This is a genomic window from Thermoleptolyngbya sp. M55_K2018_002, from assembly GCF_015295965.1.
GTDB lineage: Bacteria > Cyanobacteriota > Cyanobacteriia > Elainellales > Elainellaceae > Thermoleptolyngbya > Thermoleptolyngbya sichuanensis.
Genome location: NZ_DVEA01000361.1, coordinates 1 through 52,020, shown reverse-complemented (window position 1 = coordinate 52,020; position 52,020 = coordinate 1). Strand labels below are relative to the sequence as shown.

Genomic DNA, 52,020 nt, shown 5'->3' with positions numbered 1-52,020 from the left:
ACAGGTTTTGTGGTTGTTACGCACAATAATCAGGGGCAAATCCTGATCTGGCTGGGTGGCATCGTGCTGATCGTGTCGCGCTTTCCCGGCACGTATACTCTGACGGAATCCATCTGGCTCAAGCCCCTCAGCCTGCTGCTGATCTGGTTTTTGGTGGGTCTGCTCAATCGGCTGGGCGACGCGCTGATCAACGGACTCTCCAACGCCTGGCAAGAAAATGACCTGTTCACCCCGGAAGAAGCCCAGCGGCGATCGCTCCGCATTTCCACCATCGTCACTGCCATGAAGGGGCTGAAGACCTTTTTGGTGTACCTCATGGGGTTGGGCTGGGCATTTAGCGTGCTGGGGCTGCCTGTGGGGTCGGTGCTGACCTTTGGTGCGGTGCTGGCCTTCGCGGCATCGCTGGCCTCGCAAAACCTGATTCGCGATTTGGTCAACGGATTTTTGATTATTTCCGAAGATCAGTACGCCATTGGCGATGTCGTTACCATTGGCAACTCCACTGGACTAGTGGAAAACATGAACCTGCGCGTGACGCAACTCCGCAACGGCGACGGGCGGCTGATCACGATTCCCAACAGCATGGTCGATCGGGTCGAGAACCAGACGCGCCTGTGGTCGCGGGTGGATTTGATCATCACGGTCGCCTACGACAGCAATATCGAGCATGTGCTGTCGGTCATTCGCGATGTGGCGCAGGGCCTGTACGACGACCCGCAGTGGCGCGATAAGTTTTATAACCCGCCGCAGGTGTTGGGCGTGGAAACGCTGTCCCATGAGGGGATTTCAATTCGCGTGTGGCTAGATACACAGCCAATGCAGCAGTTCGCGGTGGGGCGCGAGTTTCGCCTGCGCGTGCGAATCGCCTTCGAGAAAAACGGCATCGACATCGGAATGCCGCAGCAGCTATTCCGCAGCCCCCATGCCCATGAGGAGTTGCCCAACCACCTTTTTGATGAGCCTGGTGACGAGCCTAGAGCGCGGGAAGACGGTCCTCGCAGCAGTGCTGAGCCTTCCTCTTGATCCACAGCAAATTGGGCAGAAGGGCGATCGCCCAACCCATTTGCCCAAAGCCAGTCGCAACGCCGCCCTTCACAAATCTCTACACCCAAGAGGCGATCGCCCTCGTTAGTTCCAGCCTTTGGTGGGAACATTAAGCTCAAAGCAACTCAGCGCTGGAGTCAGTCGTGCTGCAACCCAGTCGGCAGCAGGTCAGTATCTCCTGATTTAGCCCCGTTGCAAACAACACACGACATTACAATTCAAAAATCAAATTCGGACGCTGTATAACCTTTACTAAACGTGCCGGATCTGATTCCTGTTCCCCCTTACTCCCCGCAATCCACTATGGTGAACGCCATTCAGAACCCAACCAAACAGCGGAACCCGAAGAAGCACAACCACTACGGCTTCCGCGACTTTTTCCAGTTTGACCCCGACAAGGGCACGATTGTGGACTGGAACGGCAGTCAAAACCTGCTCACCACCGAAGATTTCATCATTGGTCTGGTGGAAGGGCTGGAGGAAGAAGTGGGCGATGCTTCCGCCGCCACAATGTACACGATTGGGTGTGAATGGGGACAAAAAGACGCTTTCTTCTTTGAAAAGTGGTTTGAAAAAGAATTCGACCGCAACATTCGCCAGACCAATCTGCTGTTCTTGCTGGAAACCTGGTGGTGGCCCTTCACCTCGCAGGGCTGGGGACGCTGGGAAGTGGACATGGGCGATCGCAAGCAGGGCTTCATGTTCATCAATATCTTCGACTCGGCCGTGGCGCGGACGCTGGGCGACGTGGGCAAACCCGTTTGCTATCTCTACGCTGGCCTGTTTGCAGGCTTCTTTACCGAACTGGTGAAAAAGCAACTAAGCTGCATCGAAATCCAGTGCTACTCGATGGGCGAAACCTACTGCAAGTTTCTGCTGGGCGGACAGGATCGCATTGATGCCGCCACCTTCTGGATGAACGAGGGCGCGACGGCGCGAGACATTGAAAAACGGCTGCGCTCAGGAGATCGGCTGAAATGAACCCCACTGCCCTGATGGAACGCAACGGATTTAGCAAGCCCGCCAGCGCCGAACCCAAACCCACGTCCTGGCTGCACCAAACCACCCACAGCTTTTTTAGCAGCATCAACTGGGACGACAACCCGCCTGAAGTGGAGCAGGTGCGCCTGGATGCGACCAGCAGCGACGGCCCGCTGAGCCTGATGCTGACGGTGCGCCAGTTCTTTACCTCAGTGAACTGGGATGGTGCATCTAGCAGAAGAGCGATCGCCCCCGAAGTCGATCTGCCCCTCTCCAGCGAGCCACTCCAGCCCACCACCAATGCCTTCACCCTCGACGACTTCTCCGACCTCTTCTAACCCATCCTCTCTAAGTTAAGCCCTCTTTCCCCCAACCTTATAAAGAACGAAAAACGAAGAACGAAAAACAAAAACCGAAAAACAAAACTCCTTCGTTCTTCCCTCTTCCCTCTTCGTTCTTCCCTCTTCCCTCTTCGTTCTTCCCTCTTCCCTCACCATGCACCCACAAATCGACGCACTCTTCGACGAAGCCGAAAACCGCTACCTCAAGCCCGAAGAACTGGCCGTGCTGAGCCAGTATGTCGAGTCGCTGCCCGCCCGCCTGGATGCCTATTGCAGCCTGCGCGATCGCGAAATCACCATCATGCAGCAAGCCGCCGATCGGCTGGTGGCAGAACTGCCCAGCGAATCGACCGAAACCCTGGAGCGCAGCATCAAAAACGCGCTGCTGGTGCTGCGTCACTGCGCTACTGCCATGCTGATGAACGATGAGGCCTTCCTCAAAGACCGCCTGCAACCCATGGCCCAAATGATTCAGGCCTACGACAGCCAGCGCATCGACTCGGCGCTGTTTCGCCTGCTGAGCCAATCCCTCAGCCAACACCTCGCGCCCCAGCAGGTCAAGTTCCTGCTGCCGATGCTGGCGATCGCCCAGAGCGATCTGCACCTTTCGGGCGAAGCACCGCTCACCGCAGCCGCCCTGTTTTAGGCAGCACAGGTCAAGGGGGCAGCGATTAGCTTTGCTCAGTATTTAGTGTTCAGTATTTAGCCAAAGGACTGCCCCACTTCAAAAATCCCGCGTCCTGCCCTGCGGACTCCCTCCGGATCGTCCAACCCCCGGTCCCCGCTCCTCAATCCCCAATCCCCAATCTCTGACCCCTACAAACCTATGATCTCCGTCGCTGATTTACTGGTTAATAACCGCATTCCCAGCAGCTACTTTGCGACCGATGCCTACGTCCGCAGCGATCTGGAAATGGGGCTGCTGGAAAACCGTCAGGGCGATCGCCTGATTGCCCTCCCCGAAACGCTGATCCAGGCAATCTACAGCGGGCTAGACAAAGAAACCGGTCAAGCCTCGAGGCTGGTGCTATATAACTGCGGGCGCTGGTGGGGCAAGACCTTCTACAGCCGCTTTTCGGAAGAGCTGACCGACTATTACGGCACGCCGCTGTCGAATATGCCGATGGTGGAGTTTTTACAAAGCCTCCAGCAGTGCTGGATTACCCACGGCTGGGGCAAGATCGACCTGGATCAAACCTATCAGCATCGCGGCTTTTTGGTAGTGAAGACCTGGAACTCGCCCTTTGCGCGACTGGCTCCCCGCAAAGACCAGCCCGTGTGTCATCTGGAAGCGGGTGTTCTGGCCTCTTTCTTTAGCCAGATTACCGGACGCGAACTGCATTGCGTGCAAACAACCTGCGAGTCGATGGGCGCAGACTGCAATCGCTTCGTATTAGGGCTACCCAAACGGCTGGAGCCAGCCGAAACGATGGTTACCAATCTCGACCACGAGGCAATTATGCAGCAGCTTTGCAATGCCTAGCATCATGTCCTGTCATGTCTTTCAGCGCTGTATCCGTGGCTGATTTGAGAGCCAATGCTGCTGCAACCTATCCCGGTCTTCAGGGAACCTGAATCATCTTCGGGTTCCTGTTGTGTTTCAACCCTTCTTTTCCGCGTGACCCGTGGCCAGCTTTTCCAAAAAAGAGCGGCAGCGCTCTAGATATCGCCAGTTGGGGCTGATTGGGCAGGGGCAATTCGGTCGGGTGTTTTGCGCGGTGCATCGGCAAACGGGGCAATTGGTCGCCCTCAAAAACCTGGAGCGAGAACGCTTCCCGACCCACAAGTTTCTGCGCGAACTGCGCTTTTTGCTGACGCTCCAGCACGAAAACATCGTCACCTGTCAGGCGCTAGAGCATACTGCCACGGGTCGCTATCTGGTGATGGACTATTGTGAGGGGGGAACGCTTCGCAGCCTGTTGAACGAAGACCATCGGCTGCACCCTGCCCAAAGCCTGAAGCTGGTAGCGGATATGCTGGCGGGGCTGGAACACGCCCACAGCCAGGGCATTGTGCATTGCGATATCAAGCCAGAAAATATCCTCCTCAGCGTGGAGCGGTGGGGCTGGACGGCCCGCATTTCAGACTTTGGCATTGCGCGGCTGCGGCAGGAATTGGCGGAGTCGCCGTCGGGGGGTGGCAACACAGGGTCTCCCGCCTATATGGCCCCGGAGCGGTTTTACGGACAATATTCCCCTGCGGCGGATCTCTATTCTGTCGGCATTTTGCTGTTTGAACTGCTGGCGGGCTATCGTCCGTTTTCGGGCACGCCGACGGAGCTAATGTCGGCTCATCTGAATCGGCCGCTGGTGCTGCCGGACTCGATTCCGGCTGTCTTTCATCCGCTGCTGTCGAAAGCGCTACAAAAGCTGGCGGCGAGGCGATTTTCTAATGCGGGCGAGATGTGGCGATCGCTCGTGCAATCTGCCACCGACTATGGGTTGGGTAATCTCAACTGGGATGGGCGGTTCCCGCAGGGATCGCTTCACGAATCGCGCTCGATGACGATTTCCCCGGCGCTGCCCACCGTTTCTCCTGTCCAGCCCCTGAACCTCCTGCCGTGGCGATCGCGCTCCGTTGTGACTCTGGAGCAGCCGATCACCGCGCTGGCGATCGCTCCCAGCCGGGGAACGCCGCTGTTCCAGCCTTTTCCAGAAAGGGTAGAAACCTACCGAGCCAGTGGCGATCGCGTCACGTTCCAGACCCACCTCACCGAGATCTGGCCTAGCCCCCTGGCAGACGTTGAGCCACTGGCTGCTGTGCAATTGCCGCAGCCTATTCGGGCATTGCAGGTACGGCCGCAGGGCTGTTTTGCGATCGCTGCTCAGGCTATCTATCTGCTAGATGTGCCGCCTAGCGATGCACATCAGCCCTGGCGCTGTCAGACCATTGCCCAAACGGAGCAGGATTGTCTGGTGGCGATCGAGGCGGCGGGGCGATGGCTGGCGATCGCCGCTCCGTCGGGGGATGGTGCAGTGGGTTCCCTAACGCTGCGATCGCTGCCTGATGGGGCCGCGTTGGGGCAGCACCCAACCTTCGTGTGGACTGCGCCAAACCCCATCCCGCTGCCAGTCCCCACCGATCATCGTCGGCAATTGCTGTATCTGGCGGCGCTGGATGGGCGGCATCTGGTGCTGGTGTCGCAGATTTTGAGAGGCGAGAAGCACCTTGAAACCTGGCTGGAAGTGTTTAACCGACGGGGCGATCGCTTGGGCTGCCTGACGCTACCTGTGCGTTTGGGCTACATCACCACCGCCTCCGACCCCTATCGCCTGGTCGCTTGCGATGCAGACGACCCCAACGCGCTGCTGATGATTGACCTGAAGCCATTTCGGGTGGTGCGGCTGGGTGTGGAAATTGTGCCGAAGTTGCTTGCGGCGGCGAACTGGGGCTATGTGCTGGCCAGCGCTGCGGGCGATCTGCTGCTGCTGGACGACCTGGGACAACCCGTTGGGCGGTTTCAGGGCCCTGCCTCACCCGTGGCGATCGCCCTGTTTACTACCACAGGCATCCTCCTGGCAACCCAGACCGAAGCCCAATCCCAGCTTCATTTGCTCAACCTGAAGGAAATGGACACGGATTTGATGTTTTGAATGTTCTTAATGGTCTGATGCTTTTGAATCTGGTGTTTTGCAGTGGACTGCCAGCCGGAGCCTGCTAATCTAAAATCTTGGGCATTGTATGAGCGTGCCGGAAGGGTCAGCGTGCCGGAAGGGCGCTGTGGATGGAATTTGCCGCAGTCCTGAAGCCGCTGAATTGGCAGCCCAACATCGCAAATCCAAAATCTAAAATCCAAAATCCAAAGTCAATACAAAAGGCACTCAAAAAGTCAATCAGCAATGGCACTCCAGGTCTACGGAATCCCCAACTGCGGAACTTGCAAAAAGGCGATCGCCTGGCTCGATCGCAACGCGGTCGAGTACGAGTTCATCAACACCAAAGAAACCCCACCCACCCAGGCGCAAATTGAGGACTGGATTGCGACGTTGGGGTCAAAGCCGATGCGAAACACGTCAGGGCAGTCCTACCGGGCGCTGGGCGAGAAAAAAGACACCTGGGGTGACGCAGACTGGGCCAAAGCCTTTGCCGCAAATGCCATGCTGCTAAAGCGACCGCTATTTGTGAAAGACGGCAAGGCAGTGATGGTGGGATTCAAGGCGGCGGAAGCCGTGGTGAAGGAGACGCTGGGCGTGTAGGAGCGTGATGGAAGAGCGTTACGAGACGCGATGTGCAACTTTCAATCTGCCCTCATCCCCTGTCCCCTTCTCCCGACTTGGGAGAAGGGGAGCAAGAGAGGGTTGAAGTCCCTCTCCCGCTCTGTGCTGCTTCATCTCCACACCCCGTTACCCCTCTTTTCCCATCGCTTTGATATCCACGCTGCGCCATAGATACCAGGCGGCGATCGTGCGGTAGGGTCGCCACGGTTCGGCGATTTGCAGCATGGTGTTCTTGTTGGGCAGGTCGGGCAGGCTGTAGAGCAAGCGCATTCCGTTGCGAATGCCCAAGTCGTCTACAGGCAGCACGTCCCAGCGGTGCAGCCGAAAGATCAGCAGCATTTCCGCAGTCCATTTGCCGATGCCCTTGACTTGGGTCAGCGTGCGGATAATCGCATCATCCTCCAGTTGCTCCAGATCCTCTAGGCTGGGCAGCCCGTCCAGCACTTTTTGCGCCAGGTCTTTGACGTACAGCGTCTTGGCGCGAGATAGCCCCGCTCCGCGCAGCACCTCGTCCGGCGTAGCCAGAATTTCGGCAGCCGTGGGGTGCGGCGTGTGGGGATAGAGTGCCAAAAAGCGGCGGTGAATGGTGCCTGCGGCTTTGCCGGAAAGCTGCTGGTAAATGATGGATTCCGCTAGAGATTCCAGCAGATCGCCTGTCTGCCGATCGTGCCAGAGGGTGCAGGGGCCGCTGCGCTCGATTGTCGCTGCCAGGATGGGATCAGCCGCTTGCAAATGGGCGATCGCCCTTGAATAGTCCATCTATATTCCTCTTTGGATTATCCCTCCTCGAATTCTCAATAAGGAAAGGGCACCTCGAAAAATTCAGATCCTCTTGAGAATGGCTACGAAAACACAAGGTTTCCAGGCTCCTAAAATTCTCAATCAGGCAATTAATCGAGGTGCCCGGAAATTAATTGAGGTGCCCTACAGCTAATTCGTACTGGATTTCTTCGCTACGTAACGATACTGCAAATCAACCCAGTTTTTTTCTGGCCATGTGATTAAAACTTGACCACCTTCAATAGGTATCTTTACTCTCATATCTCTACTCTTGTCATAAAGAGTAATGAAATCTGAGTCTCGCGCAATCTCTTTGAAGGTATTAATCTCTTTACCAAACTCATTTTCTTCTTTCCAAACCACATCAGAAACACGAAAGAATGCCCTTATTTTGCCATCTTCCTCATACTCGTACCTCTCTGAAGGGAATGGCGTTTTGGATACATTTTCTTTATTCTGTGGCTGATTCAGTTGTGGATTCGGAGATGGTAAGCTCAAAGAGCTTTTTGTTTCGGGCACTACTTCAAAAGGCAGTTTCTCCCAGATAGTGCTGCTGTCTTTAACGATAGTCGCTAAAGATGTGGTTACAACAGCTAAGGCTCCTAACAATCCGCCTACTTTAATTAAGACATTTGATTTCTGAACCAACTCTTCATCTGACATAGGTTGCACTCCTGGAAAGTAAGGGTTGGGCTAATAGCTTCTGAGAAAGCTACAAACACAAGTCTTTTGATTTCGGACAGATAATGTGCCAGCTTCCTGACACCTGACTGCCTGACAAATCGCGGGAAATCCTTGATTTCTCGTGGCAAGTATCAGTCTGCTCTAGCTCAAGGAGATTAGTTTCGGCTCTAAATCAATGTATTTTCTGGGCTTTCGAGACTTATGTCAGGCAACCAGCTTATACACTTGCGATAAGTTCTTTGGGTTTTGGACGAGGGTGTATCCCACTTTTGTAACCCTCACCCTAAATTCCTCTCCCAAAGCGGGAGAGGGACTTCCAATCCGGCTCCCCTTCTCCTAAAAAGGGAGAAGGGGCTGGGGGATGAGGGCAAACTTGCACAACCCAGCTATATCAGGAAGAATCTATGATTCCCAATCAGAAGAAACTACGATTCCACAGCTTCTCGTCGCAGTGGCTCCGATATCTGTTGGCACTTTTGTGAAAGACTGACACTTGTTGAAGTTACTCCGTCAGTCATTCCCTGCATCACCATGAACCTCCCCACCTGGATCACCGTTTCCCGGCTGCTGGGCGTGCCGCTGCTGCTGGTGCTGCTGCAAAATCCCACCGGGCGATCGCGCTGGATTGCCCTGGCGATTTTTCTGGTTGCGGCGGGAACCGACTGGCTAGACGGCTATCTGGCCCGCAAGCTGAACCAGGTAACGGATTTAGGCAAATTTCTCGATCCGCTGGTAGACAAGCTGCTGGTGCTGGCTCCGCTGCTGATGCTAATCCAGCTTGGGCAGGTTCCTGCCTGGGCGGTGTTTCTGATTTTGGCGCGAGAACTGGCGATCGCCGGATGGCGCGTCAGCCAAACCACCATCTCTGGCGCAAATGTCTGGGGCAAGCTAAAAACCGTCAGCCAGATTGCGGCGATCGCCCTCTTGATCTGTCCGCCGACGATGGATACCCCCGCAGCGGCGATCGCCTTTTGGCTGTCCGTCGGGCTGACGCTGGTGTCTGGCGCAATTTATGTGCGGTGAGGGCTTGAGAGAGCGGATGAGCCTTAATCCCGAACTTGTCTCTGCCGAACTGAAACTCGGTAGGGCGATCGCCTAAACTATGCCTTAAAGTTTATTAAGCTTCCCCCATCCTCTCGCCCCGCCCATGACCTCGCGCTCTGCCGATGTGTTTTTCACCCGCCCGCTCCAGCTTGCGTTGATTAGCGACGATGCGGTGTTTCGCGGTGGGTTGCGGCTGTGGTTGGAGCAGTTTCCTGAGTTTCGCGTGGGGATTGAGTCTGGCAGTGGAGAAGACGCGCCGCTGCTGATTCGCACGCGCTTGGACACGGGCACAAGCCAGGGCGAAACGGTGGATCTGGTGCTGCTGGACTTGGAACTGGGGCGCACGAATCCGGCGCGAGTGCAGGGATTGGCGCTGTGTCAGCAGTTGCGGGCGATGTTTCCGCAAATCCCGGTGCTGGTGCTGGGTTCCACAGCGGAGCCGATTTTGGTGGATGCGGTGCGGCGGGCGGGGGCGCAGGGCTTTTGCCTGAAGGGGGCGGAACCCGGGGCGATCGCCAAATGCCTGCGGCAAGTGGCCGCGGGGGAACCCTACTGGATGGCCTCCTCTGGGCTAGCGGGTGGTGGCGCAACGGCGGCTCGCGGGCCGGTGCTGTCGCGTCGCGTGTCCCAAGCCAGCTATCTAAAGCGGACGCTGCGCCAGTCGGGGCTAGAGCAAATCGATCAGGCGATCGCCCTGATCACCGCCCAGCTCCGGAGCCGCCGATTGTCGTTTTTGCAGCGGCAGGTGTTGCTGGGGCGCAGGCGAGAGCTGCGGGCAGCGCGGTGGATCGTGCTGCGGATGCTGGCCACGCCGGAACTGCTGGAAACCGTCTCGGAGCCTTCGCTGCCCACGGTTCCTACCCCCCTGGATGCTGTGCCGCCAGACCCCGTGCCCAGCCTCAGCGTCCCTGCTACACCAGCGGCGATTCGCGAAGCGACCCCTACGGGAATCGCCCGTCCAGCATCTTCGTCGCGCCCTGGCCGCTCCCAGCCTGTATCTGGTGCGTCTGTGGGTCAATCGGTTTCTGAGGGAAATCGCCCCACAGCTCTGGCGGCCACACCCCGGCCCGCGCTGACCACAGCCACGGCCCAAGCCTCTCGTGAAATGCGGGCAGTTTTATTTAACCGGGTGCTGGCAACGCTGGAAGGCAATCTGGACAACCTCACCGATTTGCCTCTGGAAACAGACATTTTGCGGAGCGATCGCAAGCGCGAATTGTTTGGACTGGTGCTACGCAAGCTAGACGACCTGCTGGATGACCTGCGGGTGGCAGAAGTACCAGAGCAGCGATTGTCAGACATGCAGCCCCAACTGCTGGCGGATTTGTGGCAGGCGACGACGGTGGAGTTTTTTGGCCGCTATCGCACGCTGGCGCTGTCGGGTCAGGAGGTGGAAATTGCGCCCTACCTGCTGGCCGACCAGGCAATTGTGCAGGCGGATATTCTCAGCAAGATTCCGCTATTCAGCGACCTGTTGGCGCACTTGCTGGTGCAGGCTCCGCTGGTGATCGACGGTGTGCCCTACGCAGCCGGAAATCCCGAAGCGGTGCGGCGGGCTGGGCTGCTGCTCAGCCACACGATGATTCAGATTGCCAACGCTGTCGTGCAGCCGTTGCTCAATCGCTTTGCTGATGTAGAAGACATCAAGCAGTCGTTTTATGACCGTCGGCTGCTGTCGAGTCGGGGCATTGAGCGGTTTCGCAATGACCTGTCTTGGCGCTACCGGATGCAGCGCTATTTCGCAGAACCAAAGGATATTTTTGAGAGTCAATACCGTCTGTTTGTGCTGCGGCTGCGGGGCATTGAGCAGGAATCGATTTACGCCCCCCGCCGCGATGAGCTAGAACAACTGTCGGGCCTGCCCTATGCGGTCACGCTGGCTCTGGAAACGCGGGATGCGATCGCCCCTCGGCTGCGTTCGGTTATCTCTGTGCTGGGCAGCGGCGTGATTTACGTGCTGACGGAGGTGATCGGGCGCGGCATCGGGCTGATCGGGCGCGGCATCATCAAAGGCGTAAACAACGTCGTGCAGGATGGGCGCTATGATCGCCAAGAGCGACGGTATGGACGGAGCCGGGGACGCTAGCTTGGCGAGTTTAAGCAAGATGAGGACATAACGCATTTGAAAGATATTCCAAGATGGGTAAAAGGAAGCGTGCCGCTGGCGCTGCTGGGCGGGCTAGCGATCGCCGCAACCCTAGTTCCCACGCCCACCCCTCCAGAGAAAGAGCCGCAGCCAGAGGAAATCGTGCTGACGCTGCCGCCGCCCCTAGCGAATTTGCCGTTGCCGACCCAGGATCGGCTGATTTCCGAAGACGGGCAGATTGCGATAACGCTGCCGTCGGGCTGGGTCAAAGACGACGAACTGAACGATCGCGCCCAGTTGGAAGCGTCGAACCGGGCAGAGCAGATGTATCTGATCGTGCTGACTCAGCCCAAGGCAGAGTTTCGCGGAATGCCCCGCGAGACCTATGCAGAAATCACGCGCGGCTACCTGACGCGGCGACTGGAAAAATCCGAAGTCAGTAGCCCCACGCCCGTTTCCCAGGTGGGCGGCAACCCGGCCGTGCAGTATCAGGTGCGCGGCTCGCTCAACAACATTGACGTGCTGTATCTGCATACGGTGGTGGAAACGCCGACCCGCTTTGCCCAGATCCTCGCCTGGACACCGCCTGCTGATTTCGAGAAAAATCAGCCGATGCTGCAACAGGTGATCCAGAGCTTTCAAGAACAGCAGGCGGGGAGCTAGACCGGGCTAGACCGTCGGAGTCTGGGCGATCGCCCCTACGTCTCCCCCTCCGCGACCGTCACTGCACGTCACTCGATGTCACAATAGGACAGGATATTTCGGAACGTTAAAAGACGTTAAACGTGCGATGGGTTTTAGAAGCGGTTTGAAAAACATAATGATGCGTCCGGCGATCGCTCAACTTCGGAGGCTTGTGTGGGCAAAGCGATCGCTCTTGCTCGTTCTGGTGTTGGCTAGTATGCTGCTGGGCGGCAATCCGGCGATCGCCAGCCTCACAGATGATCACTACGACGGCAACATCTTCCCGCTCTACGCAGGCAACGGCTCCCTAGTGCCGCCCAGCCTCAAGCTGTCTGACTCGCTCCGCACCCATACGCCTGCCATCCTGGTGCTATACGTAGACGACAGCGCCGACTGCAAGCAGTTTGCCCCCGTCATTTCCCAACTTGATGCCTTCTACGGGCGCGCTGCCGACATCCTGCCCATCAGCATCGACTCTATTCCTGTCAAAGATCAATACGACCCCAGCGAACCTGGCTATTACCTAACGGGCTATGCCCCCCAAACAGTCGTGTTCGACAAGGCAGGCAAGGTGGTGCTGAATGAATCGGGAGTCATTCCCTACGAGCGTATTGACGACGTGCTGCGGGAAGTCTTCAACCTGCTGCCGCGCTCAGAATCCGTCGAGCTAAAGCGCCGCATCGTCAACGAAATCAACACTGAGCTAGTTCCTCAGTAGCTAAGACGGGCATAGAAGGCGAATAGCAGCCTGCCGTCGCTGCCCTGACGAGAAGCACAATTGGCTCCTGAACCTCCTGATCAAATTGCTGAAAGCGCTACAGCGGCTCGGATTGACAATCCAAAATCGCCAATCCAAAATCCAAAATCAAATCGGAAAGTCCTAAGAAATGTAAAATTTAGGAGTAACATTTATCCACGCTGCCGTGACCGCGCAACCCTCGCTGGAATTTGGGCAAATTCGCAAAACCTCTCTGGTCCGTAACATCCTGCAAGATGCACTGACCGTCTTTTGGGGCGATTGGCTTGACTTGCGAGTCCGAATCGCCCAGGTCGCCGCATCGGGCTTGGTTTCGCCGCTGATCTACATTCTCGCCTTTGGGCTGGGGCTGGGCAGTGCCCTCGACTCGGCGATGAAGCCGCCCGTCGGCAATACCTACCTAGACTTCATCCTGCCGGGAATGGTCGCCCTGTCCTCCATGACCATCAGTTTCGGCGGCACAACGTTTTCCATCTGTGGCGAGCGGCTCTACAGCAAAACCTTTGAAGAAATCCTGCTGCTGCCTGTGCATCCCCTGGCGCTGTTCCTGGGCAAGATGATGGCGGGCGTGCTGCGGGGGCTGATGACCTCGGCTTCAGTAATTCTGATTGCGCTGCTGTTTACCCGCAACCTGGGCTTCATCAGTCCGCTGTTTTTGCTGGTGCTGGTGTTGAACTGCGCCGTGTTTTCGGGGCTGGGCGTGATTGTGGGGCTGAATGTGAAATCGCTGGAGGGTGTGGGGCTGCTGAATAATTTTCTGATTGTGCCTATGTCGTTTCTGGGCGCGACTTTTTTTGACCCGCAAACCCTGCCTGCGATTCTCAAGTTCATCGTTTACCTGCTGCCGCTGACCTACACGAGTACTGGACTCCGCGCTGCCGCCTATCTGCCGCTGAGCCAGTTTCCCTGGTACAGTATTCCAGTGCTGCTGACGGTGGCGATTGCCCTCTCTGCCGTCGGCGCATACCAGTTCTCCCACCAGCGAGACTAGCGCCCAGAAGCCCCAGCCTGGACACTGAACCCCCTTTAACCCGATACATCGCTAATCTTCTAATCTAATCTTCTGAATCTAATGTCGTCCGACGATCTCCGCGCTGCCCGCCTCGAAAAAGCCACCCAACTACGCGAACTGGGCTTCAATCCCTACGGCTATCGCTGGGATGTCACGCACCACGCTGCGGAGTTGCAGGAGAAATATGCGGATCTGGCGGCAGGGGAAGAGGCGGAGGTCGTCGTGTCGGTGGCGGGGCGCGTGATGAATCGTCGCGTCTTTGGCAAACTGGCTTTTTTCACGCTGCAAGACGAAACGGGCACCATTCAGCTTTATCTCGACAAAAAGACCATCGAAGCGGGCATGGCAGACCTCGACCCGCAGGCGTTTGACCATCTGAAAACGTTGACCGATGCGGGGGATATCCTGGGCGCAACGGGCACCATCAAGCGCACCGAGAAGGGCGAGTTGTCCATTAACGTGCAGCGCTATTCCATCCTCACCAAGTCGCTGCAACCCCTGCCCGACAAGTGGCACGGGCTGACGGATGTGGAAAAGCGCTACCGTCAGCGCTATGTGGATTTGATCGTAAATCCAGAGGTGCGGGAGACGTTTCGACGGCGATCGCTCATCACCACTGCCATCCGTCGCTTTCTCACCGACCGGGGCTTTATCGAAATTGAAACGCCCGTGCTGCAATCGGAGGCAGGGGGAGCCGAAGCGCGGCCGTTCATTACCTACCACAACACGCTGGAGATGGATTTGTATCTCCGCATCGCCACCGAGTTGCATCTGAAGCGGCTGGTGGTGGGCGGCTTCGAGAAGGTGTTTGAAATCGGGCGCATCTTCCGCAACGAGGGCGTTTCCACCCGGCACAATCCGGAGTTCACCTCCATCGAGGTTTACCAAGCCTACGGCGATTACGAGCAGATGATGACGCTGACGGAGGAGATGATCGTCGCCGCTGCCAAGTCAGTCCTCGATGATTTGAAAATCACCTACCAGGGGCAAGCCATTGACCTGAACCCGCCTTGGCGCAGAGTCACGATGCACGAGCTAGTGCAGGAACACACGGGGCTGGATTTTACCCAGTTCACAACGCTGGAGGAGGCAAAAGAAGGGGCGATCGCCGCTGGTCTCAAAGATTTAGACAAATGCGACTCGATCGGTCGCCTGCTGGTAGAAGCCTTTGAGCAAAAGGTCGAGGCGACGCTGATTCAGCCCACCTTTGTTACAGACTACCCGGTCGAAAACTCGCCCCTGGCCAAGGCGCACCGCAGCAAACCCGGCCTGGTGGAGCGATTCGAGCTATTCATCGTAGGGCGCGAAACGGCAAATGGCTACTCTGAGCTAACCGATCCGGTGGATCAGCGTCAGCGCCTCGAAGCCCAGGCTGCTCGAAAGGCCGCAGGCGATCTAGAAGCCCACGGTGTAGACGAAGACTTTCTGATGGCGCTGGAGTATGGGCTGCCACCCACGATGGGCATGGGCACAGGCATCGACCGCCTTGTCATGCTGCTGACCGATTCTGCCAGTATCCGCGACGTGATTGCCTTCCCCCTGCTAAAGCCGGAGGCAAAAGAGGAGTAATGGGGGAGGAATGGGCAAGTTAGGACTCGCCCGAACAGTCGCTCACTTTGTCCGTTTCGCCGTTTTCTTGGCTTTCGATTCTGCGACTTCGGACACAGCGGCGGCCACCCCTTCCTCCACCGAAGTTTGCAGGTGCGCTTCTAGAAACCAAAGGCGCTTGTCGATATCCCGCGAGATCTCGGTGTACAGGTCAGCCGTATCGGCATCACCCAATTCATCGGTCGCGTCGATGGACTCGCGCACCAGCTTTCCGTAGGCAGCATAGCGCTCTGCCAAAGCGATGACGTGATCTTTGCCGTCCAAAATGTCGAAGGGATACTCTGACAGAATAGACTGAGATGCCGCGGTGCGAGCAGTTCCAACGGCTAGCCCGCCCAGCGCCGTGACGCGCTCTGCCACCATGTCCACGTACTCTTCTAGCTCCGAAGCCATCTCGTCAAATAGCTCGTGCAGTTGGTAGAACTGTAATCCCTTGACGTTCCAGTGAGCCTGCTTGACCTGGGTTTTCAAATCCAGCGTCGAGGCAAGGGAGTGATTCAAAATAGCAATGACTTTTGTGCGAATTTCGGAGGAAAGGTCAATCCGGGTTGCGTAAAGCGGTTGGCTTTTGCCGTTTGTGCTGCGACCGTTGCTGCCCATGAGCCTGCATCCTGGCTAGAGGTTCAAGCACTCAGCATAGCGTATTCCCTCTGGTTACAAACAGAATGTTGCTACAAACAGGATGTTGTTACAAACGGGTGTTGCGAACAGGTGTTACGAACAGAACTCGTAAACAGCCTGTAAAACAAAATGGTTCTGTCCAACAGAATGGTTATTACGTAAAGCACAGGGTCGATAAACGACGCACCTCTGGGCGCTAGGCAAGCTGATCCCACGCCTGCGAGACGATATCGCTGAGCCAGCGCCGCAAATCAGCATCCAGCAGGCGATCGTCCGCCATGACCTCGGCGGTGAGATCTTCCAGCGTTTGTCCCTGCGATCGCGCGACGTAGATGACTCCGGCGATCGCCGCTGCCACCAGCTCATCGTCTACGGGCTGCTGGCGGAGGGCAACGACTTCTTGAGAACTACTCGGAATGGGATAATTCATAGTCAGGCAGAAATGCCCCAGGTAATCACAAGACACCCTCTTGGGCTTGAGGTTCTCAGACTTGAGGTTCTCAGGCTTGAGGTTCTCAGAGCTTAGAAGCTGGATGACGGGAAGCCTTAAATGGCTGGCAGGTCAAAAGGTAAAATGAGAAGTCTTAAACTTTCTTCAAGCGCTCTGATTGTATTGGTGAAGTGTAGCGCAATTTTCAATTCTGTCAACTCTGCCTCCTTAATGAACTTGCCCAGTGAACTTGCCAGTAAGCTTGCCCAGTGAATTCGCCAGCCGTTATCAACGTCATCGGATGAAAGATTCTTTAACAGAGCTACTTTACTTAGAGGTGCCTACGCCTGACCTGGATGCCGTGCGTCGCTGGCTTCATCACCAGTTTCAGCCCGCCGTCGGCAATACCACTGCCACCCCCGATGGGTTCCTGATTACGGCGGAAACTGTCGCCAGAAGCGGTTCCAGCGGCAACTTGGGAGATGACTTCCTCGACGCGCCAGTGCTGTCTGGGTTTGTCTGGTCGGTGCAGCGCACAACGTATCTCAAGGTGTTTCGCTGGGGCGATCGCCCCTTTCCTGGCGAGAGAACCGTTTTGCAGCAGTTGACCCAGGCGCTCCGGGTTCAGTTTCCCCAGCGCTACCCCGCGCCGCCGCAGGTTGACCTGTCTCATCAATCTATCTTTGAGGCCCTAGCGCCCCATTATCCCCAGACGGTGAAATACTTTCAGCGCATTCCGAACGGGGAGTACGACTTGAACCGGGTCTACTGGTGGGAGCAGCGCTGGCGCGAGAGCGTGCGAAATCCCCAGCATCCCAAGCAGGTCGTGTTTGCGGTCGAAGCAGTCGAAGCGGTCGAAGCGGTCGAAGATACAGGGACGCAACCTGCCTACGACCTGATTTACATCGGCGGAGCGCTGGGCATTATTCACGCGGCGGTGATGGCGCGACGCGGCTATCGGGTGCTGCTGATCGAGCGGCTGCCCTTTGGCCGGATGAACCGCGAGTGGAATATTTCGCGGGCCGAGTTTCAAAGCCTGATCGACCTGGAGCTGTTCACACCTGCCGAGTGTGAGAGCGTAATTGCGCGGGAGTATGTAGACGGCTTCAGCAAGTTCTTTGATGCCAACAATCCGCCCCAGGCAAAAGCGCCCGTGCTGCATACGCCAACGGTTTTGAATGTGGGCATTGATGCAGAAAAGCTGCTAAAGATCTGTGGCGACAAACTGCGGGCGGCGGGCGGCGAAATCTGGGATGAAACCGAGTTTGATCGGGTGGACGTTGCGCCTGGTGGCGTGACGGTTTATGCAAAGCAGTTGCCAACGGGCACATCCCGCGTGGCAACTGGGCGGCTGCTGGTGGACGCAATGGGCACGGCTTCCCCCATCGCGTGGCAACTGAATGGCGATCGCACGTTTGACAGCGTATGTCCCACGGTGGGCGCGGTGGTCGAGCGCGGCTTTGAACCGGGCGTATGGGATGCCCGCTATGGCGATGTGCTGTTTAGCCACGGCGACATTTCCCGCGGGCGACAGTTGATTTGGGAACTGTTTCCGGGGCGCGGGGAAGAACTGACTTTCTATCTGTTCCACTACCACCAGGTGCATCCCGACAACCCCGGCTCTTTGCTGGAAATGTACGAGGATTTCTTCGCCATCCTGCCAGAGTATCGCCGCTGCGATCTGGATAAGCTGACCTGGCGGAAGGCTACGTTTGGCTACATTCCAGGCCATTTCAGCGGAATCAAGAGCGATCGCCGCGTGGCCTTCGACCGCCTGATTGCCATTGGCGATGCGGCATCGCTCCAGTCGCCGCTGGTGTTCACGGGCTTCGGATCGCTCGTGCGAAACTTGCCCCGGCTCACGGACTTGCTCGACACTGCCCTGCGCCATGATCTGCTGCAAGCCTCCCACCTGGAGCAAATTCGCGCCTTCCAGAGCAACATTGCCGTCACCTGGCTGTTTTCCAAAGGCATGATGGTGCCAACCGGGAAATGGGTCGCGCCGCAGCGGGTCAACGCCATGCTCAACACGTTCTTTGGCATCCTGGCAGACGAAGATCCTGAGGTGAGCGATCGCTTTATCAAAGACCGTGCGGGTTGGGTGCCGTTTAACCGCATGGCGCTTAAAGCGGCTCGCACTAATCCCGCACTGCTGCTGTGGATTTGGGAATTGGCGGGCCCAGCAGACCTGCTGCGCTGGGTCGGCAGCTATCTCAGCTTCACGCTGGCTGCACTCCTGAGCTGGCTATTTCAATGGCTACCAGGGTTTGCCCGCCAGATCCAGCCCTGGCTGGAACCACGCTATCCGTCGCTGTGGCTGTGGATACTCGCCCGGAGCTATGCACTCACCTATGGGATGGGGCAACCTCCGCCGCCTTCTAGCGCTGCTGCGTCCGCATCCAGTGCCCTCCCGCTTTCTCTGAAAACGCCAGTGGAGCCGAGATCCTAGATACTGCTTCGGTAGTCAAGGGCGTGTTTTGAAGCCCTTTGATCCCCCCTAGCCCCCTAAAAAAGGGGGGAACCGAGCCGAACCGCCCCTTATTAAGGGGGATTTAAGGGGGATCGACTCAAGGCAATCAACGACCTAGAAAGCTTTAAGACACTGCCTAGCAAGCTGAGCGGCTCTTAAATTTCCCACCCCCGGCTGATCGTTTTTTACCCTTAGGAGGGTACTCTTTTGCTTGCTAAGCTAGCTCAAATGCAGTCCCAAACCCTTTGTAAAAGGGAAATTGCGCGACCTGCATTTGGTGTCTTGGCATTTTCAAAAGAAGTTTGAAACCAGTTCTGCTGCTGTTCCCGAAAGCCCACTAAACAAGCTCTACTTGCAAGCTCTACTCGTGTAGTTTCGCTGTGCAATTGGCTTGTGCATAGCTTGTGCAATTGGTGCAATTAACTTGTGCAAACTGCCCAGACAAGTTTGGAGGTTTCTGCGGCCACATTCCTTAACACTGTTGATTTGATATATTAAACTCTGATATCACTGATGCCTGGTGTTATTCATAACTGGCTTTAGAGATCTGTACTGATGGTCATTCGTGCCCGCATTAGCAAATTTTCGTGTTTTCCCTGTTGATTTTGCGCTGTTCAATTGTTAACACTGTGGTTTCTTGAGTTGTTTTCTAAGCTACCGCTTTGGGCTTGGGGTGGGGTCAGGGGCGATCGCCCATCTAGCTTTTTCTAGCACCCAGCGTATCCCCAGAGTCAGCGTCAGCGTTTCCTTAGAGAGTGTGTCTCCCCCAGAGGGTTTCCCTGAATTGCTTCCCTCATCCGATTTCTCCACGGCAGCGTCTCTGTTCCTGTCGTCCTCGGCTTCAGGCGCAGTCAATCTCGTTTCGTAAATCCCAACGTTTATCTACCAACCCGTCCCACAAGGAAGGTAAGAGGAAGGCAGCTATGTCAACCCGCAAGTTCACCAGGGCCATCCACAGCGGCTTGAATCAGGTTCATCGTGCCGTCACCCAGCGTATCCAGCGAGGCATTCGGCGCAGTGTCCTCTGGCTATTTCACAACTGGCTCAGCCTAAATCGCGCTTCAGCCAAGGCTGGCTTTGTGCTGCCAACAACTATTTTGCTGCTGCTGGTGGTGCTGTTGACGGTTGGCTCGATTGGCTATCGCACCTACACGCGCACGGTGCAGACGATTGGAGAACGGCAGCAGCGCGTCGTTTATAACACCGCCACGCCCACGATTGACCGTGCCAAGGCAAAGCTGGAATATTTGTTTGACCCCCGCCGCGACCCCCGCTTCCCCAGTGGTATTCCATCGGAAACTTGGCTGCTGGGGATGATGCTAAACACAGGTACAGCCGTTCCCGGAACAACTGTCACCGTTCCTCGTCATCCTTCCAGCTTGGCGAACCCGACCTTTGACCCCTACACACTGCCAGGTGAAACGCGCATTGACCTGGACGGAGACGGCCTTGTGGACAATGCGTGGCGCTATCCCACCGACACCGATGGCGACGGCACGAATGACGCAACGGTTGCCTACTCAATTCTCTACAAAACCGACCTGAACAATATTCAAGACACCAGTGACACTGCGATTCGCGGCAGTGGCACAAACCCAGGGCGGGCACGTCGCCAAGAGGTTCGCAACGGCCCCCTGAGCAACAACAGTTCTCAAAATAACGCCTGCTCTACCGGAGCCGTCGCCGCAACCGCTGACGGTGTGGGACGGGGCTGGCTACCAGATGGCAACAATACCTCCTTGCTGCGGAAAAACTTCCAGGTTGACGTATATGTCCAGCCCAATACGCCCAACCGACCTGTGGCAGCGCTGGAGTTTCAGCAAGACCGCACAGTGGAGCAGGGTAACAAATGGGGAGCCTGGTTTCGCAACGACCTGGAGATCTTCCCTGGTCCTCCGTTTAACTGGAACGGCGCGATGCACTCCGAAGGCAACATCATCATTGGCAACGGCAGTTTCCGGAGCTACATGATTAGCTCTCGGTTTTCATGCCTCTACAGCGCCGATGCCTCGGAGGTGAGTACGGTGGAAACCAAAAACGCTGCTGGGCAAATCGATTTTCGAGGGCAATTCCTAGCTGCGAAGCTGAACAACAACAGCAGCCTCAATGACGACAACTCAACGTTTGAGCTTTATGAGGGCTATGGGATTAATCCCAGCAACGCAAACCTCACCCCAGGAACGCACTCGGTCAACTTGGGAAATAACACCCCCGTAGACTACGCGCTAGACCCAGTTATTTTGCAAACTGAGGCTCGGTCTGCCTCACGGGGCTTGGCAAACCCCACCGCTTCGCGTCCTGGCTGGGCAGGTACAGTCCTCAATCGAAACGGTCAGGGACGATTGATTCAGCCGCCGCAGGAAAATCCGCCTTATGTGGATGATTCCTATCGCGCTGATGACCGCTATGGGCCCAAGCCGACCTATGGCGGACGCGAAGACGACCCGGCGACTTCAATCCCAGGTTTGATTGGGGAGCAAATTCCCACCACCCAAACTCGACTCGTCGGCAATACGCCCGGCGTTGGGCAGGATGAAAGTGCGGTGGGTCTGGATGGCTATTGGGAACGCCGCGCCCGCAACGAAGGAATGCGGATCATCGTCGGGCAGCGCTTGGAACTGGGGGATGCCGCAGGCTGGGGTGGCCCGTTCCCCAGGGACACGGCGATTCATGAACCCCTGAAGCCCTGGCCAGGTTGCTTGACGAACAATGCAAACCGCTGTAACGAAGCTCGACAGCGGCGATCGCTCTACGACAACCTTCCCGCTGTACAGGGGGCCGCGATCTACCATCGGGACACAGCAGAAACCTCCGCCGACCGCGATCGCCCTGCGGCCTGTCTTGCCCTCACGGTTCACCCTGGCACGGCAGGCACGCTCGACCGCAGTGCCACCTTCGAGAACCTGGCGCTCAATCTCGAAGCCGGATTTTCGGCACCCTACAATACCCCAGGTTCAGTCATTTCTGACTTTTTGCGGGGACGTGGAACCAATGGATGGGAATACAACCTCCCGCCTGCCAATGCGTTCAGTGCGCTAAATACGCCAACCATGCTGGCGCTGCAAAACCTAGCCAACTTCGCGGGCGATCCGCGCGGCGGCGCACCATCCTTCACGCCTGTTCAAGATCAGCAGGTTCACCCCTACCCCTGGTTCTCGATGTGGGGCGACTTCTCAATCCTGCGTCGAGTCATTGCTCGGATGGCGGCAGGTACGTCTTTTGCGAACCTCAGCCCAGCAGATAAGTCTACGCTGTATACCTCTGCCTGCACGATGGGGATGCTGGCCTATCAGCTGGACTATTTGGAAAAATTTGATCCGAATGCGGCGGGGGTGCCTCTGGGGAATGCCTATGCAACTCAGGCAGATGAAAACGCGGCCTTCACCAATCCAGCTTTGTCTGCCCAGTTCTACGCAGGGCTTCGAGGTGTCATTCGCGCCCTCGATCGCGGAGTCAGCCCCTTTGGCCCGCTTTCGGCAGCCAATAGCAACGACTTTGGCATTATGGTGAAGGATCGAGGTGCTATTGAACGTCCGCGATCGCCCGAAACCGTCATTGCCCTGATGCAGCAGTGGCGCGATCAGATTGTTGCATCTGGAACGCCCTACAGTTTCCCCAATGGCGGTGGAACCCTGACGGCTGACCAGATGAACAACTACATCCGACTGGCTCAGATGATCATTTCCAAAGAGCAGGTCGCGCGCGATCGCCAGTGGGGTTTCTTTGGCTACGATAACCTGGCTGACTCAGCGGAAACCTACGCTTCCCGCGCGCCTGGAGGGGCGGTGCAGGTTGCAGGCTTCTATGGCGATGGCAAAACTTGCCGCGAGATGTGGGCCAACAATGGTGTTAACTCTGGTGATTCCATCAAGTATCTCTGCTCTAATCGCCCCTTCTATCCTTCGCTCTATAACCTGTTTCCCACGCTGGGGGGTGCGCTGGATACCGGCACGGGCGCTCACCCGGATGCCGCAGGCCCGCTAGCAAACGGCGGTGGCACTGTTGCTCGTGACCAAGCTGATGCGGCAAACGATGCCTATCTGCTAGCTCGCAATGCCAGCGTCACCTATCAGCCGGTGCGCCCAGAAACGGTGCGCCTGCTGCCTCGTCCTGCTGCAAGCTGGGTGCTGCCGTTTGAAAACCTGACGGCGGCTCCTGCGGGCAGCACAGCCGAATTAACCCCAAATAACAACCGCGACACTCTGATTAAGGTCTGTATCACAGAGAATTGCTCTCGCTATAGCTTGGGAGGTAGCCCCACCAACGGCACTTTCCGCCGCGTTGGCTTCAAAGATGCTGCCTTGATGAACGGTCGTGAACTGCTCAGCGTGCGCGTACTAGACGTGAATCTAGATTTGCTGCGTCGGGCTACAAACGGACTGACGAGCGATCGCTGGCTACCTGTCACAGGGATTGTCTACGCCTTCCGCGAAGATGCTGTCTCTGAAGCAACGATTGTCCGTCCCTCTCCGGCGGACTGGCCAAGCTGCGATACTGAACAGAACCTACGGACAGACGCAACTTGTCGGATGAATACAGGCGTTAACGCATTCACGTCAACTGACCCACCCTTGAACGAAAACAATGGGGTGACACCGAAACCTGTGGACTACTACCCCGACCCGGATCGTCGTCCAAACGGGTTCCGTCTCAAGAACGGCTCTCGGCTTGATCGTCCCGGAGATAACGGGCGTGGCTTGTCCTTTATCTCTGACAATCCGGTTTACATCCAGGGCAACTTCAACCTGCACCAAAATGCTGCTGGAACTGAACTTCAAGAGTTTACGAATCTGTTGACTTACGACGCACAGCAGCGATACGCCAACTTCCACAACCGCACCCTGGCTCAAATTGATACCAACTTTGCCCGTGCCGGAGATTTGTGGCGACCCAGCGAGGTTCTGGCAGACGCGATCACGATTCTGTCGGACAACTCCTGCGACGGCAGTATGCAGGATGCCTTCCTGACCGTTGGGGTCGGGCAAGCTGCAACCCTGGCTGATGCGCGCAATGGTGCAAGAGTGGGTGCAACCTCTGCTCGATACGGCTGTCAGGGAAATGGCAATCGCACGACCTATCTAAATTTCTCGCGCCCTAGCGATGCAGGACCTGCCTCTGCTGCGTTTGCCACGGGCACGACTGCTGCCGCACCAAATACGCTCGACGTTGTTCGAGATCAGAACGGTAACCCGACCGCACGCTGGATGCGAACCAATTACGCAGACAGCATGTTCAGAACGCTGGCAACAGCGACGCTAAAGCCCCAAGAAGGTGACTCTCCCATCATTGTTCATCCGCAGGGAGTCCCTCTTCGTGCTGTTCTGGGGGTCACTGCGAACCCTCGCTACTTGGGAGCCTACTATCCGATTGAGGATAACCGTCCTCTGATTCCAGCGTTGCCAAATACGCGGGTGAATTCCATCATCATCAGTGGTCTAGTTCCCTCTCGCGCAAACCAGTCCTACGGCGGATTGCACAACTTCCCTCGATTTAATGAGGACTGGACAAACAACTCGCCCCTGTTCATTTCGGGTTCGCTACTCCAACTGAGCTTTAGTCAGCAAGCGACAGCTCCCTTTGACCAGGATGCCTGGGAAGTGGGGACAAACCCAGTGGTCAATGAGGCAATTCGCTATTACGTGCCGCCGCTGCGACGCTGGGGGTATGACGTGGGTCTACAGCTTGCGCCAGCGGGGCCAATCGCCCAGCGATTTGTCACCGTTCGCTCAATCCGAAGCGAGTTCTATAGCGAACCACCTGCCAACGACCCCTATATTCGGCAGCTTTGCGACGCAATTCAGGGCGCGTTGCCCGCTGCTAACCGTCGTCCGTGTCCTGCGTAATTGAGAGGTCAATCACCATGAAATTCTCAACTGCGAACTCTCCAACGCTCGACGCTGAGAGAACAAATGCAACGAGCTGCGTTTTTGCCAAGGCGTTGAGCCAGTGCGTCCGACGGCTTCAGTCCTTATCCGGCTCGAACCGCTCGTCCGAGGCAGGCGTGACTTTGCTGGAATGTCTGGTGGGCATTGCGATTATTGCCGTAACCGCGACGCTGATCTTGCCGCCGTTGTTCATTGCGTCTGCCTCGCGGGCGCAGAACCGCCGCGCTGAGCAAGCGTTTCAAATCGCCCAAGACGAGATCGATCGCATCCAGGCGCTGGTTGCCAGCGGCCGACACAATGCCACAAATCTGCCTGCATCAGCAGGGGCATTCACAAACGGCGCAAACGTTGGCCCGCCAACAGGGGTTGCGGGTGTGCGGAAATGCGTCAATACGGGCTTAGCCAATCAATACACTGGCACGGGGGTAGGCGTACTCCAGGCTATCCCGATAGATATCGACGGCATTACGGTGAACGGCGACCCCTGTGCGCCTGAGTTTTATATGCAGGTATTTCGCAGCGTCAGCCCAAATGACACCGCTCCCGGCGGCACAAGGCAAAACAGCTTCATTCTGGGCGTTCGCGTCTACTCAGCAATTGCTCGAGACAACTTTGGCAGCATGACGACTCCGGTACAGCCTGCGGCGCTAAACATCACCTCTGGCACGGGCAGTCAGCGGGTACGTCCGCTGGTGGCGCTGTATCCGCGCATGACCTGGAGCGATCAGGGGACGACGCTTTGTCAGCTTCACCAGCAGGGCGGCACGCCTTGTCCCTGATGCATGGCGCACTTCAAGGGCTACTTTGGGAGATGTGAACCTGGTGATGGGATTTGGCTAGTTCCTTGAGTCGATTAGTCCGTCTACTGAATCGAAGGTTATGTGAATGCCGCGTGACTTGTCGCAAATATCCGACAAGTATCTAGCGAGCATCTGGCGAACATCTGGCGAACATCTTGAGAAGAGCAGCGACTATGGCTAAAACGGGGATGGGGGAGCGTCTGGCAGCAGGGATTAGGGGGTTGTTGAAGCGGCGGCGAAGTTCTCCAGCGGCTTCGACGGCAGGTTTCACGATCTCAGAACTGCTCGTTGTCGCGATTATCAGCAGCATTATCGTTTCGGGGCTGATGTATCTGGTGGTGGAACTGCTGACCGCCGATCAGCGCGAGGCATCTCGCTCGGAAACCCAGCGAGAAATGCAGCAAGCCCTGGATTACATTTCTGCGGAACTGCGCGAGGCGGCGTTTGTCTATCGCGGACGCTGTTTGGGCGCGGGTATTGCGGCCAATCCGGCTGCTGTGCCTCCGGAGCCGGGCTGCCCTGGGTTGCAAAATGCGCTGAATGGCGTACTGCCTGCCAATAGCACACCCGTTATCGGCTTTTGGAAGCAAGATCCTCTGCCCAACGCGCTGCGGGAGCGCTGCCGAACTACCCAAGTTGTGGCAGGCAATTATCCAGTGCCCTGCGTTACGGGTAGTTCCTATTCTTTGATTGTGTATGCACTGACGACGAGCAACACAGGAATTTGGCGGGGGCGGGCGCGAATTGTGCGGTATGTGCTGCCGGAGTTTACAGGTTCGGGCGCGAACTGGAGTAAAACAGGGGGCTATACGGCTCCAGCCAGTGGCTCGTTTGCTTCGTGGCAGCCTGCTACTGGAGAAGCACTTGGGGGCAATTGGGCCGTTCTGGTGGATTTTGTGGATGACGGGCAAGCGGCGAATGCGCTGGGTGTGCCTGCGCCGAACTGTCCAACTGGATATAACATTTCTCCAGAAACGGCGGCTACAACCTACCGGGGCGGGCTGTATGCCTGTGTGACGAATGAAACGTTGACCAGCCAATTCCGAGACGTTTCGCTGTTTATTCGGGGGAATGCCTTTGGGCGACCAGGCATTAATTCAGACCGCGAGTTTACAACGACATTGCAAACGCGCGTGTTGGGTCGTGCTGTGCTGGAGCGGAATCCGTCTGGTGCGGGGCCCTAGCGCAAGGTTTGTTCTGCTTTCTCAGTTCGGTTCAGTGTGAGCGGTATCCCAGTCTCAGGAGGCGCGTGATGAATTGGTTTTTGCAGCGGTCTTTTGGGCGATCGCCCTCAGCCCAGGTTGGATCAGATAAACCCGATAAACCCGATAAATCTAGTAATCAAGCAGCAGCAGCAGGGTTTACTCTGACCGAAGTCATCGTGGTGGTGGTGCTGATATCTGTTTTAGCGGCGATCGCAGCTCCCAGTTGGGTGGCCCTGCTGAATCGTCAACGATTGGGCAACGCCACTAATGACGTGCTGCAAGCCCTCCGTCAGGCGCAGGACGAAGCCATTCGGACGCGCTATCCCAAGCAGGTGACCCTGAATACAGGGGCAAACCCGACCATTAATGTGTTGAGCGAAGTCCGGAGGATTGGCCAGGGTAGTGTTGGGATGACGGTTACTCCTACTGCTGCAACTACCATTACGTTTGGAACTACGGGTGGCCCTATTGCTGGCCCTCAGGACATTACGCCTGCCACCAACTTGCCGATTGTAATTACGCTGTCGGTGCCCGCGACCGGAGGGGTGCGGCGTTGTGTGGTGATTGAGACGCTATTGGGCGCAATGCGGACGGCCAATCAGGGCGAAAATGGCTGCTCTTAATGAGCGTGTCATCCCATTACTCTGCGGGTTGCAGATAGATCTGGCTGAGGATAATCCGCAGGCGATCGTAGTCGTCTTTTAAGATTTGGCTGAGGCTGCGGCCGGCTTGCACCAGCCAGGGGCGATCGCCCTTTCGCAGTTGGTAAATATCGCGGATGGCGGCGGCGATCAGCGCTTCGACGGGGGCATTGCTCACTTGCAGCAGCGTCCGCAAAAAGTCGAACTGTTCGCTGAAGTGGATGATTTCTGCGGGCGTGCAGGCATAGACCGCTTGGTGAATCTGGGGCGGGCGTGGCGGCAAATGCTGATAGACCGTCTCGCTGAGGCGGGTCTTGCCATTGCGACCGGAAGCGCGGGGACGAAAGCCAACGATCGCCGCCCGAAACTCCGTTTTCAGCATGGCAAAGATTTGCGGCTGCTGCTCTCGCAGGTCGGCAAGCGACAGGCCCAGCGCCCGCGCCCGGTGGACAGAATCGATGGGACTGGTGGTGGCGTGATAGACCACCGCATAGATTTGATTGCCCGATTCTTCGTCGCTGGACTTGACCCAACTGCCAAAGGGCGGCATCACGGCAAAGTTCAAATCATCTGGCTCCAGGCATTGGGCCAGAAACTCCGTGGTGGCGGTTTCGATGACTTCGGCTAGGTAATCGGGCGATCGCGTTTGGTGAGCAGCATCCGGCAGCGGCAGGCGCATCGGTCAACCATCCAGAGTTCAAGCATGAACGAATGCTCTGGGCTTAAGTTTCAAACTTGAGCTTCAAGCCTAAGTTTCAAACTTGAGTTTCAAACTTGAGTTTCAAACTTGAGTCCAGAATCTTTCTCATTCATACCGCAACTAGCGTACAAATGCACTTTTTCAGGCGAGTTTGTACAAGTTTATCCAGGATTTGAGCAGCATCTGCTTCATTATCTGCACTGTTTCTGTGCAAAATCCTATCTAGAACACTGCGCTCTAGAACATTGCGCCTACTTCCCTTTTTTGCGGCCTGCTGTTGCGTCTACTAGCTCCAGTTCTGACAGACGAAAGGTGATGAGCTTGTCCCAGTTTCCGCCTTCAAACAGCACCGCTGCTTTGCCATCGCTGATGCGCTGCACCAAGCCTTGAAAGCCATAGTAAGTGTCATCCACATTTGTTACGCGAACCGCAGAACCTGGCAAAATCAGCATCGTAAAAAATCCCCAGTCAAACGCGATACAGTAGGCGAACTGTCAACGATTAGGCAACGGTTAGGAACCATTAGGTAACCGTGACACCCGCCAGCAGTTTACGGCGGATACTCTTCAAGTGAACCGTCTGATACTCAGGGTAAAGGATTCTGTCCCTCAAACGTAGTTTGAAATCGTAATCGTTGCGATTAGGAAATCCTCAGGGTGAGAGCTTGGCTTTGCCCCAGCGGTTGGTTTTGTACCAGTGGGCGATCGCCGGGACCCAGGCTTCAAAATGGGGCCAGACCAGTTCGCAGAGCTGGCGAATTTCGAGTTGGGCATCGGCTTTGGAGCGCAGGTCGAGCAGATGACAGAGCGATCGCACGTTGAAGCTCATAACCCAGTGCTGGCGCGTGTCCATCGGCAGCAGCCCCGCAGCATGTTCTTCGGAATAGCCTGCATCTATCTTGCGGGCGTAGTGCTGAAGCATTTGGGTGGCCAGAGCCATGTCGGCCTGGCGATCGCCCTCGGTGTAGGTGTAGCGCTTGCCCTGGCGATCGCGATACTCACCGACCGGACGAAAATACACGAGCGATTCCAGGTCTTCTACGGTAGGATTTTGGGCAAACTCACAAAACCGGACGCTGGTATAGCGGAGGCTTTGTACCGAAAAATGCACGCCGACGCGGTGGCGGGTAATTTGCTGCATCGTGCGATGATTAAACCCGATGACGTTCAGCGAAATCTGCGGCGCTTCAAACGGACTCCAGTGGCCGCGATCGCCTGCCAGCAGGTGCTTCACGGCATATTCCCCAGCTTTTTCTTCGTTGGGTGCGGGGTCATCGATGGCCGGGCCCTCGCAAACGCATTGGTGAGCCGACCGCCAGATGAGGCGCTGGGGGTTGGGGGTTTGCTCCAGCAACTCGATCCGAAAATATTTATCCATGAGCGCGTGTATGCTTGATCAAAACTGCATTATAGGCGATCGCACCAGGCTGCTCAGGGGCGTTCCTCGTCAAGATTTAAGCTTTGTCTGGGTGCTGCTTGATTAACCCAAAAGATGGTTTTAGCCCTTTTAGGCTGAGTCCAAAGCGTGGTTAATGAGGGCTGTTCCCTCCTGTCTGTGATCCTGAGAACATCCCCTTTGTATGGTCTAAGCCTATACCTTTAGGCGGAACGATTTGAGATAAAACCCTTAGGGTGCCTTCTGCTTTTTGTTTAGAGTTTTAACTATGCGTGTTTCCTGTGGCTCAATCGGTTGTTTTCTGGGCAGCTTGCTGTGGCTGGGTGCAGCATCTATGGGTGCAGCATCTACAGGTTCAGCATCTATGGGTGCAGTGTCTAGAGGTTTGGAAGCACCAGATACGGTATTCACAAGTGCAACATCCGCAACACCCACAGAGACCGTGGCACAACTGCGCTCTACGCAGCGCTCCATCCAGGCTCCGCAGCAAACCCCGCAGCGCGTCGCGCAAGCCGAAGCAGGGGTTGCGGAGCTAAACTGGGGACTGCAACTGATTCAGGCGGGGCAGGTAGAAGGGGCGATCGCCGCCTTTCGGCAGGCCGTGCAGGTCAATCCGCAACTGGCTCCCGCGCACTATAACCTGGGCCTGGCGCTGCGACAAACGGGACAGCTTCAAGCGTCGGCGGAGTCGTTTTATCGCGCTGCCCAGGCCGATCCTGGCTTTGCGCTGGCCTTTGCAAACCTGGGTGCAGCGCTGCTGGAGGGCAACAATCTCGACATTGCCAATCAGTATCTCCAGCGGGCGGTGCAGCTTGATCCAAATCTGGGGCTGGCGTATTACAACCTGGGACTGGTGCAGCGGCGACGGGGCAATGCAGCAGCGGCGATCGCCAGCTTTCAGCGGGCCGCCCAGCTTACGCCCACTGCGCCAGAACCGTCCTACTACCTGGGGCTGACGTATCAAGATCAGCAGCAGTTGGCGCTGGCAGCCCAGGCCTTTCAGCGGGCGATCGCCATCAACCCCCGCTACGCCGAAGCTTATTACAGCCTGGGTTCCGTCCTCATGCAGCAGGGCGACCTCGGCAGCGCCCTCAATGCCTTCCGCCGCTCGACCGATGCCAATGCGACCTACGCCAATGCCTACTATGGCGCAGGCCTGGTGTTTCTTCAGCAGCAAAACTACGCCGAAGCCCAGCGCGTCTTGCAGCACGCCCGCGATCTCTACAGTTCTCAGGGCAACGCCCAGTGGGCCAACAGCGCAGCCCAACTGCTTCAGCAGGTGCCGCGTTAGCGGGGGAGATGCTCGATTTTGGATTTTGGATTGGTGATTTTGGATTGACGACTTTGAACTGGCGATTCCAGCCAGACGATCAACAAAAGTGGCCATAAGAGGCCATAAACAAAAGAGGCAACTGCCTTAGAACTTGCAGCTACCTCTTCTAATGGGCGATTCAAAGTAATGGGTGATTCAAAGAATGTAGCAAAGCTTAGAGCGAAGTGTAGATGGGTTCCTAGCAGAAACCTATGTCTGAAGCTCACTCGCTAAAGCTCACTTGCCAAAGTTTACTTGCTGGCCATGAACGCTTTGACTTGGCGGAGGGCAGCTTGGCCAATGTTGTAAACCGCCCAGCTACCAGCAAGAATCACGGGCAACAACACAATCAGAACACGCCAGTCCATGTCGATATCCTCCTCTATAAGTTTTGTGAAAGGCTCTCATCTTTGATTTCTATTTTGCGATGAACTGACGCAGATTGCTAGGGTTTGGGCGAGGTTTTGATTGCGAAATGTTAAGAACTTCGACCATTCCTGAGTGCCCATTGCCCGCAGTTTATTCCTGGATCGCCACCCCTTATGACCGTGCATCCCAGGTCGCGGCTGCATCGCTGACAGCCTGATCGACCGATTTTTCGCCCAGCATGGCGGCTTGAAGCTGGTCGTAGATAATCTTTTGCAGTTCCTTGATATCCTCCATGCGGGGCAGCAGCACTTCGGCAGACTGCATCTGGCGGGCACTGACGGCGCGGGCAGTGTCGAGCGCAGAGGCGGGCGTTTCAGCGGCAGTGATGAAGTAGGGATCGGTCAGCGAGGTCGCCGTGGAGGGCAGCACGTTTGCAGCTTTGGCAAAGGCAAGCTGGTTTTCGGGATTGGTGACAAACAGGGCAAACTTGACGGCAGCTTCGGGGACATCGGTGCTGCGGGGAACGACGAGGTTCATCACAGCGACGTTGGTTTTGCCTGTGTCTCCGGTGATTTGGGGCGCAACAGCGGAGACTTGGGCGATCGCCGGTGCATTGGTTTCCACAGTCTTCAAAAACTGCGGGCCGGAGTTTAAGATGGCGATTTCCCCAGCCTGATATAGCTCAATGGCGCGGCGGTGTCCCTGGGTTAGCACTTCCTGGGGCAGCAGACCTTCCTTATATAAGTCCACCCAATACTGGAAGGCGGCGCGTCCTTCGGGCGTATTGAAGGCGGCCTTGCCGCTGTCGTCTACCAGCGACACGCCCATCTGAATCAGCGATTGCAGGACTTCTGCCGAGTCAGTCGGTACAAAGGTGACAAAAGTGGCGTACTTGCCTGTGCGCTCTCTGACTTGGCGAGCCACCTGAGCCAGTTCCGCAAAGTTTGCCGGAGGCTGCTGCACGCCGGCCTGATTGAGCAAATCCCGGTTGTAAATGGCGATGCTGGTGGTGAGATACCAGGGCAGCCCAAAGGTTTTGCCATCGAGCGTGTTCGCTTGCCAAATCTTGGGCAGATATTGCTGACGGGCTTCGGCGGGCACCTGGTCATCGAGCGCCATCCAGGCGTTGCGTCCGGCTAGCTGGGCCGCAAAGTCGGGGTTGAGGTTAACCACGTCGGGCGCAGTGCCTGCGGAAACGGCCGTTAGAATTTTGCTTTGCATGTCGCCCCAGGGCACGTCTACCCACTTGACCTTAACGCCGGGGTTTTCTTGCTCAAACCGGGCAATCAATTCATCGAAGTAGTCGGTGAACTGCGGCTGGAGCTGCATGGTCCAAAACTCGACTTCGGGCGATCGCGCGGTTGGCGGTGCGCCGGGGCTACAGCTAATGACCCAGGTCAAAACCAGTCCAAACAGGGTCATCAGGCTCAAAGATTTCCAGGGTTTTCGCCAGGGGTGTCGTAGGTACATGGTCATTCAGGGCAGTGGTTTAGAGCAGGTTTCGATTGCTGCATTGCTCACCCTATCGTAGATTGCGCTACCGTAGCAAAGTTCCTGGGCGATCGCCCATTGCAGGGTGATCTGGCGGGAGCGCGATCGCCAAAAGCGCCCGTCGCCGCGTACCGAATCTGCCCCGCCGCCCCTGCCAACCCAGCAAAAATCGCGCATAGAACCCCAAGAAACAGCCCTCTGAAAGCGTTCCGGCAGTTTTTTCCTAACCCTTTGCTCAAAATATAGCCTGGGGTTTCCGCAAGTTTTCCACAAATTGTAGATAAACTGTGCCATTTTTCTAAATTGCGTGTACCATTGCTGGCTAAGTGTAGCTACATCAGGAGATTTCTCCTCTGTTGATTGGGAGGCGGGTTGGTGTCCTTTGTCGGGCGATCGCCAGCTTGGTTCAAAAATTTCGTTCAGCAGGTCGGTTTGGGTTAGCCGATTCGACAATTCAGGGTGTCGGTTTGTGTGAGTCGTTGCTGTTTGAACGATGGAGGGCAAGCTGTAGGAGAAACTTGCTTGGGGTACTTAGACCCATTTCTCTGGCTTGATCAACGATCTTTTCGGTTTTTTAGCTTGAAAGCCTATATTCTTGTGTTTGGCTGCATGATTCTGAATTAAATTGGGTAGCATGTGTGTTCAGGATCTCCAAACTTAGTCTCAGTTAATAGTCCAGGTTGTGTTCGTTTTCGGACACAGTTTTGCAGTTTGATACGGTCTAAGTTTGCAGGCACTTTCCATACTGACCCTCTCCACCCTCATTCCTAAAACTGTGTTTAGCAACGTCAAGGGATTATTTTCAAAAAAAACAAAGGGTGTCGGCATTGAATTGACCCCTGAGCGCGTCAACGTCGCCCGGCTGAAACGAAAGGGGCAAGGCTTTCAGCTCACCACGCTGGCCTCGGCTGAGGTGCCAGAGGGGGTCTACCAGGAAGGGCAAATCCTGGACACCGCCGCGATGTCTGAAATCATTCAGTCCGTGCTGAGTGAGAGCAAGCTCAAGGTCAAGAACGCCGCAACCGCGATTCCGGGCGGCCGAGACACCGTAACCCGCATTATTCCAGTTCCCGCTGAGCTAGACGACCGGGAACTGCGCGAAATGGTGCTGAACCAGGAAGCTGGGCTATACCTGCCCTTCCCCCGTGAAGAAGCAGATGTGGACTATCAAAAGCTTGGCTTTTTTGTGGATGAAGACGGCATCGAAAAGGTGCAGGTGCTGCTGGTGGCCACCCGCAAGGAAGTGACCGACTCGTATTTGACAACGTTTCAGCAGGCGGGGCTAGACGTGGATGTTTTGGAAATCAGCAGTTTTTCGCTGATTCGCACGATCCGAGAGCAGTTGCGCCAGTTCACGCCCCAAGAGGCGGCGGCCATTGTCGATATTGAATTTGAAAATACGGAAATCTCCATTGTGGTGGATGGCGTTCCCCAATTTTCCCGCACGGTTCCCATCGGCACTTACCAAATCCAATCTGCCTTGAGCCGCGCCATGAACTTGCCCCCCTCGCGCAACACGGAATTGCTCCAGGGAATGACGGTGCCCATCGCCCCGATGGACAGCATGGGCACGCCCAAGGCCCCCGGAACCAATCCCGGCACGGCGGCGATGCTGCGCGTGTTGGGCGAACTGGCGGACGAGTTGCGCCGCTCCATCGACTTTTATCTGAATCAAGGCGACAACCTGGAAGTGGCTCAACTGCTGCTGGCGGGGCCAGGCGGGGCAATTGGGCAGCTTGACGAGTTTTTCTCGCAGCGACTCAGCCTGCCTGCCAGCCAGGTCGATCCGATTTCGGCGCTGTCGCTGGAGGTCGATCAGGAAATTCCTGAGTTGCAGCGTCCGGGGCTGGGGGTGGTGTTGGGCTTGGGCTTACGGGAGGCGTGGTGAGATGTATAGTCTGGATGTCAATTTTCTCAATGACCGCATAGAGCGCCCGACAGATGGGGGTGGGGTTGCTGCCCGCAGAGCCGTTGTGCAGGACGACCCGCGTCCGATGTATGTGGGGGCGGCGATTGGGGTGCTGCTTCCGGCGCTAGTGGGCGGGTTCTGGCTCTTTTTGCAAAGCCAGACGGCCTCGCTGACGGCTCGACAGGCAGAACTGGATAGCCAGCTTGCAACGCTGCAACAGGCGATGCAGGAAGTGCAAAATGTCGAAGCCCAGGTCGCACAGTTGAATGCTGAGAACCAGGCGCTAGCTCAGGTGTTTGACCGAATCATCCCCTGGTCGGCAATTTTGCAAGATATTCGCGGACGGGTTCCGGCGGGCGTGCAGTTGACCAACGTGACGCAGTTGGCTCCGGAGGCTGTTCCGCCGCCGCCCCCACCCGCTGACCCCAGCCAGCCAGCCCCGCCGCCCCCAGAGGTGCCGCCTTCTCGATTGGAAATTTCGGGGAATGCCCGCACCTTTGCTGAAGCCAATGACTTTATGCTGCTGCTTCAGCAGTCGCCGTTCTTGGACGGCCGGGAGGTGAGGCTGGTGGATGCACGGCTGGTGGATAGCCCGATTCAGACAGAGTTTGTGGGTGAGGGCGATCGCCCTGACGGATTGGAAGTACAGCTACCCAAGGTCGTTCAGTACAAAATCACCGCTGGACTCACGCCCCGTCCCTCTTCTGAACTGCTGCAAGATATGGAAAACACGCTATCGGTGGGCTTGCCCGCTCGGATTGATCAGCTTCGCAAATTGGGGGTTGTAGCGCCATGACCGTGGGTGGAGATTACATTCCTGGAGAAGAGTACGGCGCTTTAGAAGAGCCGAGCTATCCTGTTGTCTTTGGGATGCGGCTCACGCCCCGCGTGAATGGGATTTTGCTGGCGCTAGCGGGGCTACTGGGCGCTGGCTATTTGCTGTTTAACGCTGTGCTGCCCAAGTGGGAAGAAAATGCAGCCCTGCGGGCAGACATCGCCGCCAAAGAGCAGCAGTTGGTAAACCAGGGGCAGGCGCAGCAGCAAATTGAAGAAGCCCGCGCCAAGCTAGCCGAGGCAGAGCAACTCCGGGCCGATGTGCTGGCGCTGTTTGCCGATGAAGAAGGGCTGGATACGCTGCTGATTGACGTGAACGAGCGGGTACAGGCGGCAAATGCCCGCATTACCGATCCCGATCGTCGAGCCACCCTGTCAAAGTTTGAGCTAGTGCCACCCCCGGCCGGGCCGGATGGTCAGCCCAGCGATCTGGTGACCGATGGTTCTCTGGGCGTTGCAGTCAACAACAAGCTGCGCCAGCGTCTCTACAACGTGGAGATGGAGGGCAGCTTTGCTCAGGCGCAGTCGGTGATTCGCAACATTGAGCGCTTGCAGCCGCTGCTTGTGCTGCGGAACTTTAGCTCCACCCCAACTGATCCGCCTACGCTGCGGCTCAATCAACAGGGGCGGCCGCTGCCGAATCAGGATACAGAGCCTCGGCTGAGAACCAGTTTCCAGGTGCAGGCGCTCATGCCCGCCCCGATCCAGCCGCCCGCTCCGCCTGCGCCCCCGGCTGATCCGAATGCGCCTGCTGCCGACCCAAACGCGCCCCCGCAGTAGCGTTTGCTGGACTACCCCCTGCTGATGCCTGCTTTTGTTGTCTCAAAGACCTAATCCTTTAGAATTCGCCTGCTTGTTAAGGAGGAGTGACCTGTGAAACCGCATCTTGGATTGGCTGGATTGGTGACGAGTGGTGCAGTGGTGCTGATGGCAAGCCAGCCAGCCCAAGCTGCTGCGACCCAAATTACAGGGGTGCAGGTATTTCAAACAGCCGTTGGGATGGAGTTGGTGCTGCAAACGCGAAATGGCGATCGCCCCCAAGTCTTTGCCGTTAATCGCGGCAACACCCTCGTTGCCGATATCACCAATGCTCAACTGCGTCTTCCCGAAGGCAACGGCTATTTGCAAAACAACCCCGCCCCTGGCATTAGCTCCGTCATGGTGACGCAACTCGATCCCAACAGCGTGCGCGTCGCGGTTATGGGTGCGGCGGCTCCCCCAGCCAACCAGGTGCGGCAAGATGGCACCGCCATTGTATTTAGCCTAACTGCTGACGGTACAGGTGTCGGCAGCCTGCCTAGCCAGCCCAGTTTCCCCTCTGCCCAGGTTCCTCCGCCAACACTCCCTGGCGGAAGCACCTTCCCGTCTAACCCCGCCATTCCGCCATCTCAGGTACTCGTACCCAACCCGCAGGTTTCGATTAATGGCACCCCGGTCAGCCCGTCCGGCGCATTCCCAGGGCAGGTGCCGCCGCTGCTGCCGCGTGCAGTGGCTCCACCCGTGGGGGACATTGCTGTCGCCACGACCGATGTTTCGCCCACGGTCATCGATCTGGGCACTTCAGAGATCGTGCCACGCTTAGTGCTGCGGGATGCGCCCGTGCGGGATGTGTTGTCGCTGCTGGGTCGCGCTGCGGGGCTAAACGTAGCATATTTGGATCGACCATCCCAAACTGAAGGAGTAGATGCCCAGTCGGCCCAAGAGACCTCTGCTGCCGCCGATGCTCGCATTTCGCTAGACATCGAAAACGAACCCGTGCAGAACGTGTTTAACTACGTGCTGCGGATCAGCGGGCTGGATGCCAATTTAGTTGGACGAACCATCTTCGTTGGCACACGCCTGCCCAACTCCGCCCGTTCCGTCGTATCGCGCACCCTCCGGCTCAACCAGGCCAGCGTTGGCGCTGCGCTGAATTTCCTGGTGGGCTTGGGTGCAGAGACCGCCGTCAGCCGTCGTCGTCAGGTAGTCACAGCAACGGCTGTACCTGTGCAGGGGGGTGACATTACCGCTGGTGTCCAAGCTGCTGGACCAACTCAGGTACAGACAACTGAAGAAGATCGCCTCGAGGTGCAACGGGTTGATTACCAGGATGCAACACCGCTGCTGCGAGGACTTCAGGTGATTGGCGACGAGCGGACGCGCTCCATCACGATGGTGGGCACGCCCCGACAAATTGAAATTGCAACGGCCCAACTCTCGCAACTTGACGTTCGGCAACGACAGGTTGCAGTGAACATCCGTGTTATTGACATCAACCTTCGTGGGATTGATCGTGCTGGAACCAGTTTTTCTTTTGGAATTGATGATACTCGTGTCATTCAAGATAGTGGACAAATCATTGTCAACTTTGGATCGGCAGGCGGTAACACGGGTAGAACTCCTGCTTCTGTAATCAGCAGTCCAGAATTGATTACTAGAGCAAGTGAGGTGGTGTTGGGACGGCCAACAAACGCCTTTGACTTTACACGGAATTTTCTCGCTCAACTGCGCTTTGCTATTACAAGTGGTAATGCGAAGATTCTGACTGACCCAACTTTGGTAGTTCAAGAGGGGCAAGAGGCTCAAATCCAATTGACAGAAGATGTTATCACGAATCTTGAAGTAGAGACATCAGGTACAGGTAATGATCGAACTCAAACGGTTACTCTGGAGAGAACGCCTGCTGGATTGGTTCTAAACGTTCGTGTCGAAGGAATTGACGACAATGGTTTCGTTAGCCTATCAGTTGGGCCAACTATTTCAGCTCCTTTGCCTCCCCAAGAGGTGAGGGTACTTGGAACAACAGTTCAAATTATTCCGCTTGCTGTGCGGCGCGTATCATCAGGAATAATTCGTGTGCGAGATGGTCAGACTCTCATTCTCTCTGGCATTATTCAGGATCGAGATCGTGCTGAAGTGACTAAAGTGCCGATTTTAGGCGATATCCCCATTTTGGGTGCACTGTTTCGTAGCACCCGTCGAGAGAATCAGCGGCAGGAAGTGATCGTGATGCTTACGCCGCAGATCATCGACGACTCAGACACCTCCACCTTTGGCTATCGCTACGTGCCCAGCCGCGATGTCCAGCAGATTTTGGAGCGGGGGAGACGCTAGCGGTGAATACCGAGTTTTCGGCTTGTTTGGAGGGGGTGCATCGGTTCCCTAACCCGCCTCCAGGGTTGGTTTGACTGCCTTTCGAGCGATTTGCGGGATGGAAAAACCCAAAAAAATCCTTCAAATCCACATAAATTAAAGGTTTCAACGATCCAGAACCCCTGAGTTGCCCTTAGAATAGGGCATTGAAAATTCGAGATGACAAGGGTTTCAGCGATTTCTTCCTGAAGCCGATGAAGTCTATCTACGTCTAGCTACTCGATCTCCAGATGAGAGTTGTTCAGATTGCACCTGCTCTGGCTGCATCTGCGAGATTTGAGAGATTTTGAATCCTGGATAATCTAATCGAAGGAGATTCTCATGAATAAAGGTGAATTGGTTGATGCTGTAGCCGAAAAGGCAAACGTGACGAAGAAACAGGCCGATGCAGTGCTGTCTGCCGCGATTGATTCGATCATGGAAGCGGTGTCGAAGGGTGAGAAGGTGACGCTGGTGGGGTTTGGGTCTTTTGAACCCCGTGAGCGCAAGGAGCGGGAAGGCCGCAACCCCAAAACGGGCGAGGCGATGAAAATTCCGGCGACCAAAGTGCCTGCCTTTTCGGCGGGCAAACTGTTCAAAGACCTGGTGGCAAAATAGCAAGCGGCCTCGTGCAAAATTCGTTGCAAGACTGGCAAGACCTCAACCTGCCACCATCCAACTCGCAGCGCTCAGATTCTCAACGCGCTGGGGCTGCCCAACCTGCACATGGGGGGAACATTGCCTGGGCTGCGGCTCTGGCGGGTTGTTCTCCCCATTTAATTTTGGACTTTTCGGCCAGCATCAATCCGCTGGGGCCGCCCCCGTCGGCGATCGCCGCTATTCAGGCTCACTTGGGCGACCTGCGCCACTATCCTGACCCCAGCTATGCGGATCTGCGACGGGCGATCGCCGCGTTCCACCCCCTGTCCCACGACTGGATTTTGCCCGGAAACGGGGCCGCCGAACTGCTCACCTGGGCCGCCCGCGACCTGGCTACATTAGACACCGTGCGGCTGCTTACACCTGCTTTTGGCGACTACCTCCGCGCCCTGCAAGCTTTTGGAGCGACGGTCGAGAAAATTCCGCTGGCGGGCGTTGGGGTGACGGAGTGTGGGAATGCTGGAGTGACGGAGCCAGTTATTCCCTCCCGTCCTCACTCCGGCTGGCTGCTCAACAACCCCCACAACCCCACCGGAACCCTGCTGCCCCGCGAGGTTCTCTTGCCGCTGCTCGAAGCGTCACCGCTGGTGGTGGTGGATGAGGCGTTTATGGACTTTTTGCCGCCAGAGGCGCAATCCCAGGTGAGCCTGCTAGAGTGGGTGGCGCGATGTCCAAATTTAGTGATCGTGCGATCGCTCACGAAGTTTTATAGCCTGCCGGGGCTGCGCCTGGGCTATGCGATCGCCCATCCCGACCGATTGCAGCGTTGGCAGCAGTGGCGCGATCCGTGGAGCGTGAATTCTCTGGCCGCCGCTGCGGCGATCGCCGCCCTGGCCGATATCCCCTTTCAGCAGCGCCCCTGGGACTGGCTGCCGCCCGCCCGCCAGCAGCTTTTCGACGGACTCGCCGCCCTCCCCGGTCTGCACCCGCTCCCCAGCGCCGCCAACTATCTCCTGGTGCAAACCGACGGTTCGGCGACCGACCTGCAAACCCGCCTGCTCCAGCAGCACCAGATTTTGATTCGCCACTGCACCAGTTTTCCTGAACTGGGCGATCGCTTCTTTCGCGTTGCCGTGCGGACAAAAGCGGAGAATCAGCGATTGCTGGAAGCTTTGGCAAACGCAGTAAAAGCAGGGTGAAGGGAAGAGGGAAGAACGAAGAGAGAAGAACGAAGAAAGAAGAACGAAGAGGGAAGAACGTTTTACTTTTCATTTTTCGTTCTTCATTTTTCGTTTTTCACTCTGCCGAAGCTGCTCCAGCAGTTGCGCCACACTGCGGGCTGGCTCATTGCAGCTAAGCCCCTGGCAAACGAGGCCGATGGACTCGGCGGGGAGGTCTGATTCTGCGGCGAACATCGTTGTGGGATGGTACTGGCTCAGCAGGAACGGGAGGCGATCGCCTGATGTTTTGACCAGCGTATAGGTTTGCAGCCAGTCCAGCGCGATGAACAGGCTGGGGCAGACCTGCGGCGTTTTTTCCATGACGCTGCCGAAACTCAGGAGCGCGTGCTGGGCTTTGTCCAGATAGTCCAGCCGTCCGGCACGGAGAAACAAGCGGATCAGGTTGGCGATCGCCACGCCATTGGCCGCGGGCACGGCGCTGTCGTCGTAGCTGCGTTCGCGGAGGATCAGATCCGCACGGGCATCGGTGTTGTAATAGCCGCCTTCGTCGCTGCCCAGGTATGCGTCAAATTCGGCTTGCAGCGTCAGGGCGCGATCGAGGAAATGGGCGGGCAGGTCGCTGGAGGCAATGGGCGCAAGGGCGATATCGCTCCGCGAGGCTAGTGCCAACGCCGCCTGATCCAGATCCAGCAGCGCCTTGATCAGCAGGGCATAGTCTTCGGACTGAGCCAGCACGCTCACCGCGCCGTCATAATTCAGCCGATGCAGGCGACCCTCGACGATTTGCTGCTGCCAGATAAAGTCGGCGGCGCGGTTGGCCAGGTGAAAGTAGTCTTCTCGCTGAAGCGCTGCGGCGGCGCGGGCCAGCCCAGAAATCATCAGGCTGTTCCAGGCGACGATCATTTTGGTATCCGTGACGGCGGGAATGCGGCCGGGCCAGGCGTGGGTCTTGGCTTCTTCGTTGTTGCGGGCGGGCGGAAAGGTAGCAATTGCCTCTGGTGCGCTGCCATAGCGGATGGCAAACAGCGCCGCCAGAGATTGCTCAACCGAATCGGGCAGGATTCCCGGCTGTCGCCGCTGAAGCACGTTTTGCCCTTCAAAGTTCCCGGCGGGCGTGAGGGTGAAGTGTTCTGCTAGTTCCTGCAAGGCAGCTTCGGAGAACTGCGCTTCTAGGTCGGCATAGCGCCAGACATAAAACGCGCCCTCCTCTGGCTCTCCGTCGTTTGCGGCGGCGAAGCTATCGGCATCCTGCGCGGCGTAGAAGTAGCCCTCCGGCGCGGTCATTTCCCGCTGGAGCCACTGCACCGTGAGGGCGATCGCCCGTTCAAAGGCGGGCTCCTGCATTCCTGCCGCCCACAGGTTCGCCAGATACTCCACAATTTGCCCATTGTCGTAGAGCATCTTTTCAAAGTGGGGCACAGTCCAGGTCGGGTCTACGGTATAGCGATGAAAACCACCCGCCACATGGTCAAAAATGCCCCCCAGCGCCAGATCTAGCCCCCGCTGGCGGCACTGTTCCCGCGCATCATAGCGGACGGTTGCATCGTCCAGCGGCTCCGAGTCGGCAAACCGGATGCCCCGCAGCGCCGCCTCTGCGTAGGGAATCATCGGAAAACTGGGGCCCATGTCTCTTGCCGACAGGATGCCCGCGCAGTATTGCAAGCCCTTTTGCAACAGCACATTGTCCAGTGACTCCGCCGCTGACAGGGCTGCCGTCTGCTGAAATCGCGCCTGAATCTCTGCCTGAACGGATTGCAGCCGGGGGCGATCGCTCTCATAGATCCGCTTCAACTCCTGCAACACCCGCAAGAAGCCCGGCCGCCCATAGCGCGGATGCACTGGAAAATAAGTCCCACCATAAAACGGCAGCAGCGTTTCTGGATCGAGAAACACATTCAGCGGCCAGCCGCCCGCCCCGGTCATCATTTGCAGCGCCTGCATATAGATGCTGTCTACGTCTGGACGCTCTTCCCGATCGACCTTGATGGCAACGTAGTGGGCATTCATATAGTCGGCGATTTCCAGGTTAGAAAACGCCTCGCCCTCCATCACCGTACACCAGTGACAGCTTGAGTAGCCAATCGACAAAAAAATCGGCAAATTCTCCTGCCGCGCCAGGGCGATCGCCTCCTCACACCAGGGCCACCAATCAATCGGATTCTCCGCGTGCTTTCGCAGATAGAGGCTTTGGGCATTCGCAAGTCGGTTCATCAGAAATTGGGAGTATTAGAACACCGGGGTCGTCGATTCCCCTCCCCCATCATCCCACCCTCTTCCCTTTTCCCTCTTCGTTCTTCGTTCTTCGTTCTTCGTTCTTCCCTCTTCCCTCTTCCCCTCTTACTTCAACATCTCCTCAAACTGCTTCTCCCAGGTCTGATGGTTGCCCCGCGCTACCTGAATAACGGGCGTATAGCCGAGGATGCTGTTCACCGTCCAGTTCACCAAAGACATCGGGAAACGCAGCGGGCGGGCAATGTCGAGAAACAGCACCACACGATAGTCATCCGTGTCGTTCCACACCTGGTGATAGTAGGTGTCATCGAAAATCAGACTCTTGCCTTCTTCCCAATAGGCGGTTTGCCCATTGATTTCAATGCGGCAGTTCTCGCGGGGTTCGGGCACCTTCAGCGCCAGGTGATAGCGGATCAGTCCCTTGTGCTTGCCCCGGTGCAGCGGGATGTGCTTCCCTGGCGCGAGGATCGAAAAGAAGGCGACCTTCAGCCCCGGAATGGTTTCCAGCAGTTTCACGGTTTCTGGGCAGCGCTTGCAGTTTGGTTCCGAGCGAAAGCCAAACGCCCAAAAGAAAAAGGTCTTCCAGCGGTCGTCGTTGGCGATGCGGTGCTGCCGGGGCGAAATGTCCTGAAAGTTGGGCAGTGCGTCGGCATATTCCATCACCTGATCCAGTTCTTTGCGGATCACCTGCCAGTTTGCCTCCAGGCGCTCGGCCCAGGGAAACTGCTCTTTGCTAAAGAACACCGACTCGCCGACGATCGAATACTCCGGAACTTTGCTCTCGATAAATTTGACGACTTCCGTTAGCGTGCTTCCCATAGTGCTAGTTAATATTTCCTTTGTGACTGACTCCGCAGCTATCCTCTAAGGCCGACCCGTTCTTCCGCCATGCGGACTTCGCGCTCTACGGTTAATCCTGCCAAATATTGGCGGTCTTCGGTGATGTGGGGAAACTTGAGATGGGCTTCGGGAATCCCCCGCTGGAGCAAGCGCTGACGCAGCGTTTCAAAGCTGCCCGGTGCCAAGATTCGCAAGCGCGGCGGCGGCACTACATCTGCCCGCTTTTTGGCATAGGACAGATGCACCTCTTTCAAGATTTCGTCGAACCGCTGCAAGAATCGCTCTGGATCGGCGAGGGTCTGCCCCGGTGCCAGTTCTACGTTGACCAGATAGTGGGGCGGCACTTCATGCTCGGATAGCGTGATGCAGAAGTTTGCCAGCGACAGGTCGAATTCGTGCTGGAGGGCTTGTATCACCTGGATCGCGTGAAACTCGGTTGTTTTTTCGGTCGTGGAAGACAGCAGCCCGCCCAGTCGATGGCGGAAGATGACGATGGGAGCCTGGTTGTAGAAGCCGAGAATTTCTACGACATCGCCATTGTCATAGCGATATAGCCCGTTGTAGTTGGTGACGACGATGCGGTAGCGCTTGCCCAGCAGCACCTCATGGGGCAGCAGGGTTTGAGGATTTTCCAAGCCCCACTGATCTTCAGGGAGAAATTCAAAAAAGCCGCTTTCGATCGCCAGAATGGTGCCGTCTCGGTCGATGTTGTGGTAGACCCCGTAGGTCGCTTCGGCGGAGGAGTAGATGCCGCCAAAGACGGGCGTGTTGCCGAAATATTGCGGGAAGCGCTCCATGTAAAAGCTGGAGGTGCCGCCGCGGGCAGTAACGATGAGGGAAAGCTTGGGCCAGGCGAGTTTGGGCGTGAGCTTGCCGTGGGTTTTGAGGATGTTTCTCAGTTGGGCGGCGCGTTTGGGGGCGGGCTTGAGCTGGCGTTCTAGCTGAGTGCGGAGATGCGGGTCTAGATCCAGCCAGGGGGCGATCGCCCCATTCTCCAAATCTTCTACTAGCTCTGCGCCGTAGCATTCCAGATAGTCGCACAGTTGCAGCGCCGTCACTGGGAACGTTGCCCCGATGAGCGACAGGTTGGCATCCCGCAGCGCAAACAACAAACAGGCGTAATGCCGAGCCACGCTATCGCCGATCAGCAGCGTTTCATAAGGATGGGCAAAAATTTGCTTGTGTATCCAGCCACTGAGGATCACCATGCCCGCGCTGATAGGGCCGTAGGGAATGCCGCCTTCGGTTTTGCCAAAGGTCCGCGCTGAACTCGTCATCAGCATTTTGCCTAGGGGCAACCCGCGCTCCGCCGCTGCCGCCGCCATAAAGCCAATGCTCGCCTGATTTGCCTTTGAGAGCATCTGGCGAGATCGCTTCGTCGCCGGAATCAGCTTTTGCCGTCCCGTTGTGCCGCTGGTCATGTTGATATACACTACCGGGTCGGGGGTCAGGACGTTGGGAATGCCCTGAGCGACCCGCTGAGCGTAGGGTTCATAAACCGTGTAGGGCGAAATCGGCACCTGCTGCCGAAACTGCTCCACGCTTTTGATCTTTGCCAATCCTAAGTGCTGCCCTAGCTCTGTATTTTGATAGCAGCGCAATAAATCCAGTAAAAACTTTTCTTGAACTGCTGCGACATTCTTGGTTTGCTGGACAAACCGATCCTTCGTCCGACGCGCAGCAGCCGTCACCAGCGACAGCAAAAGACTCCTCATGAATTCGCAACTCACACCGCGTTACAAGTATTCATCCCGCAGGATGCAGGCCAATCTATCATTCACAAGACCTGTAAACTGACACAACTGTTCCACTTTGGGTAGAGCCACAAAAGTGGGCATTGCGCCGTCCAGATTTGAATGGTCAGATTCTATGAATTGGAACGCGGCGGCGATTCATGCAAACGGGTGATTAGGCCGCTTTGGGAACTGTCCAGCGGGCAGGGCGGCGGGGCGTGGGGGAATCGGGTATGCCGTCTGAGCCAACGCCTTCAATTTTCTCAGGCAGCGGGCGCGGCTCTCGGTCAAACCATTTGCGATAGAGTTCGGCGTATTTGCCGCTGTCGATCAGGGAGGCGAGGCCGCTGTTGACAAATTCTCGGTTGGGCGAGTTTTTGGGCATTGCAATGCCCAGAAATTCATCGGTGAACGGCTCGCCCGCTAGCTTCATACCGCGCACGCTGCCCGTTTGGATGGCGTAGGAGGCGGCGGTTTCGCCACTGATGACGGCATCCACTTTGCCTTGCAGCAGTTCATTCCAGGCGGTTTTGCTGCTGTCGTAGCCGACGACGGTGGCGTTGGGAATAGTGCGGGCGATGCTGGACTGAACGGTGCCCGTTTCTACGCCAATGCGTTTGCCTGCGAGGCTGTCGAGATTGGTGATCTGTGTTTCACTGTCGCGGACGGCGATCGCCATTCCCGATTTGAAATAGGGGCGCGAAAAATCGGCGACGCGCTGCCGTTCGGGGGTGATGGTGATGGCGGCGATCGCCATATCGACATCGTTGCCATATAGCTCTCGCATCACATCGTCGAAGAACGGCAGCGGCACATATTCCACCTGGGTTTGGGTGGCTTCAGCAAAGGCATTCATCAGGTCAATCTCAAAGCCCTGGAGCTGGCCATCCGCCGTTTTAGAAGCGAGCGGTGGATAGTTGGGTACTACTGCGACGCGCATCGTCGAACCCGGTGCAACGGCTTGGGGCGTGGGGGCGCTACAGGCGGCGATCGCAACCGTGAACGTCAGACCCAGCAGGATAAAAAAGAGCGATCGCACGAATCGGGGGAATCGGACGAAATCAGGAAAAACCATCGCAACAACGTCTCCTGGCGCTGGGGGCTGTAAGCGGAAATGGGGATTTTGGATTGGGGATTGGGGATTTTGGGTTTTGGATGGAGATTGCGGAACGGGGATCTCGCGCCCTGCCCAAATTGTGGCCCTGCCCAACCCTGCCCAAATTGTGATAATTCACTTCAGTGAATTAATTGTGGAATGGGTTCTGCACAGGTTAGCAAAACTGCCAACATTTTTTAAGCTCATGCAAAAAATGTTGAAACTTTTGGGGATCTACGCAGTTGGACAATTTCTCGCAGGCGCAGCCCGCGAGAAATTGTCCAAAATCCAGCGAGCTGATCGCAAGTGCGTAAGTCCTAACTTTTCCAAAGACACCATGAGGCTCAGCTTGCTTCAGCTTTCCTGTTCGTGAACCCGCAATGCCTGTCGCTTTAGCTTTTCCACCGGGTTCATCCAGCGCTCCAAAAAGCTGAAGAACTGAGACGAGAGGAGCGTCAGCAGCAGATAGACCAGCGCCACTGCAAAGTAAATTTCAAACGCCCGATAGGTCTGCGCCACGACCAACTGCCCCCGCCGCAGCAGTTCCTCAAAGCCAATCACCGCTACCAGGCTCGTGTCCTTGAGGCGGCTGATAAACTCATTGCCCAAGGGCGGAATCATCCGGCGAAACGCCTGCGGAAACACCACATAGCGCAGAGTTTGCAGGGGCCCCAGTCCCAAAGATTGCGAGGCTTCTCGCTGCCCCAGTTCGATCGACTGGATGCCCGCCCGCACGATTTCGGCAATATAGGCGGCTCCGTTGAGGCTGAGCGCGAGAATTGCCGCAGTCCACTGGTTGAACTTTAGCCCGATGCCCATGCCTTGCAGCAGGCTAGGCAGCCCGAAATAAATCATGAACAACTGCGCCAGCAGCGGCGTGCCCCGGAAAAAGTCGATATAGGCGATCGCCCCCAGGCGCACCAAGCGCGACGGCGACAGCCGCAGGATCGCCAGCACCGACCCCAACACCAGCCCCAGCAAGATCGAGACGATGGTGAGTTGGAGGGTGGTAATGGCTCCAAGGTAGAGGCTGGGGAGCGCATTGAGAATGACTTCAAGCGATCGCTGCACAGTGTTTCCTAAAAACGAGTAAACCGATAATTGTGAAGCTAGTTGTGAATCTAGCTGTGAAGCTAACTGTGAATCGCAGACGCGATCGGCCCACGATTCACTTGGAGCGACTAAATCGGTGCGGCCTCGGGCAACACCGGCGGTTCGCCATCAAACCATTTTTGGTAAATCTCTTTGTATTTGCCGTTGGCAATGATGGTTTGCAGGCCCGCGTTGATTTTTGCCAGGTTGGGCGACCCCTTGGGCGTGGCGATGCCGTAGAACTCTTCGGTGAGCAGTTCGCCGACGACCTTCACACCGCGCACGCCGCCGCTCTTGATGGCGTAGAGGATGGCCGGCGCATCGCTGATGGTGGCATCGACGTTGCCGTTCGACAGTTCTTGCAGGGCAAGCGGCGTGCTGTCGAAGGTGCGGACTTCGCTTGCGCCAGACTTGCGGGCTTCGGCCTCGCCCGTTGTGCCAATTTGGGCAGAGATTTTCTTGCCGCTCAAGGAATCAAAGCCCGTGATGTCGGTGTTGCCGTCCTGAACGGCGATCGCCAGCCCTGCTTTGAAATACGGCCGAGAAAAGTCCACCACTTCGGCCCGCTCTTTGGTGATGGTCATGGTGCTGATGGTGGCATCAATCGTGCCCGCCTGGAGCGCCGGAATAATGCCGTCAAAGGGCAGACCTTCCATGTTCATCGTGAAGCCGCCCGCATCGGCCACGGCATTCATCAGGTCAATGTCAAAACCCTCAAACTGGCCCGCGCCCGTTTGGGATTGGAATGGCGGAAAGGTGGGGTCGAGTGCCACCTTCAGCGGAGCCGCGTCGGCGGTTGACAGAGAACCGCTGTCGGCGGTTGGCGCACTGCCCCCGCAGGCCGCAAACAGCACCACACAGACCAGGCTCAGCAGCCCTGGCCCCAGCGCCCGCCAGCGAATACGAGTGAATCTCAGCATGAAAATCGAACACTCCTAAACTTGCCTAAAGTTACTAGCCTAAAGTTACTAAACGTTACAGGATTCCCCAAAGCAGGGTTCCAAAAATTACAAAACCCCAATGGGATAGGCAGATTGTCGTTTGCCTTGAGAGACTGAAATTGTACAGGCGATCGCCCATTTCTCGCGCAAAGATGGTACAGATCGTTAAACAATTTACTCAAAAGATTTAGCCAGAAACATAACCAAATCAGACCCAAATCAGACCTAAATCAGACCTAAAAAAAGCCGACCGTAGCCGTCGCATCTCCGTAGAAGCGATCGCCTGTGCTAAAACTGCATCGTCTGCCGACCACGGACGAAATTCCGTTGCCTACAGCACTATTTCTGCCCCTTTTGGTTACTTTTCCTGCTATCCCAGCCTGCACCGCCCATGAACGACCGTCTGATTTCGCCCAACGCCACCGCCACGCCTGCGATTGAGTTTGCTCAGGTAGAAAAACGTTTTGGACAACTGAAGGTGCTGCGCGGCATCAGCGGCCATATCAACCCCGGCGAAGTCGTGGCGGTGATTGGCTCGTCGGGCTGCGGCAAAAGCACGCTGCTGCGGTGTTTTAACCATCTGGAAACGATCAACAGCGGGCGGCTGGTGGTGAACGGGATTGACCTGTCGGCGGGCAGCGTCCTCAGCGCGGCAGACCTGCGCCTGCTCCATGCCCAGGTGGGGATGGTGTTTCAGCAGTTCAACCTGTTTCCCCACATGACGGTGCTGGATAACCTGACGCTGGCTCCGCGCAAGGTCCTGGGCCTGTCCGACAAAGAGGCGCGGCAGACGGCGCGGATCTTGCTGGAAAAAGTGGGCCTGGGCGAAAAGGCCGAGGTCTATCCCGAAATGCTCTCTGGCGGGCAAAAGCAGCGTGTGGCGATCGCCCGTGCCCTCTGCATGAAGCCCAAGATCATGCTATTCGACGAACCGACCAGCGCCCTCGACCCAGAACTGGTGGGCGAAGTGCTGTTAGTCATGCAGCAACTCGCCGAAGAGGGGATGACGATGGTGATTGTGACTCACGAGATGCAGTTTGCCCGCGAAGTGGCCGATCGCGTCCTGTTTCTCAACCAGGGCCAGGTCGAAGAAGAAGGCCCGGCGCGGCAGGTGCTAGACGCGCCCCAGAGCGATCGCCTGCGGGCGTTTCTCAGCCGGATGTCGTTTGCCCGCGTGTGAGGGTTTCGCGTGATAATTCGCGTGATAAATCGCGTGATAATTTGCGTGATAGAGTGACGGCATGAGGGCAGAGGATCGCTATGTGTCGCTGTATACGGCGATCACTTTCTGGTGAATCTGCTGTGAAGCTGCTGTGAAGCTGCCTATGGTGAATCTGCTCTCGCGACAACGCTTCAATCCACCCCTTTCTCCGACTTTTTCTATGCCCTCCCCTCTCCCCATTCCCACCTTTTTCGACCCGCAGCGCGTGGGCGAAGTTTGGCGTGTGCCCTACGAAATGCGGGCGGCCCAGGCAGCGCTGTGGGCAAAGGAGCATGAATTAACGCCAGCGGTGATGGATGAGAAGCGGGTGTGTCTGCTGGCGATCGACGTGCAGAATACGTTCTGCATTCCCGACTATGAACTGTTTGTGGGGGGGCGATCGGGCCGGGGCGCGGTGGACGATAACGTGCGGCTGTGTGAGTTTATCTATCGCAACCTGGGCAGCATTACGGCGATCGCCGCCACGATGGACACCCACACCGCAACCCAGATTTTCCATGCGGTGTTCTGGATCAATGAGGCTGGGGAGCATCCGCCCGCGATGACGATGATTTCGCTGGAGGATGTAGAAACGGGCGTGTGGCGCGTGAATCCGGCGATCGCCCCCAATATCGCCTACGGCACCGCAGACAGCCTGCAAGCCTACGCCCTCTACTACGTCCGCAAGCTGAGCCAGGATGGCAAATACCCGCTCACCATTTGGCCCTACCACTCCATGCTGGGCGGCATTGGGCACGCGCTGGTGTCGGCGGTGGAGGAGGCCTGCTTTTTTCACAGCATTGCCCGCCAAGCGCAGACCTTGTTTGAACTCAAGGGCGGCCATCCGCTGACGGAAAACTACTCGGTGCTAAAGCCCGAAGTGACCGAAGATGCCCAACAGCGGGCGATCGCCCAAAAGAATCTGCCGCTGATTTCCATGCTGCTGGACTTCGACGCGGTGCTGATTGCCGGACAGGCCAAGAGCCACTGCGTCGCCTGGACCATCGACGACCTGCTGACGGAAATCCAGGCGATTCACCCCAAGCTAGCCGACCGGATTTATCTGCTGGAAGATTGCAGTTCGCCCGTCGTCGTTCCTGGCGTGGTGGACTTTACCGACGCGGCCGATGCTGCCTACGAGCGCTTTGCCGCCGCAGGGATGCATCGCGTGAAGTCTACTGAGCCGATGGCAAGCTGGCTTCAGTAAGGGGAAGATATTTGAAGATATTTCAGAGGAAAATCGGTCGGGGCGGGTTTATTCTGCTTCGGCTTCGGGGTCTTCGGCTTCAGGACGAATGGCCCGGGCGATCGCCTCTAGCACTCGTGCCGTCACGAATTCGGGCGACTCGCGGCCGCGAAGCTGGACGTGGACATCTGCCTGGGCGTAGAGCGGGCGGCGCTGATCCAGCAACTCCTGAATGCGCTGGCGCGGGTCGGGGTCTTGCAGCAGCGGGCGCGTGGTGCTGTGGCGCAGGCGGTAATAAAGCTGATCAGCGGGCACATCCAGCCAGATAACGATGCCGTGGTGCAGGTAGCTCCAGTTTTGGGGACGCAGCACCGCACCGCCGCCCGTGGCGATCGCCAGACTGCCGTAGGCGTAGGACGACAGCTCCGCCAAAATTTGCGTTTCTAGATCGCGAAATCCTGCTTCGCCGCGCTCGGCAAACACCTGCGCCACGGTCTGATGCGTCGCAGTCTCGATGAGCGTGTCGGTGTCAAAAAACTGGTAGCCCAGCTTTTGCGCCACCAGGCGGCCGACGGTCGTTTTGCCACAGCCCATCATCCCCACCAGATAGAGGTTTGTGCGCCGCAGCCGCCGCACCGTCGTTTCGGCATCGGCGGGAACGGTGTGATTGGTGGACAGGTGAAGCAGCAGGGATTCCGATTCGGTGGGTTTGCCGTTGGGCGGCGTGTCGTTCATGGCGTGAAAAGGGCGGCGAGAAGTCGGTGAAGATGACCCGCAAAAATTCCAGCAGCGACTCTGTAAACATTAATCTTATCCCAACCGCAGTGGTGGGTTGCCCTCTGGCGATCGCCCCGATCCCCCAGAGCGAGAAGGAGGATTGTCCCCGTCGTCATTCTCTTCGTCCTCGTCATCGTCCCAATCATCCCAAATTTCTCGATCCAGCGACCCGCGCCTTGCCCCAGGCTCGTCTGCCCCGCTCCAGCTTTCGTCGCCCCAGCTTTCGTCGTCCCACACTTCGCCGCCATCGCTGCGGTCATAGTCGTCATCAGAGGTAATAGGGCGATCGCCATCGTCGTCCCAGTCTGCGTCATCCTCCGCCATGACCGGGGCGATCGGCTCTTGGTTTGGGTCGCTGGGGGGCACCACGACCCGAAAGTCTGCCTCGTAAATTGAACCGGGCTTTGTGGATTCCTTGGGCGAATGGGGTGGATTGGCGGTTGCAGAATCGGCTGGGCGATCGGTCGAGGGGTCAGCCGACCTTGCCGCAGGGGTCTGTGATGAAGCCTCTCCAGGGGAACTCTGGGCGGAACTTTGGGCAGAACTCTGGGCAGAACCCTGGGCCGACTCGTCTGGCGGAGCCTTGATGTTGTCGGTGGGGGTGTCTGGCTGGGCGCGGCGATAGCTAAAGGAGTAGACCGTGCCTGATCGATAGCCCGTCTCTGGCTCTCGATTAATCTCCACAATGGGGCGGCGCGGTTCGGCGGGCGGCTCCTCTGGCGGAGGCGAC

At 57.0% G+C, this 52,020-nt stretch carries 44 protein-coding genes and 2 pseudogenes; 28 read left to right on the top strand and 18 right to left on the bottom strand.

Annotated features, from left to right (window positions below; all coding sequences use genetic code 11):
• The 8 genes from IGS51_RS18495 to IGS51_RS18460 all read left to right on the top strand — a co-directional run.
• The coding region (locus IGS51_RS18495) for a mechanosensitive ion channel family protein (protein ID WP_297080248.1) at window positions 1-1,023 on the top strand (1,023 nt) is incomplete at its 5' end.
• Window positions 1,020-1,157, top strand: a complete 138-nt coding sequence (locus tag IGS51_RS18490; protein WP_297080247.1) for a hypothetical protein — start codon at window positions 1,020-1,022, stop codon at window positions 1,155-1,157. The genes IGS51_RS18495 and IGS51_RS18490, both read left to right, overlap by 4 nt.
• A gap of 190 nt (window positions 1,158-1,347) precedes the next feature.
• Window positions 1,348-2,025, top strand: a complete 678-nt coding sequence (locus IGS51_RS18485; RefSeq protein WP_068509716.1) for a V4R domain-containing protein — start codon at window positions 1,348-1,350, stop codon at window positions 2,023-2,025.
• Window positions 2,022-2,363 (top strand): hypothetical protein, encoded by a 342-nt coding sequence (locus tag IGS51_RS18480; protein ID WP_297080246.1) that lies wholly within the window; start codon window positions 2,022-2,024, stop codon window positions 2,361-2,363. Before IGS51_RS18485 ends, IGS51_RS18480 begins: the two co-directional genes overlap by 4 nt.
• Before the next feature lie 157 nt (window positions 2,364-2,520).
• On the top strand, window positions 2,521-3,012 hold the full coding sequence (locus tag IGS51_RS18475) for a hypothetical protein (protein WP_297080245.1): 492 nt from the start codon (window positions 2,521-2,523) through the stop codon (window positions 3,010-3,012).
• A gap of 180 nt (window positions 3,013-3,192) precedes the next feature.
• Window positions 3,193-3,849 (top strand): V4R domain-containing protein, encoded by a 657-nt coding sequence (locus tag IGS51_RS18470; protein WP_297080244.1) that lies wholly within the window; start codon window positions 3,193-3,195, stop codon window positions 3,847-3,849.
• Window positions 3,850-3,991: 142 nt separating this feature from the next.
• A complete protein-coding gene (locus IGS51_RS18465; protein WP_297080243.1) occupies window positions 3,992-5,959 on the top strand; it encodes a serine/threonine-protein kinase in 1,968 nt (655 codons plus the stop codon).
• 246 nt (window positions 5,960-6,205) lie between these two features.
• Window positions 6,206-6,562 (top strand): Spx/MgsR family RNA polymerase-binding regulatory protein, encoded by a 357-nt coding sequence (locus IGS51_RS18460; protein ID WP_297080242.1) that lies wholly within the window; start codon window positions 6,206-6,208, stop codon window positions 6,560-6,562.
• Between the two features lie 147 nt (window positions 6,563-6,709).
• Here the strand turns inward: IGS51_RS18460 and IGS51_RS18455 are convergent, their stop codons facing one another.
• Complete coding sequence (locus IGS51_RS18455; RefSeq protein WP_297080241.1) at window positions 6,710-7,342, bottom strand: DNA-3-methyladenine glycosylase; 633 nt, start codon at window positions 7,340-7,342, stop codon at window positions 6,710-6,712.
• A gap of 171 nt (window positions 7,343-7,513) precedes the next feature.
• The gene (locus tag IGS51_RS18450) at window positions 7,514-8,026 is read right to left on the bottom strand and encodes a hypothetical protein (protein WP_297080240.1); all 513 of its coding nucleotides are present in this window, start codon (window positions 8,024-8,026) and stop codon (window positions 7,514-7,516) included.
• Between the two features lie 552 nt (window positions 8,027-8,578).
• Here IGS51_RS18450 and pgsA point away from each other — a divergent pair.
• The 6 genes from pgsA to lysS all read left to right on the top strand — a co-directional run bounded on the left by pgsA (window position 8,579) and on the right by lysS (window position 15,199).
• Window positions 8,579-9,070, top strand: coding sequence for a CDP-diacylglycerol--glycerol-3-phosphate 3-phosphatidyltransferase (gene pgsA, locus IGS51_RS18445; protein ID WP_172355175.1), 492 nt, complete (start codon window positions 8,579-8,581; stop codon window positions 9,068-9,070).
• 124 nt (window positions 9,071-9,194) lie between these two features.
• A complete protein-coding gene (locus tag IGS51_RS18440) occupies window positions 9,195-11,177 on the top strand; it encodes a DUF3685 domain-containing protein (RefSeq protein WP_297080239.1) in 1,983 nt (660 codons plus the stop codon).
• Window positions 11,178-11,213: 36 nt separating this feature from the next.
• On the top strand, window positions 11,214-11,840 hold the full coding sequence (locus IGS51_RS18435) for a hypothetical protein (protein WP_297080238.1): 627 nt from the start codon (window positions 11,214-11,216) through the stop codon (window positions 11,838-11,840).
• Window positions 11,841-12,078: 238 nt separating this feature from the next.
• On the top strand, window positions 12,079-12,579 hold the full coding sequence (locus tag IGS51_RS18430) for a thylakoid membrane photosystem I accumulation factor (RefSeq protein ID WP_367279375.1): 501 nt from the start codon (window positions 12,079-12,081) through the stop codon (window positions 12,577-12,579).
• 205 nt (window positions 12,580-12,784) lie between these two features.
• Window positions 12,785-13,609, top strand: coding sequence for an ABC transporter permease (locus IGS51_RS18425; protein ID WP_367279372.1), 825 nt, complete (start codon window positions 12,785-12,787; stop codon window positions 13,607-13,609).
• Window positions 13,610-13,690: 81 nt separating this feature from the next.
• Window positions 13,691-15,199: a lysine--tRNA ligase gene (lysS, locus tag IGS51_RS18420; RefSeq protein WP_297080236.1), complete on the top strand. Its 1,509-nt coding sequence runs from the start codon at window positions 13,691-13,693 to the stop codon at window positions 15,197-15,199.
• A 42-nt stretch (window positions 15,200-15,241) separates the two neighbouring features.
• Here lysS and dps read toward each other — a convergent pair whose 3' ends face one another.
• Together dps and IGS51_RS18410 are read right to left on the bottom strand one after the other, a co-directional pair.
• Window positions 15,242-15,838 (bottom strand): DNA starvation/stationary phase protection protein Dps, encoded by a 597-nt coding sequence (dps, locus tag IGS51_RS18415; protein WP_297080235.1) that lies wholly within the window; start codon window positions 15,836-15,838, stop codon window positions 15,242-15,244.
• A gap of 217 nt (window positions 15,839-16,055) precedes the next feature.
• The gene (locus IGS51_RS18410) at window positions 16,056-16,289 is read right to left on the bottom strand and encodes a hypothetical protein (protein WP_277774620.1); all 234 of its coding nucleotides are present in this window, start codon (window positions 16,287-16,289) and stop codon (window positions 16,056-16,058) included.
• Between the two features lie 301 nt (window positions 16,290-16,590).
• Between IGS51_RS18410 and IGS51_RS18405 the strand changes: the two genes are divergently transcribed.
• The 5 genes from IGS51_RS18405 (at window position 16,591) to IGS51_RS18385 (ending at window position 27,272) form a co-directional block, all read left to right on the top strand.
• Complete coding sequence (locus tag IGS51_RS18405) at window positions 16,591-18,738, top strand: flavin-dependent dehydrogenase (protein ID WP_297080234.1); 2,148 nt, start codon at window positions 16,591-16,593, stop codon at window positions 18,736-18,738.
• Window positions 18,739-19,682: 944 nt separating this feature from the next.
• Entirely contained in the window at window positions 19,683-24,602 is a 4,920-nt protein-coding gene (hpsA, locus tag IGS51_RS18400) for a hormogonium polysaccharide biosynthesis protein HpsA (RefSeq protein WP_297080233.1), read from the top strand.
• Window positions 24,603-24,619: 17 nt separating this feature from the next.
• Window positions 24,620-25,423 (top strand): type II secretion system protein, encoded by an 804-nt coding sequence (locus IGS51_RS18395; protein ID WP_297080232.1) that lies wholly within the window; start codon window positions 24,620-24,622, stop codon window positions 25,421-25,423.
• A gap of 194 nt (window positions 25,424-25,617) precedes the next feature.
• Entirely contained in the window at window positions 25,618-26,628 is a 1,011-nt protein-coding gene (locus tag IGS51_RS18390) for a hypothetical protein (RefSeq protein ID WP_297080231.1), read from the top strand.
• 68 nt (window positions 26,629-26,696) lie between these two features.
• On the top strand, window positions 26,697-27,272 hold the full coding sequence (locus IGS51_RS18385; RefSeq protein WP_297080230.1) for a Tfp pilus assembly protein FimT/FimU: 576 nt from the start codon (window positions 26,697-26,699) through the stop codon (window positions 27,270-27,272).
• Window positions 27,273-27,288: 16 nt separating this feature from the next.
• On the opposite strand, the gene IGS51_RS18380 is transcribed toward IGS51_RS18385, so the two are convergent.
• The 3 genes from IGS51_RS18380 to thyX form a co-directional block, all read right to left on the bottom strand.
• Window positions 27,289-27,969: an HAS-barrel domain-containing protein gene (locus IGS51_RS18380; RefSeq protein WP_172355197.1), complete on the bottom strand. Its 681-nt coding sequence runs from the start codon at window positions 27,967-27,969 to the stop codon at window positions 27,289-27,291.
• Window positions 27,970-28,241: 272 nt separating this feature from the next.
• Complete coding sequence (locus IGS51_RS18375; protein ID WP_068516242.1) at window positions 28,242-28,439, bottom strand: NAD(P)H dehydrogenase subunit NdhS; 198 nt, start codon at window positions 28,437-28,439, stop codon at window positions 28,242-28,244.
• A 202-nt stretch (window positions 28,440-28,641) separates the two neighbouring features.
• Complete coding sequence (gene thyX / locus IGS51_RS18370; protein WP_297080229.1) at window positions 28,642-29,367, bottom strand: FAD-dependent thymidylate synthase; 726 nt, start codon at window positions 29,365-29,367, stop codon at window positions 28,642-28,644.
• A gap of 490 nt (window positions 29,368-29,857) precedes the next feature.
• Here thyX and IGS51_RS18365 point away from each other — a divergent pair, with 490 nt between their 5' ends.
• Window positions 29,858-30,676 carry a tetratricopeptide repeat protein gene (locus IGS51_RS18365; protein WP_367279374.1) on the top strand — a complete coding sequence of 273 codons (819 nt, stop codon included), beginning with the start codon at window positions 29,858-29,860 and terminating at the stop codon, window positions 30,674-30,676.
• Between the two features lie 272 nt (window positions 30,677-30,948).
• Here the strand turns inward: IGS51_RS18365 and IGS51_RS18360 are convergent, their stop codons facing one another.
• From IGS51_RS18360 to IGS51_RS18350, 3 genes are all read right to left on the bottom strand, one after another.
• The gene (locus IGS51_RS18360) at window positions 30,949-31,065 is read right to left on the bottom strand and encodes a photosystem II protein Y (protein ID WP_172355203.1); all 117 of its coding nucleotides are present in this window, start codon (window positions 31,063-31,065) and stop codon (window positions 30,949-30,951) included.
• 172 nt (window positions 31,066-31,237) lie between these two features.
• Window positions 31,238-32,542 carry a sugar ABC transporter substrate-binding protein gene (locus IGS51_RS18355; RefSeq protein ID WP_297080227.1) on the bottom strand — a complete coding sequence of 435 codons (1,305 nt, stop codon included), beginning with the start codon at window positions 32,540-32,542 and terminating at the stop codon, window positions 31,238-31,240.
• Window positions 32,543-32,734, bottom strand: coding sequence for a hypothetical protein (locus IGS51_RS18350; protein ID WP_297080226.1), 192 nt, complete (start codon window positions 32,732-32,734; stop codon window positions 32,543-32,545).
• Between the two features lie 598 nt (window positions 32,735-33,332).
• Between IGS51_RS18350 and pilM the strand changes: the two genes are divergently transcribed.
• The 6 genes from pilM to cobD all read left to right on the top strand — a co-directional run bounded on the left by pilM (window position 33,333) and on the right by cobD (window position 40,210).
• Window positions 33,333-34,445 carry a type IV pilus assembly protein PilM gene (pilM, locus tag IGS51_RS18345; protein ID WP_297080225.1) on the top strand — a complete coding sequence of 371 codons (1,113 nt, stop codon included), beginning with the start codon at window positions 33,333-33,335 and terminating at the stop codon, window positions 34,443-34,445.
• A 1-nt stretch (window position 34,446) separates the two neighbouring features.
• Entirely contained in the window at window positions 34,447-35,262 is an 816-nt protein-coding gene (locus IGS51_RS18340; protein WP_297080224.1) for a PilN domain-containing protein, read from the top strand.
• Complete coding sequence (locus IGS51_RS18335; protein ID WP_172355210.1) at window positions 35,259-36,080, top strand: pilus assembly protein PilO; 822 nt, start codon at window positions 35,259-35,261, stop codon at window positions 36,078-36,080. The genes IGS51_RS18340 and IGS51_RS18335 overlap by 4 nt, the downstream gene beginning before the upstream one ends.
• Window positions 36,081-36,173: 93 nt before the next feature.
• Window positions 36,174-38,393: an AMIN domain-containing protein gene (locus IGS51_RS18330; protein ID WP_297080223.1), complete on the top strand. Its 2,220-nt coding sequence runs from the start codon at window positions 36,174-36,176 to the stop codon at window positions 38,391-38,393.
• A 360-nt stretch (window positions 38,394-38,753) separates the two neighbouring features.
• Window positions 38,754-39,029, top strand: coding sequence for an HU family DNA-binding protein (locus IGS51_RS18325; protein WP_068509653.1), 276 nt, complete (start codon window positions 38,754-38,756; stop codon window positions 39,027-39,029).
• 47 nt (window positions 39,030-39,076) lie between these two features.
• Window positions 39,077-40,210 (top strand): threonine-phosphate decarboxylase CobD, encoded by a 1,134-nt coding sequence (gene cobD, locus IGS51_RS18320; protein WP_297080249.1) that lies wholly within the window; start codon window positions 39,077-39,079, stop codon window positions 40,208-40,210.
• 69 nt (window positions 40,211-40,279) lie between these two features.
• Here the strand turns inward: cobD and IGS51_RS18315 are convergent, their stop codons facing one another.
• From IGS51_RS18315 to IGS51_RS18290, 6 genes and pseudogenes are all read right to left on the bottom strand, one after another.
• Window positions 40,280-42,406, bottom strand: coding sequence for a thioredoxin domain-containing protein (locus tag IGS51_RS18315; protein WP_367279373.1), 2,127 nt, complete (start codon window positions 42,404-42,406; stop codon window positions 40,280-40,282).
• A 123-nt stretch (window positions 42,407-42,529) separates the two neighbouring features.
• The gene (locus tag IGS51_RS18310) at window positions 42,530-43,243 is read right to left on the bottom strand and encodes an aspartyl/asparaginyl beta-hydroxylase domain-containing protein (RefSeq protein WP_277774607.1); all 714 of its coding nucleotides are present in this window, start codon (window positions 43,241-43,243) and stop codon (window positions 42,530-42,532) included.
• Window positions 43,244-43,281: 38 nt separating this feature from the next.
• A complete protein-coding gene (locus IGS51_RS18305; protein WP_297080221.1) occupies window positions 43,282-44,979 on the bottom strand; it encodes a GH3 auxin-responsive promoter family protein in 1,698 nt (565 codons plus the stop codon).
• Window positions 44,980-45,172: 193 nt separating this feature from the next.
• The gene (locus tag IGS51_RS18300) at window positions 45,173-46,072 is read right to left on the bottom strand and encodes an ABC transporter substrate-binding protein (protein WP_297080220.1); all 900 of its coding nucleotides are present in this window, start codon (window positions 46,070-46,072) and stop codon (window positions 45,173-45,175) included.
• A 375-nt stretch (window positions 46,073-46,447) separates the two neighbouring features.
• Window positions 46,448-47,155, bottom strand: a pseudogene (locus IGS51_RS18295) (amino acid ABC transporter permease); the annotation flags it as partial.
• A 119-nt stretch (window positions 47,156-47,274) separates the two neighbouring features.
• The gene (locus tag IGS51_RS18290; RefSeq protein ID WP_297080218.1) at window positions 47,275-48,105 is read right to left on the bottom strand and encodes a basic amino acid ABC transporter substrate-binding protein; all 831 of its coding nucleotides are present in this window, start codon (window positions 48,103-48,105) and stop codon (window positions 47,275-47,277) included.
• Between the two features lie 412 nt (window positions 48,106-48,517).
• Here IGS51_RS18290 and IGS51_RS18285 point away from each other — a divergent pair, with 412 nt between their 5' ends.
• Window positions 48,518-49,306 carry an amino acid ABC transporter ATP-binding protein gene (locus IGS51_RS18285; protein WP_297080217.1) on the top strand — a complete coding sequence of 263 codons (789 nt, stop codon included), beginning with the start codon at window positions 48,518-48,520 and terminating at the stop codon, window positions 49,304-49,306.
• A 202-nt stretch (window positions 49,307-49,508) separates the two neighbouring features.
• Window positions 49,509-50,534: an isochorismatase gene (locus tag IGS51_RS18280; protein WP_297080216.1), complete on the top strand. Its 1,026-nt coding sequence runs from the start codon at window positions 49,509-49,511 to the stop codon at window positions 50,532-50,534.
• Between the two features lie 48 nt (window positions 50,535-50,582).
• Here IGS51_RS18280 and IGS51_RS18275 read toward each other — a convergent pair whose 3' ends face one another.
• Both IGS51_RS18275 and IGS51_RS18270 read right to left on the bottom strand, forming a co-directional pair.
• On the bottom strand, window positions 50,583-51,248 hold the full coding sequence (locus IGS51_RS18275; protein WP_297080215.1) for a shikimate kinase: 666 nt from the start codon (window positions 51,246-51,248) through the stop codon (window positions 50,583-50,585).
• 75 nt (window positions 51,249-51,323) lie between these two features.
• Window positions 51,324-52,020: pseudogene (locus IGS51_RS18270) on the bottom strand (hypothetical protein); the annotation flags it as partial.

Excerpts from the sequence above, each read along its gene's own strand:
- IGS51_RS18485 (WP_068509716.1), top strand. The coding sequence starts at position 1,348 with ATGGTGAACGCCATTCAGAACCCAACCAAACAGCGGAACCCGAAGAAG.
- IGS51_RS18480 (WP_297080246.1), top strand. The coding sequence starts at position 2,022 with ATGAACCCCACTGCCCTGATGGAACGCAACGGATTTAGCAAGCCCGCC.
- IGS51_RS18475 (WP_297080245.1), top strand. The coding sequence starts at position 2,521 with ATGCACCCACAAATCGACGCACTCTTCGACGAAGCCGAAAACCGCTAC.
- IGS51_RS18470 (WP_297080244.1), top strand. The coding sequence starts at position 3,193 with ATGATCTCCGTCGCTGATTTACTGGTTAATAACCGCATTCCCAGCAGC.
- IGS51_RS18460 (WP_297080242.1), top strand. The coding sequence starts at position 6,206 with ATGGCACTCCAGGTCTACGGAATCCCCAACTGCGGAACTTGCAAAAAG.
- IGS51_RS18455 (WP_297080241.1), bottom strand. The coding sequence starts at position 7,342 with ATGGACTATTCAAGGGCGATCGCCCATTTGCAAGCGGCTGATCCCATC.
- IGS51_RS18450 (WP_297080240.1), bottom strand. The coding sequence starts at position 8,026 with ATGTCAGATGAAGAGTTGGTTCAGAAATCAAATGTCTTAATTAAAGTA.
- pgsA (WP_172355175.1), top strand. The coding sequence starts at position 8,579 with ATGAACCTCCCCACCTGGATCACCGTTTCCCGGCTGCTGGGCGTGCCG.
- IGS51_RS18440 (WP_297080239.1), top strand. The coding sequence starts at position 9,195 with ATGACCTCGCGCTCTGCCGATGTGTTTTTCACCCGCCCGCTCCAGCTT.
- IGS51_RS18430 (WP_367279375.1), top strand. The coding sequence starts at position 12,079 with ATGCTGCTGGGCGGCAATCCGGCGATCGCCAGCCTCACAGATGATCAC.
- lysS (WP_297080236.1), top strand. The coding sequence starts at position 13,691 with ATGTCGTCCGACGATCTCCGCGCTGCCCGCCTCGAAAAAGCCACCCAA.
- dps (WP_297080235.1), bottom strand. The coding sequence starts at position 15,838 with ATGGGCAGCAACGGTCGCAGCACAAACGGCAAAAGCCAACCGCTTTAC.
- IGS51_RS18410 (WP_277774620.1), bottom strand. The coding sequence starts at position 16,289 with ATGAATTATCCCATTCCGAGTAGTTCTCAAGAAGTCGTTGCCCTCCGC.
- IGS51_RS18405 (WP_297080234.1), top strand. The coding sequence starts at position 16,591 with ATGAAAGATTCTTTAACAGAGCTACTTTACTTAGAGGTGCCTACGCCT.
- hpsA (WP_297080233.1), top strand. The coding sequence starts at position 19,683 with ATGTCAACCCGCAAGTTCACCAGGGCCATCCACAGCGGCTTGAATCAG.
- IGS51_RS18395 (WP_297080232.1), top strand. The coding sequence starts at position 24,620 with ATGAAATTCTCAACTGCGAACTCTCCAACGCTCGACGCTGAGAGAACA.
- IGS51_RS18390 (WP_297080231.1), top strand. The coding sequence starts at position 25,618 with ATGGCTAAAACGGGGATGGGGGAGCGTCTGGCAGCAGGGATTAGGGGG.
- IGS51_RS18385 (WP_297080230.1), top strand. The coding sequence starts at position 26,697 with ATGAATTGGTTTTTGCAGCGGTCTTTTGGGCGATCGCCCTCAGCCCAG.
- IGS51_RS18380 (WP_172355197.1), bottom strand. The coding sequence starts at position 27,969 with ATGCGCCTGCCGCTGCCGGATGCTGCTCACCAAACGCGATCGCCCGAT.
- thyX (WP_297080229.1), bottom strand. The coding sequence starts at position 29,367 with ATGGATAAATATTTTCGGATCGAGTTGCTGGAGCAAACCCCCAACCCC.
- IGS51_RS18360 (WP_172355203.1), bottom strand. The coding sequence starts at position 31,065 with ATGGACTGGCGTGTTCTGATTGTGTTGTTGCCCGTGATTCTTGCTGGT.
- IGS51_RS18355 (WP_297080227.1), bottom strand. The coding sequence starts at position 32,542 with ATGACCATGTACCTACGACACCCCTGGCGAAAACCCTGGAAATCTTTG.
- IGS51_RS18350 (WP_297080226.1), bottom strand. The coding sequence starts at position 32,734 with ATGCGCGATTTTTGCTGGGTTGGCAGGGGCGGCGGGGCAGATTCGGTA.
- IGS51_RS18340 (WP_297080224.1), top strand. The coding sequence starts at position 34,447 with ATGTATAGTCTGGATGTCAATTTTCTCAATGACCGCATAGAGCGCCCG.
- IGS51_RS18335 (WP_172355210.1), top strand. The coding sequence starts at position 35,259 with ATGACCGTGGGTGGAGATTACATTCCTGGAGAAGAGTACGGCGCTTTA.
- IGS51_RS18325 (WP_068509653.1), top strand. The coding sequence starts at position 38,754 with ATGAATAAAGGTGAATTGGTTGATGCTGTAGCCGAAAAGGCAAACGTG.
- IGS51_RS18310 (WP_277774607.1), bottom strand. The coding sequence starts at position 43,243 with ATGGGAAGCACGCTAACGGAAGTCGTCAAATTTATCGAGAGCAAAGTT.
- IGS51_RS18305 (WP_297080221.1), bottom strand. The coding sequence starts at position 44,979 with ATGAGGAGTCTTTTGCTGTCGCTGGTGACGGCTGCTGCGCGTCGGACG.
- IGS51_RS18300 (WP_297080220.1), bottom strand. The coding sequence starts at position 46,072 with ATGGTTTTTCCTGATTTCGTCCGATTCCCCCGATTCGTGCGATCGCTC.
- IGS51_RS18290 (WP_297080218.1), bottom strand. The coding sequence starts at position 48,105 with ATGCTGAGATTCACTCGTATTCGCTGGCGGGCGCTGGGGCCAGGGCTG.
- IGS51_RS18285 (WP_297080217.1), top strand. The coding sequence starts at position 48,518 with ATGAACGACCGTCTGATTTCGCCCAACGCCACCGCCACGCCTGCGATT.
- IGS51_RS18280 (WP_297080216.1), top strand. The coding sequence starts at position 49,509 with ATGCCCTCCCCTCTCCCCATTCCCACCTTTTTCGACCCGCAGCGCGTG.
- IGS51_RS18275 (WP_297080215.1), bottom strand. The coding sequence starts at position 51,248 with ATGAACGACACGCCGCCCAACGGCAAACCCACCGAATCGGAATCCCTG.